This window comes from Bradyrhizobium sp. GCM10028915, from assembly GCF_042666195.1.
In the GTDB taxonomy this organism is placed as follows: Bacteria; Pseudomonadota; Alphaproteobacteria; order Rhizobiales; family Xanthobacteraceae; genus Bradyrhizobium; species Bradyrhizobium canariense_D.
Map to the genome: position 1 here is coordinate 57,227 of NZ_JBHTFN010000005.1, position 56,942 is coordinate 114,168.

Genomic DNA, 56,942 nt, shown 5'->3' on the forward strand with positions numbered 1-56,942 from the left:
AGACTGCTTCGTTGGAAAGATTCTGGATTGCTTCGCTGCGCTCGCAATGACGGTCGTGGTGGGCTCGTCACCGCCGCTGAACTTACGACCTCTCGGATACGAGCCTGATTTTCACTTCTGACATTTCGGACACCAGAAGGTCGACCGGCCGTTCTGCGTAAAACGCTTGACGATGCCGCCACATCGCGGCGTGGTGCATTTCTCGCCCTCGCGATCGTAGACCTTGAACGAGTGCTGGAAATAGCCGAGCTCGCCCGAGGTCTGGCGATGATCGCGCAAGCTGGAGCCGCCGGCTTTGATGGCGTCGTTCAGCACGGTGTGGATCGCGCCGACCAGTCGCTTTGCATGGTCGGTCGGCTCGCCCCCGGCAACGCCCTTGCGTTGTCCGGCCTTGGTCGACAACGTCGCGGCGATCCGGCGCGGCGACAGATGCGAGCGATGCAGGGCTTCGCAGACATAGATATTGCCGAGCCCGGCGACCACGCGCTGATCGAGCAGCGCGGCTTTCAGGCTCGTGGTCTTGCCGGCGCAGGATCGCGCCAGCATCGCGGCGTCAAATTCGTTGCCAAGCGGCTCGGGCCCGAGCCCGCGCAGCAGCGGCTCCTCGTCGAGCGCGCTGCGCGCGATCACTTTCATGTAACCGAAGCGGCGCGGATCGTTGAAGATGATGTCGGCGCCGGAGGACATCCGAAACAGCACGTGATCGTGCGCGGAGTCCTTGGCTCGCGGATAGTGAAACTCGCCCGGCGCCGCCTCGTTGTCCGGCTTGATGACGCGAAACGAACCCGACATGCCCAGATGCATCAACAGCACGTCGCCGGAGGCGAGATCGGCCATGAGATATTTTGCACGGCGGCCGAGCCCCGTGACGACCTGCCCCTTCAGTCGGGCCACGAAATCCGGCTGGAACGGAAAGCGCAAATCGGGCCTGCGGGCCTCTGCCACGAGGATTTTCGCACCCTCCATGACAGGCTGAAGGCCGCGGCGGACGGTCTCGACTTCGGGCAATTCGGGCATGGTCAGGCATTCACCTTATGAGGGCGGTGTGATAGCGCCATTGCGGCGGGCGCGCTATGGTCCGCCTCGTGGAGTAGAGTAATGGATCGGCCGGGCGAAACCACGCATTTTGGCTTCAGGGACGTCCCCCTGGGCGACAAGCAGACGCTGGTGAACGATGTGTTTCACAGCGTGGCGTCGCGCTATGATTTGATGAACGATTTGATGTCCGGTGGCCTGCATCGGGTCTGGAAGGACATCATGATCACCGCGCTCGACCCGCCGCGAGGCGACCGGCGGTTCGCGCTGCTCGACGTTGCCGGCGGCACCGGCGACATCTCGTTCCGCGCCGCCAAGGCCGCAGGCCCCGGCTTCCATGCCACCGTCTGCGACATCAATTCCGGGATGCTGGAGGTAGGCCGCGAGCGCGCCGCAAAGCGGCGTCTCGAGACCCAGGTCGATTTCGTCGAGGGCAATGCGGAAGCGCTCTCCTTCGCCGACCGCAGCTTCGACGCATATACGATCGCTTTCGGCATTCGCAACGTGCCTCGGATCGATCTCGCGCTGGCCGAGGCCTATCGCGTGCTCAAGCCAGGCAGCCGCTTCCTCTGTCTGGAATTCTCCACCGTCGAGATGCCCGGACTCGATCGTCTTTATGACCTGTTCTCGTTCAAGGTCATCCCGCCGCTCGGCCGCATGATCACGGGTGATGCCGAGTCCTACCAATATTTGGTCGAGTCGATCCGCAAGTTCCCAAGACCCAACGCCTTCGCCGATATGATCCGTAATGCCGGCTTCGCCCGCGTGAACTGGCAGATATTGTCCGGCGGCATCGTCGCACTGCATTCGGGCTGGCGTTTGTGATCTCTGCCATAACCCATAGTGCGCGCCTGATGCGCGCCGCGTTCGTATTCGCGCGCGAGGGCGTGTTCGGCGCCGTCGATCCCAGCCTGGTGCCGCCGCCCGGACAGCTCGCGCTGAAGCTTGCGCGCATCGTCGAACGGGGCGGCCCTAAGGACGGGCCCCGGCTGTCGCGCGCGCTGACCCGGATGGGCCCGGCCTATCTCAAGCTCGGGCAATTTCTGGCGACGCGCCCCGATGTGGTCGGCGTTGCCATGGCGCGTGATCTGGAAAGCCTGCAAGATCGCCTGCCGCCGTTTTCGCAAGTCGAAGCGGAAGCCGTGATCGCGACGTCGCTGGAGCGCCCGCTGACGGACGTATTCGCGAGCCTCAGTGCGCCGGTCGCAGCGGCCTCGATCGCACAGGTGCATCGCGGCGAAGTCTTGCGCGATGGCATCCGCAAGGCAGTCGCCGTGAAAGTGCTGCGCCCCAACGTGGCCGCACGCTTCCGCCGCGACCTCTCCGACTTCTTCTTCGTCGCATACAAGGCCGAGTCCTATTCGTCCGAAGCGCGGCGCCTGCGTCTCATCGAGGTCATCAACACCATGTCGCGCTCGGTCGCGATGGAGATGGACCTGCGCCTCGAGGCCGCGGCGCTGTCGGAGATGGCGGAGAACACGCGCGACGATCCTGATTTCCGCGTACCGACCGTGGACTGGGACCGCACCACGCACAACGTGCTGACGATGGAGTGGATCGACGGCATCGCGTTGAACGATCACAAGCGCCTAGCCGAGTCGCAGGTCGACCTGCCCGATCTCGGCCGCAAGGTGATTCAGAGTTTCCTGCGCCACGCGCTGCGCGACGGCTTCTTCCACGCCGACATGCATCCGGGCAATCTGTTCCTGGATGACGCCGGTCGCCTCGTCGCGGTTGATTTCGGCATCATGGGCCGGCTCGGCATGAAGGAGCGGCGCTTCCTTGCCGAAATCCTGCTCGGCTTCATCACCCGCGACTATCGTCGTGTCGCGGAAGTGCATTTCGAGGCAGGCTACGTCCCGGCGCATCACTCGGTCGAGAACTTCGCGCAAGCGATCCGCGCCATCGGCGAGCCCATTCATAACCGCACGGCGGAAGAGATCTCGATGGCGCGGCTGCTGACGCTGCTGCTCGAGGTCACCGGCCTGTTCGACATGACCACGCGGCCCGAGCTGATCCTGCTCCAGAAAACCATGGTGGTGGTCGAGGGCGTGGCACGCGGCTTCGATCCCAAGCTCGACATCTGGAAGGTCGCCGACCCCGTGGTGCGGGAATGGATCGAGCGCAATCTCGGTCCGATCGGCCGGGTCCAGGGCGCGATCTCCGGCACCGGCGATCTCGCGCGCATCCTGATGCGCCTGCCTGATATCGCCGCGCGCTCGGTTGCGGTGCTCGAACAGCTGGAGACCATGACCCGGGAGGGCATCCGGCTGTCGCCGGAGAGCATCGCGGCGATGGGCCGCAGCGAAGGCCGCAAGAACCGTTGGCGCACCGTGGCGCTCTGGATCATCGCCGCGACCTTCATCGGCATCCTGATCGCCGTCCGGAATCTTTGATTGCAGTGCAATCATGCGAATGATAGCATCGCCATCATTTGTGCTGGAGGGCCTCATGGCGAGCCTGACCATTCGCAAGCTCGATGAAGGCATCAAAACTTACCTTAGGCTGCGCTCGGCCAAGAACCGCAGGTCGGTCGAGGAAGAGGTCCGGGTCATCCTCGGCGAGCTGATCGAGGGCCGCGAGGAGCCCCTGACGCCGTTCACGGCGCCGCCCGCGGCTTCCGCCACCCCGATGCCCCAACGCACCGGCGCCATTCCAGAAGCCAGCGTCACCCTGATCATCGGCGGCGGGATCGCAGCCTACAAATCGCTCGACCTGATCCGCAGGCTCAAGGAGCGGCGGATCGAGGTTCGTTGCGTGCTGACCAAGGCGGCGCAACAATTCGTCACGGCATTGGCCGTGAGCGCGCTCTCGCATGAGCGCGTCTACACCGACCTGTTCGATCCCCAGAGCGAGTTCGACGCCGGTCATATCCGGCTGGCGCGCGAGTGCGACCTGATCGTGGTGGCGCCTGCGACCGCGGATTTGATGGCCAAAATGGCCAACGGCCATGCCGACGATCTCGCCAGCGCCATCCTGCTTGCGACCAACCGCAAGGTCCTGCTCGCGCCGGCGATGAACCCGCTGATGTGGAACAACGCGGCGACGCGGCGCAATGTCGCGCAACTTCAACGCGACGGCGTGATGCTGATCGGGCCGAATTCCGGCGAGATGGCGGAAGCCGGTGAAGCCGGCATCGGTCGCATGTCCGAGGCGATCGAAATTGCGGCTGCCACCGAGCGACTGCTGCGGCCGCCGGTGCCGCGCCCCCTCGCCGGCAAGCGCGTGCTGATCACGGCTGGTCCGACCCACGAGCCGATCGATCCGGTGCGCTACATCGCCAACCGATCCTCCGGTAAGCAGGGCTTTGCGATCGCCGCCGCGGCACAGGCCGCGGGCGCCGAGGTAATCCTGGTCAGCGGCCCGGTCGATCTCAGCGATCCCCAGGGCGTGACAGTCAAGCATGTGGAATCGGCACGGCAGATGCTGGAGCAGGTGCGGGCCGCGCTCCCCGCTGACATCGCGATCTTCGCCGCCGCCGTCGCCGACTGGCGGGTCGCCAATGAAGGCGAGCAGAAGCTGAAGAAGACTTCGGCCGGCATGCCGCCGCTCCAGCTGGTCGAAAACCCCGACATCCTCGCGACGATCGCCAAGCTGACCGACCAGCGGCCGCCACTGGTGATCGGCTTTGCCGCCGAGACCGAGCACCTCATCGACAACGCCAAGTCGAAGCTTGCCCGCAAGGGCTGCGACTGGATTGTCGCCAACGACGTCTCCCCCGCAACCGGGGTGATGGGCGGAGACCGCAACACCGTGCACCTCATCAGCAAGAGCGGTGAGAAGAACGATGAGAAGGATGGCGAGATTGCAGTTGATTCCTGGCCGGCGATGACCAAGGAACAGGTCGCCATCGAACTGGTCGCGCATATCGCAAAGAGCGTGACCGGCAAATCCCGGGAGCCCGCATCTTGAGCACCAAAGTCACTGTCGAACTGCAACGCCTGCCCCATGCGGAGGGGCTGCCGCTGCCGGCCTACCAGACCAATGATGCCGCCGGTCTCGACCTGATGGCGGCGGTGGCCGAGAACGAGCCGCTGACGCTCGCGCCCGGTCAATACGCACTGGTGCCGACCGGCCTCGCGATGGCGCTGCCGCCCGGCTACGAGGCGCAGGTGCGGCCGCGCTCGGGGCTTGCGGCCAAGCACGGCATCACCGTGCTGAACTCACCGGGCACGATCGACGCGGACTATCGCGGCGAGATCAAGGTGATCCTGATCAATCACGGCCAGACCGCCTTCGTGGTCAAGCGCGGCGAGCGCATCGCGCAGATGGTGATTGCGCCAATGGTGCAGGCCGCGCTGGTTCCCGTGTCGACATTGTCCGCGACCGATCGCGGTGCCGGCGGATTCGGCTCAACCGGCCGCTAACACACGGCACATCCTGCCGAACCACCCGAGGAACTACGTGAATTGGAACACCGCCTCCGGCATTTTTTTGGGACCGCCGTTGCGTTCACGATCTGGACTCTTACCGGTGGAGTCACGGTGAGGGTATTGTCGTTTGATTCGCGCGCGACGGGGGTCGCCGCGCGCAAATTCGTGCGATCTTGGGGCAACTATGTCAGGCGTGATCGTGTCGATGCGTCGGACGCTGCTGTCGTGCACATCGCTGGTGCGCAACGGCTTGTTGGGAAGCGCTCTCGCGGCGCTGCTGCCGGCTGCGCCGGCTGAGGCCGCCGACCTCGTCGACACACTCTCAACGTTGCTGGATTTCAACCGGCAGGAGCTCGCGGTGCTGGCCACCGCGCTGGCCTTGCTCGGCTTCTCGGTGGTCGCCGCGATCCTCCTGATGCGCACGCGCGTGCGCACGGCGAAGAACGAGGCGCGGCTGCGCGCCCGGATCGGGGAACTCCAGCTCCAGGCCGACCGCTTCGGCGCATTGCTGTTCGCCGAGCCGCAGATCCTGATCTCCTGGCCGGCCGGCGACAATCGCGCGCAGATCTCCGGTGACATCTCCATGGTGCTGCCGCGCGACTCCTCTCCCCAGCGCGTGCTCGCGTTTGGAACCTGGTTGCCGCCGGAACCGGCGCTGCAGATGGATCACGCCGTCGATGCGCTGCGCGACCGCGGCGACGGGTTCCAGCTGACGCTCACCACCGCGCATGGCCACACGCTTGAGGCCATCGGCCGCGCGATCGGTGGCCAGGCGATTGTCAGGATTCGTGAACTCTCGGGGCTCCGCCGCGATCTGGCCGAGACCAATCTGCGTTACAAGGCACTTTCCGACGAGACGGAGATGTTGCGCGGCTTCGCGACCGCCGCCCCCTGGCCGATCTGGGCTAAGGGCGAGAACGGCGCGCTGGCTTATGCCAATCCCGCCTATGTCCGTGCGACCGAGGCGGCGAGCATCACCGACGCCCAGGAGCGCAAGCTCGAGCTGCTCGATAGCGCCGACCGGAGCGCGATGGAGCGGGGGCTGAAGGAAGCGGCCAATTTCACCTCGCGGCTGCCGATCGTGATCGGCGGCGAGCGGCGCATCTATGATGTGCGCGCCGTCAATGTCGGTGGCGGCAATGTCGGCGTTGCCATCGATGCCAGCGAGGCGGATGCCTTGAGCTCGGCGCTGGTGCGGATGGCGGAGGCGCATCGCCGTACGCTGGACCAGCTCTCCTCGGGCGTCGCCGTGTTCGACGGCCAGCGCCGGCTTGCCTTCTACAATGATTCCTACCGCCAGCTGTGGGACCTCGACCGCACCTTTCTCGACGCCAACCCCGATGATTCCAGCGTGCTCGACAAGCTTCGCGCCGCGCGCAAATTGCCGGAGCAGCCGGACTTCCGCGCCTGGAAGGCCAAGCTGCACGAGGCTTATCGGGCGGTCGAGGCCGCCAAGGACACCTGGTACCTGCCCGATGGGCGCGCGCTCTCCGTCGTCACCACGCCGAATCCCGAGGGCGGCGTCACCTATCTGTTCGACGACGTCACCGAGAGCCTGGAGCTCGCCCGCCGCTTCGACGGCATGATCCGGGTCCAGCGTGAGACGCTAGATAGCCTCGCCGAGGGCGTTGCGGTGTTCGGCAGCAATGGCAGGGCGCAGCTGTTCAACCCGGCGTTCGTCCGGATGTGGAAGCTGTCCGCTGACGCCATGCGCGACGAGCCGCACATCCAGACGGTCGAGGGCTGGTGCCATCAGCTGTTCGACGACGCGATCGTTTGGCGGCAGATCCGCGAGGCCGTCACCTCGATCGAGAGCCGCGCCGACATTCCGCTGAAGCTTGAGCGCAAGGACGGCAGCGTGCTCGACGGCATGATCCGGCCGCTGCACGACGGCGCCACGATGCTGACGTTCCAGGACATCACCGACACCGAGAACGTCGAGCGCGCTCTGCGCGAGCGCAACGAGGCGCTGGAGGCGGCCGACCAGATGAAGGTGGATTTCGTCCACCACGTCTCCTACGAGCTGCGCTCGCCGCTCACCACCATCATCGGCTTTGCGCATTTCCTCAGCGATCCCTCGACCGGGCCGCTGACCCCGAAACAGGCCGAATATCTCGACTACGTCACCAAATCGACCAATGCGCTGCTGGCGCTGACCAACAACATCCTGGATCTCGCCACCATCGACGCCGGTGCCATGAAGCTGGAACTCGGTCCGGTCGACGTCAGCAAGACCATCGAGCTCGCCGCCGAGGGTCTCCAGGACCGGCTCGCCACCGACCGCATCCGCCTCAAGGTCGAGATCGCGCCCGATGTCGGCAGCTTCACCGGCGACGAGAAGCGCGTGGTGCAGGTGCTCTATAACCTCCTCGCCAACGCCGTCGGGTTTTCTCCACCGGATTCCACCGTCGGCATCAGCGCCCGCCGCACCGAACGCAGTGTGGTCTTCACTGTGACAGATTCCGGGCCTGGAATACCTGCCGACATGAAGGACAAGGTGTTCAACTGGTTCGAAAGCCGCTCGCAGGGCTCGCGTCATCGCGGCGCCGGGCTCGGCCTGTCGCTGGTGCGCTCCTTCGTCGAGCTGCATGGCGGCAATATCCGGGTGGATTCGATCGTGGGCAGGGGCACGGTGGTGATCTGTGACTTCCCGACCGACCAGGCGGCGCATCGCGACGCCGCCGAATGACTGCGCCAACCACATTCGCCGTCGCGCTCCACAACGAGACAGCCACTGCGCAACTGATGGCCGACCTCGCGCTGCTGGTCGGCCCCGGCGATGTCATCACGCTCACCGGCGATCTCGGGGCCGGCAAGACCGCGGCGGCGCGGGCCATGATCCGCTACCTCGCCGGTGACGATGCACTGGAAGTGCCGAGCCCGACCTTCACGCTGGTGCAGGGCTACGAGCTGCCACCGTTCCCGGTGATGCATGCCGACCTCTACCGCGTCGAGGACGAGAGCGAGCTCGAAGAGATCGGGCTGTCGCCGCTGCCGGAAGCAACCCTCGTCCTGATCGAATGGCCGGAGCGCGCGCCGTCGGCGATGCCTCAAGACCGCATCGACATCGCGCTGACGCACCGGCCGGCGCTGGGCTCGAATGCACGCGCCGCCGACATCACCGGCCATGGCAAGGCTGCCGCCATCGTCGCGCGGCTGCAGGCGCTGCGCGAATTCCTCGATGCATCCGGCTACATGGAGGCAACGCGCAAACGCATGGCGGGCGACGCCTCGACGCGCTCCTATGCGCGGCTGCAGCGCGACGACGAGATCGTCATCCTCATGAATTCGCCGCAGCGCCCCGATGGTGCTGCGATGTACAACGGAAAATCCTACAGCGCCGCGGTGCATCTCGCCGAAAACATCAAACCCTTCGTCGCCATCGACGAGGGCCTGCGCGCGCAGGGAATCTCGGCGCCCGCGATCCATCATTCCGACCTCGACCACGGGTTCCTGATCAGCGAAGACTTCGGCACCGAAGGCGTGATCGAGGGCGATCCGCCGCGCCCGATCGCCGAACGCTACGAAGCCGCGGCCGATCTGCTGGCCGTGCTGCACGGCAAGACGCTGCCGCAAACGCTGCCGCTCGGGCGGCAGACCTACGCCATTCCCGTCTTCGATATCGAGGCGCTGCTGATCGAAATCGGCTTGATGCCGGAATGGTACCTGCCTGATCGCAACGCGCCGCTGGACGACGCGAAGCGCGCCGAATTTTTCGCCATGTGGCGCGAGTTGCTGCAGAAGGCGCAGGCCGCGCCGAAGACCTGGATCATCCGCGATTATCACTCGCCGAATCTGATCTGGCTCAGCAATCGCACCGGCGTCGAACGCGTCGGCGTGATCGATTTCCAGGACACCGTGCTGGGGCCGCAATCCTACGACGTGGTGTCGCTGCTCCAGGACGCCCGCATCGACGTGCCCGAGGCGATCGAGCTGACGCTGCTGTCGCGCTACATCAAGGCGCGCCGCGCCAGCGAGGCGAGCTTCGATGCGGCCGGCTTCGCCGAGCTCTACGCCATCATGTCGGCGCAGCGGAACACGCGTCTGCTCGGCACCTTTGCCCGCCTCAACCGCCGCGACGGCAAGCCGCATTATCTGCGTCACCAGCCGCGGATCTGGACCTATCTCCAGCGCTCCCTGGCGCATCCCGCGCTCGCCCATCTGCGCGACTGGTATCTCGCCAACGTCCCGCCGCCCCAAAGGCAGGCCCAAGGCCCGGCCCAAGGCTGAGGCCCAAGGCGGAAAAGGCTAGTAGGGGCTGAAAAGGCTGATTCAGGGCTCGATTTACCGGCTGTTAGCCAAGACGCCGGTAATCTGGCGGCGGAGCAGCCGGATGATTACGGGGCTGGAGCAGGGCAGATGGCGGTGAAGACGGACCAGCGCGGCAACAGCCGGGTTGTTTTCGAGCGCGGGATCGCGGCCCAGATGATGGGTATCGACGGCACCTGGCGGCGCGATTGCACCATGGAGGACGTCTCCGACAGCGGCGCCAAATTGACCATCGACGGCTCAGTCGAAGGCCTGCATCTGAAGGAGTTTTTTCTGCTGCTGTCGTCCACCGGACTTGCGTACCGACGCTGCGAGCTCGCCTGGGTGAATGGTGACCAGATCGGCGTCAACTTTCTCAAGCTCGGTGACAAGAAGAAAAAGGCGCGGTCAACGTCCATCGGGGCGTAACGGCAACACCTGTCGTACAAGCGTCACGGCAGGTGGTTAAGGCGGTTAAGACGCGGTGCGGTCGGTCGAACCTCATGTTAGGATTGCTGCGAACGCGAGATCAGTAGGTCTGAGAAAGCGAAGGATGCCCGTCAAACCGACCAAAGCCATGGTGCTCGCCGCAGGGTTCGGCCTGCGCATGCGTCCGTTGACGGACAAGATGCCGAAACCGATGGTTCCGGTGGCCGGCCAGCCGCTGCTCGACCATGTGCTCGACAAGCTCGGTCGGGCCGGCGTGAGCGAGGCGGTGGTCAACGTGCATTACCTGCCGGACCAGATCATCGATCACACCGCATCCCGCCAGCATCCGCGCGTGACCATCTCGGACGAGCGCGACCAGGTGCTCGGCACCGGCGGCGGCGTGGTCAAGGCACTGCCGCTGCTCGGGGACGCACCGTTCTTTCACGTCAATTCCGACACGCTGTGGATCGACGGCGTACGCTCCAACCTGACGCGGCTCGCCGAAAACTTTGATCCCGCGCGGATGGACATTTTGCTGCTGATGGCGCCGACGGCGACCAGCATCGGCTATAGCGGCCGCGGCGATTACGGCATGCTGGCCGACGGTGCCCTGCGCAAGCGCAAGGAAAAAGAGGTCGTTCCGTTCGTCTATGCCGGCGCTGCGATTTTGTCGCCGTCGATCTTCGCCGATGCCCCCGCGGGCGAGTTCTCGCTGACCAAGATGTTCGATCGTGCCAACGAGCAGGAGCGGCTGTTCGGCCTTCGCCTCGACGGCGTCTGGATGCATGTCGGCACGCCTGATGCCGTGCACGCGGCGGAAGAGGCGTTTCTGGAGAGCGTGGCGTAGGGCTGCGCCATTGTCCCCTACGGCACCTGTTCTGGTCCGGCAAACAGCGGGGACTATCCCACCTCCGCCCATGACCATTTGACTCCGCCTCCCTATATTGGCGCCTGATTCCCGAATCAGGCAGCTCATGCGCGTTTTCAGCGTTCCCATCTCAGTTCCGTTCCTGCGCACCGTCGTCTCAGGCTTGCTCGACGGCCGGCTGGTCGAGGGCTTTGAGGCACGCAAGGAGCCGGCACGGCTGGCGGATGCCACGCTGTACCTGCCGACACGGCGCGCCATGCGCGTCGTCCGCGAGATCTTCCTCGACGAGATGAAGGCGGAGGCTGTCGTGCTGCCGCGGATCGTCGCGCTCGGCGACATCGACGAGGATGAGCTCGCTTTCGCCGATGAGGGCGAACAGTTTTCCGGCGCAACGCCGCTCGACATTCCGCCGCGGCTCGGCGAGCTCGAACGGCGGCTGACACTGGCGCAACTCGTCGCGGCCTGGGCCAAGGGCCCGGTGCTGTCTCCGCTGGTCGTCGGCGGCCCCGCCTCGACGCTGGCGCTCGCGTCCGATCTCGCGCGCCTGATCGACGACATGATCACGCGCGGCGTCGACTGGAGCGCGCTCGATGGCCTCGTGCCGGATATGCTCGACCGCTACTGGCAGCACTCGCTCGAATTTCTGCGCATCGCCCGCATCGCCTGGCCCGGTCATCTCGCCGAGATCAAACGCATCGAGCCCGCTGCCCGCCGCGACCTCCTGATCGATGCCGAAGCCAAGCGGCTGACCGCGCATCCCCATGGTCCCGTGATCGCGGCCGGCTCGACCGGCTCGATGCCGGCCACGGCAAGATTTCTCCACGCAGTCGCTTCGCTGCCGCATGGCGCCGTGGTGCTGCCCGGCCTCGACACTGATCTCGATGACGATGCCTGGCGCAGCATCGGCGGCGTCCGCGACTCGCTCGGCAAGTTCGCGGAGCATCCGGTCTCGAACCATCCGCAATATGCCATGCACGCGCTGCTGGATCGCTTTGGCATCAAGCGCAGCGACGTCGATATTCTCAAGCCTCCGGCAGAAGGCGGTCGCGATCTGCTCGCCTCCGAATCGATGCGGCCATCGGCCAAGACCGAGATCTGGCACGATCGGTTGAAGCAGCCGGATGTGGCCTTAAAGATCACCGGCGGTATGAAGAACCTCGCGGTTGTCGAAGCTCCCAACCCTGAAATGGAAGCGCTCGCCATCGCCATTGCGATGCGCGAGGCGCGGCACCTCGACAAATCCGCCGCACTTGTCACGCCCGATCGCCCCCTGGCGCGGCGGGTGATGGCCGCGCTGACCCGGTGGGATCTCGCATTCGACGATTCCGGCGGCGACGTCCTGATGGAAACCTCCGCCGGCGTCTTTGCCCGACTGACAGCTGAGGCTGCGACCAAGGGACTGGAGCCGCCGACGCTGCTCGCAATGTTGAAGCATCCGCTATGCCGGCTCGGCCGGGCCCCTGGCGCATGGAAGGCTGCGATCGAAGGCCTGGAGCTCGCCTTGTTGCGCGGCACGCGCCCGCCTGCAGGCACCGCCGGCCTCTTGCGCGAATTCAATCGCTTTCGCGAGGAGCTGGCCAAGCTGTGGCGCAGCGAAGTCTCCGCGCTGCATAAGGCCGAGCCGCGCGCACGTCTCAAGGCGGAAGACCTCGATCGCATCCAGGCGCTGATCGATGCCTTACGACAAGCCTTGGCGCCGATCGAGAGTCTTGCGTCATCAAAACCGTATGACTTCGCCGAACTCGCGCATCGGCATCGCGAGATCATGATCGAGCTGTCGCGCGACGAGCAGGGCATTTCCGTGGCCTTCGAGGACCGCGAGGGCCTCGCGCTCGCGAGCGCCTTCGACGATCTCCTGCGCGGCGGCACGACCAGCGGACTGATGGTCACGCTGCCCGACTACGCAGACGTGTTCCAGACCGCGTTCAGCGATCGCGCGGTGCGGCGGCGGGACAGGCCAGGCGCGCGGCTCCAGATCTACGGACCGCTGGAATCACGCCTGATGCAGGCCGACCGCATCATCGTCGGCGGGCTGATCGAGGGGGTCTGGCCACCGGCGCCGCGCATCGATCCGTGGCTGAGCCGGCCGATGCGGCACCAGCTGGGCCTCGATCTGCCGGAACGCCGTATCGGCCTCTCCGCGCATGATTTTGCGCAACTGCTGGGCGGCGACGAGGTCATCCTCACCCACTCCGCCAAGGCTGGCGGTGCCCCGGCGGTTGCCTCGCGCTTCCTGCACCGGTTGGAGGCGGTCGCGGGCGATGCGCACTGGAAGGCCGCGATTCGCGCGGGCGAGAAATACGTGCAGTTCGCAGCCGCGCTGGACCAGCCCGACGAGGTGAGGCCGATCAAGCAGCCCGAGCCGCGACCGCCACGCGCGACCCGGCCGCTCAGGATGTCTGTGACTGGGATCGAGGACTGGCTGCGCGATCCCTATACGATCTACGCAAAACACATTTTGCGGCTCGACGCGCTCGATCCCGTCGACATGCCGCTGTCGGCCGCCGACCGCGGCTCGGCGATCCACGATGCGCTCGGAGAGTTCACGGAACGCTACGCCACCGATCTGCCCGACGATCCGGCGCGCGTGCTGCGCGCGATCGGCGAAAAATACTTTGAGCCGCTGATGGAGCGACCCGAGGCGCGGGCGCTGTGGTGGCCGCGCTTCCAGCGCATCGCACGCTGGTTCGGCGAATGGGAGACGGCGCGGCGCGACGCGATCGAGGCGATCGCCGCGGAAACTCGCGGCGAGATCTCGATCCCGCTCGACCATGGGCGCAGCTTCCGTCTCTCCGCGCGCGCCGACCGCATCGAACGGCGCCGGGGCGGCGGCTACGCCATCCTCGACTACAAGACCGGCCAGCCACCGACCGGCAAGCAGGTCCGCATGGGCCTGTCGCCGCAGCTCACGCTGGAAGCCGCGATCCTGCGCGAGGGTGGTTTTCCCGACATCGATGCCGGCGCGTCCGTGAGCCAGCTCGTCTATGTTCGCCTGAGCGGCAACAATCCGCCGGGCGAAGAACGCATTCTCGAACTCAAGTTCAAGCAGGGCGACGAGCCGCAGCCGCCGGACACCGCGGCTGCCGAGGCCAGGGCCAAGCTCGAGGCGCTGATCCGCGCCTTCGAGGACGAGAACCAGCCCTATACCTCGTTGAACCTGCCGATGTGGACCAATCGCTACGGCGCCTATGACGATCTCGCCCGGATCAAGGAATGGTCCGCGGCCGGTGGATTGGGGATCGAGGAATGGTGAAGGCACCGCGCCCCATCCCGGATGAGGTGCGCGCCAGGCAAGCGCGCGCATCGGACCCGTCCGCGTCGGCCTTCGTGTCGGCCAATGCCGGCTCGGGCAAGACGCATGTGCTGGTGCAGCGCGTGATCCGCCTGCTGCTCGCGGGCGTGCCGCCGGAAAAGATCCTCTGCATTACCTTCACCAAGGCGGCTGCCGCCAACATGGCCGAGCGCGTGTTCACCACGCTCGGGCATTGGGTGACGCTCGACGACACGGCACTCGATGCGGCGATCCGCGCGGTCGGCATCCCGCATCCCACTGCAAAATTGCGGCGCGACGCACGAAAGCTGTTCGCCTGTGCGCTGGAGACGCCGGGCGGGCTCAAGGTGCAGACCATCCACGCGCTGTGCACGCGTTTGCTCCAGCAGTTTCCGTTCGAGGCCAATGTCCCCGCGCGCTTCGCCGTGATCGACGAGCGCGACCAGACCGACATGATGGAACGCGCCAATCTGAAGGTGCTGCTGGAGGCCGCGCGCGACCCAGACAGCGTGACCGGCCGCGCGCTGCTGACCGCGATGGCGAGCGCCGCCGATGTCACCTTCAAGGAGGTGGTGCGCGAGGCTTGCCTGAGCCGCGATCACTTCATGGCCTGGACCGATGAAGCCGGCAGCGCGGAGCTGGCTGCCGTGCAGATGGCAGCGGCGCTGGGGGTGGACGCGAACGATCGCATCGAGGACGTCGAGACGGAGATTGTCGACGGTCCGTTCCTGCCGCGATCGCGCTGGAACGAGATCGCCTTTGCGCTGGAGGACGGCAGCAAGTCCGACAACGACCAGGCCTGCCGGCTTCGCGAGGCAAAGGTCTTTTCCGGCGCCGCGCAGGTCGATGCCTATCTCAGCGTTTTCCTCACCGACGAAAAGCTGCCGCGCAAGGCGGTGCTGACCAAGAAGTTTTGCGATCACAACCCGTCCGTCGCCCGCCTGTTCGAGAACGAGGCGCAGCGCGTCGCCGGATTGGTCGAGACGCGCCGTGCGGTGACCATGCGCGACCGCACCGCGGCCCTGCTGCATATCGCGACCGCGGCTGCCGCAAACTACCGCCGCGAGAAGCAGGAGCGCGGGCTGCTTGACTATGACGACCTCATCGACAAGACGCTGGCGATGCTCGATCGCGTTTCCTCGGGCTGGGTGCATTACAAGCTCGACCGCGGCGTCGATCACGTGCTGATCGACGAAGCCCAGGACACAAGTCCGCGGCAGTGGGACATCGTCGCGCACATCATCTCGGAGTTCACCGCCGGCGAAGGTGCGCGCGAGGGCCTGAACCGCACCGTCTTCGCTGTCGGCGACGAGAAGCAGTCGATCTTCTCGTTCCAGGGCGCCCAGCCCCGGGAATTCGATGCACGCCGGCGCGAACTGCACCGCAAGTTCACGGCGGCCGGACTGAAATTCGATCCGGTCGCCTTCACCTATTCGTTCCGCTCCGGCGCCGCGATCCTGCATTCGGTCGACCACGTCTTCCGCGAGCCCGCGATCTACAAGAGCATCCATTCGCTCGAGACCGGTCATCCCCTGCACAATGCACTCGGCGATGCCGGCCCCAGCGTGATCGAGCTGTGGGACCTTGCGGAAGCCGACGACAGGCAGGAAATCGAGGGCTGGCGCGCGCCGTTCGACGGCGTCGCCGCCACCAGCCCCGAGGTGAAGCTCGCGCGCCGGATCCAAACCGAGATCAAGCGGCTGGTCGAGAGCGGCACGCTGACCGGGCACGAAGGCGAGCGGCGTCCCTTGCGCTATGGCGACATGCTGATCCTGGTGCGCCGGCGCGGCAATGCGTTCGATGCCGTGATCCAGGCGCTGAAGCATGCCAACGTTCCGGTCGCGGGCGCCGATCGGCTCAAGCTCACCGAGCACATCGGAATCATCGACCTGATGAACCTTGCCGATGCGCTGCTGCTGCCGCAGGACGATCTCGCGCTCGCGGTCGCGCTGAAGAGCCCGCTGTTCGGGCTCGATGACGACGATCTGTTCCAGCTGGCCCATGACCGCAAGGGATCGCTGCGCCGCGCGCTTGGCGAGCATGCCACGACAAGCGAGACATTCGCTGCGGCGTTGCGAGGCCTCGAAGCCTGCGAAACGCGGGCGCGCGAGGAGACGCCGTTCGCCTTTTACGCCTGGTTGCTCGGGGGAGACGGCGGACGCGCGCGCATGCTGCGCCGGCTCGGTCATGAGGCCAATGACGCGCTCGATGAGTTCCTGGAGCTGGCGCTGAACTACGAGCGCAAGGCGCCCGCCTCGCTGCAGGGTTTCATGGCCTGGCTGCGCTCGGCCGATACCGAGGTGAAGCGCGACATGGAGATCTCCCGCGATGAGGTGCGGGTGATGACCGTGCACGGCGCCAAGGGCCTGGAGGCCTCGGTCGTGTTCATGGTCGACACTACATCGTCGCCAGCGGATTCGCAGCGGCTGCGGCTGATCCATGTCCCGCGCGGCAATGGCGGCGAGGTGGTGGTCTGGGCCGGACGCAAGGCGGATGATCCCAAACCCGTCGTCGAGGCGCGCAAGGCGATGCTCGAGGAGACCGAGGACGAATATCGCCGCCTGCTCTACGTCGCGATGACGCGCGCCGCCGACCGGCTCATCGTCGGCGGCTGCATGCCCGGCAACATGAAGACGGTTCGCAAGCTGAGCTGGTACGATCTGGTCGACACCGGGCTCGCCGGCTCGGGCCTGACGAAAGAGACGATCGAGACGCCGCTGGGAAAGGCGACGCGCTTCTCCCGACCGGAGGATGTCGTGGCGCTGGGCACGCCCGCGGCCTCGTTGGACCAGGCGACCGCGCTCCCGGACTGGCTGCGGACGCCGGCACCGCGCGACACCATCGACGACGATCCGGTGCGCCCCTCCGGCCAGCCGTCCGGGGACGGCCGCGCCGTGCAGTCGGGCGAATCAGTGCAGTCCCGCGCGCTCGCGCTGCAACGCGGCACGCTGGTGCACCGGCTATTGCAATCGCTCCCCGACATCGCCACTGAGCGCCGACGCGAGGCCGCGCTCGGCTTCATGGCGCGCAACGCGGCGGATTGGGCGGAGGCCGACCGGACCGCGCTGGCCGACAAGGTGCTCGGCTTGATCGCCGAGCCACGGTTTGCGCCCGTGTTTGCGGCCGGCAGCCGGGCGGAGGTCGCGATCGTCGGCCGGCTGGAACGGCCGGGCCACGCCCGGGCGCTGGTGTCGGGGCAGATCGACCGGTTGGTCGTTCGGCCGGATGAGGTCCTGATCGTCGATTTCAAGACCAATCAGGCGGCTCCCAGGAGCGCCGATGCGGCGCCCGCCGCCTATGTCCGGCAGCTTGCGCTCTATCGGGCGGTGCTATCGCGGCTTTATCCCCAAAAGCCTGTCCGCGCCGTCCTGCTTTGGACCGAGGCCCTTGAATATATGGAGATTTCGGCTCCCGCGCTGGACGCGGCGCTGGCATCTCTTCATCTCGGTGTGAGCGTCCTTGACCCGGCAAGGAGCCATTCATAGGTTGACGCCATGATCTTGGCGCGATTCCCGTCGCGCCGTTCTCTCAGGTACGAGGTACTCCCATGGCCGTTGGTAAGGTTTCTGACACCGATTTCGAAGCCGAAGTGCTCAAGGCAAACGGCCCCGTGGTCGTCGATTTCTGGGCCGAATGGTGCGGCCCCTGCCGCATGATCGCACCCGCGCTCGACGAGATCGCCGGCGCGATGGGCGACAAGGTCAAGATCGTGAAGCTCAACGTCGACGAGAGCCCGAAGACCGCGTCGAAATATGGCGTGATGTCGATCCCGACCCTGATGATCTTCAAGGGCGGCGAGATGGCCTCCCGCCAGGTCGGCGCGGCGCCGAAGGCGAAGCTGCAGCAGTGGATCACTTCCGCGGTCTGATCCGCCGCGCGCAAGATTATTTTTGGAAACGGCCGGCGAAAGTCGGCCGTTTCGCGTTGATGGGACATGTCCAGCGTATGATGAGTCCCGCCTGTTGCCTCCTCCTCCCGCAAAACGCGCGCGAAAGTCGGACCCCCTCGTGGCGATGGAGGCGCGCTCGGTCGACGCGATCCCGCGCGGCAAGGAGTGGCAATACGAGCCGAAATGGGATGGCTTTCGTTGCCTGCTCTCGCGCAACGGCGGCAGCATTGATCTGCGCTCGAAATCCGGTGAAGACCTTGCGCGTTATTTCCCCGAGATCGTCGCCGCGGCGCTGAAGCTGAAGGCGGATCGCTTCACCCTCGACGGCGAGATCGTCGTGCCGCACGGCAAGGGGTTTTCCTTCGACGCGCTGCTGCAACGCATTCACCCTGCGGCGAGCCGCGTGAAGAAACTCTCGGAGGAGACGCCGGCGCTCTATCTCGCCTTCGATCTGCTTGCGACGGCCAGGGAGAAGCAGCTTGCCGGGCAACCGCTGAGGGAGCGGCGACCGGCGCTGGAAGCGTTTGCCAAGGCGAATCTGAAAAGCAGCATCTTCCGCCTCTCACCGGCGACGACGAGCTACGCCCTTGCGAAAAAGTGGCTGGCGCAATCCGGCGGCGGCTCGGACGGCGTCATCGCCAAGCGCGTCGACCTGCCCTACCAGGCGGGAAATCGCGACGGCATGCAGAAGATCAAGAAATTCCGCAGCGCCGATTGCGTGGTCGGCGGTTTCCGCTATGCGACCAACAAGATCGCCGGCCGGAGCGTGGTCGGTTCGCTGCTGCTCGGGCTTTACGATGACGATGGTCTCCTGCACCATGTCGGCTTCACCTCGGCGATCAAAGCGGCGGAAAAGCCTGACCTGACCGATCGGCTTGAGGCATTGATCGGCGAGCCCGGCTTCACCGGCAACGCGCCGGGCGGCCCCAGCCGCTGGTCCACCGAGCGCTCGGCGAAGTGGTGTCCGCTCAAGCCGAAGCTGGTGATCGAGGTCTGCTATGACCATTTCAGCGGCGACCGCTTTCGCCACGGCACCTCGATCCTGCGCTGGCGCCTCGACAAGGCCCCGCGGCAATGCAGCTTCGAGCAGCTGAAGCAGAAGGCGGTGGATCCGATGAAGCTGCTAAAACAGCCGTAGCCGTAGCCGCTAGGCAAGCCATCCCGTCGCCAGCGCGTTCGCCAACTCCGGCTGGCCGTTGCGGCGAGCGAGCGTGGCCATCGCCTCGTGATCATAGACCACATGGCGGAACGTGACCTGCCAGGCACCATCGGTTAGCTCAAGGATCGCATAGCGCGCGTGCGGCGTGCCGGCCTCGACGACATGCGGGAACGGATGCTTGTCACGGAAGCCCGGGCCGCCCACGCTGCCGGGATTGACGATCAGCCTTCCGTCGCGAAGTCGCACGGCACGGGCGAGATGGGTGTGGGCGCACAGGATCAGCGATTGCGTGATGCCTTGCCCAAATTTCTCGATGCGATCGAGCGGCGACAGCGCCACCGCGCCGTCGGGATGCACGGTATCGAGCCAATAGACTTCGTCATTGTCGGGCGTCGCGTGGCAGAGGAACACCTGATCGCGAAAGACGCGCGTCATCGGCTGCGCGCGCAGCCAGTCGAGTTGCGCGGCATTGAGCGCGGCATGGGCCGGGCGATCCCACGAGCCCATCTTCTCGGGCGGACGGTCGAGCAGATAGCGGTCATGATTGCCGAGCACGTGCACGGCATCGAGCTGCATCAGGATTTCGATGGTCCGGCGCGCATCGAGCGGGCCGCTCAGCATGTCGCCGAGATTGACGATCTCGGAGACGCCTTGCGCGCGGATGTCGGCGAGCACAGCTTCCAGCGCGAGGTAGTTTCCGTGGACGTCGGCAATCGCGGCAAAACGCATGGGCATTTCTCACTCTATCGTGCCCCGGACGCGGCGCAGCGCTTCTTCAGCGGTGCGCCGCGTCCGGGGCCCATGAGGCATTCTGGGTCCCGGCTCTGCGGAGCAGCGTCGCACGCTGCACCGCGTCCGGGACAAGAGAAATCATACAGGAGGCGTGCCGTTGATGGCGAGCACGTGGCCGGCGAGATAGAGCGAGCCGGTGATCAGAATGCGCGGCGGCACTTCGTAGGCGAGCTTCGCCAAGGCGCGCAATGCGGCCTCCACGCCGGGCGCGAGCTCGACGCGCATGCCGAGGCTGCGGGCGGCATCCGTAAGGCGGTCGACCGGCATCGCGTTGTCGGTGTCGGGAATCGGCACCGCGATGATGTGACGGGTCAGACCGGCGAAATTGGCGAGAAAGCCTTTCGCGTCCTTGTTGGCCATCATGCCCACGATCACGACCAGCGGCCGCGACACCCGCTCTTCGAGATCGCCGAGCGCGGCCGCCGCGACGCGGCCGCCTTCCGCATTGTGGCCGCCGTCGAGCCAGATCTCCGAGCCCTGCGGGCCGAGAGCGAGCAGCTCGCCCGAAGCGATGCGCTGCATCCGCGCCGGCCATTCCGCACCGACGATCCCCGCCTCGAACGCCGCCTGGTTGATCTTGAAGGCGTTGGTGGCCCGCAACGTCGCGATGGCGAGACCGGCATTGTCGAACTGGTGCCGGCCGAACAGGCGCGGCGCTGTGAGATCCATCAAGCCGCGCTCATCGGAATAAACCAGCCGCCCGTTCTCGACATTGACATGCCAGCTCTCGCCCGCGGCAAACAACGGCGCGCGCATGCGCCTGGCCTGCGCCTCGATCACGGCCATCGCCTCAGCCGGCTGCTCGGCGCAAACCACGGGCACGCCACGCTTGATGATCCCAGCCTTTTCGCCCGCGATCGACGTCAAGGTGTCACCGAGGAAATCCATGTGGTCCATGCTGACAGGCGTGATCACGCAGGCCGCCGGCGCGTCAACCACATTGGTTGAATCAAGCCGACCGCCAAGGCCGACCTCCAGCAGAACCACATCGGCCGGGTTCCGCGCGAACAGATGAAATGCAGCCGCCGTCTTGAGCTCGAACACGGTGGCCGGCTCGCCGGCATTGACACGCTCGACCTCTTCCAGTGCCGCGCGCAACTCGTCGTCGCCGACCAGCACGCCGCCCCCGACGCGGCCGAGCCGGAAGCATTCGTTGATGCGAACGAGATAGGGTGAAGTGTAAGCGTGGACGCGCAGGTTAGCTGCCTCCAGCGTCGCGCGCAGATAAGCGAGCGTCGAGCCCTTGCCGTTGGTACCGGCGATGTGGATCACCGGCGGCAGCTTGCGCTCGGGATGACCGAGCCGCTCGAACAGGCGGTGCATCCGCTCCAGCCCGAGATCGATGCGTTTCTGGTGCAGGGCCGACAGCCGCCCGATCAATTCGTCGAGCGGCGGCTTTGCGCGGTCGGAGGAAGCGTTCACGCGTGCGGCGCGGCCGGCGCCGTTTCGGGAGCCGATACAATCTGCGCCGGACTGACGACCGGCTGCACCGGCTTTGACGCGGTCTCAAGCGCCGGCGCCCTGGTCAACAGTCGGCAGAGCCGCGCCAGGGTCGGGCGCAATTCGTGGCGATGCACGACCATGTCGATCATGCCGTGCTCCTTGAGGTATTCGGCGCGCTGAAACCCCTCGGGGAGTTTTTCGCGGATGGTCTGCTCGATCACGCGCGCGCCGGCAAAACCGATCAGCGCACCGGGCTCGGCAATCTGCACGTCGCCGAGCATCGCATAGGACGCAGTGACGCCGCCGGTGGTCGGGTTGGTCAGCACGACGATGTAGGGCTGTTTTGCTTCACGCAGCATCTGCACCGCGACCGTGGTGCGCGGCATCTGCATCAGCGACAAGATGCCTTCCTGCATGCGCGCGCCACCACTGGCGGCGAACACGATGAAGGGTGACTTCTTCTCGACCGCGAGCTCGAGCCCGCGCACGATGGCTTCGCCCGCGGCCATGCCGAGCGAGCCGCCCATGAAGTCGAAATCCTGCACCGCGACGACGACGGCGGCACCTTCGAGCTTGCCGTAGCCGACCTTGATCGCGTCGTTCAGATTGGTCCGCGCGCGGGCATCCTTGATGCGATCGACGTACTTCTTCTCGTCACGGAACTTGAGCGGATCGGGCGTGACGTCAGGCAGCGCGACGTCGTACCAGGTCTCATTGTCGAAAATCGACTTCAGACGCGCCACCGCATTCATGCGCATATGATAGTTCGAGCCGGGGATGACGAACTGGTTGGCCTCGACGTCCTTGTAGAACACGAGCTGTCCGGAATCCGGGCACTTGATCCACAGATTCTCCGGCGTCTCCCGCCGCAGCATGTTGCGGATCTTCGGCCGGACCACATTGGTAAGCCAGTTCATGGTTTGCTCCGATGTGCGATCCCGCCTGGGGACCACCTGAAGGGATATATGGCGGCCGGGACCCGGCCCGGCAAGCCGCCGTATCGTCCGCCTTGCTCGTCGGACTTGGCAGCGGAATTAAGGCCTATTCCGCCGCCTGTTGCGCGCCCTTGACGCCCTGGGCCAGTGCCGCCGTCAACTCGGCGACGGCGTTGACGGTTTTGGCCGTCGCGCGCCCTTCCGCATCGAGGCTGTTCTTGAGCGCATCGACCAGCGCGGTGCCGACTACCGAGCCATTGGCCTTTTCGGCAATGGCGCGCGCCGCCTCCGGCGTGCGGATGCCGAAACCGACGCATATCGGGAGCTTGGTATGCCGCTTGATGCGCGCGACCGCGTCGCCGACGGCATTGGCGTCCGCCTCCGCTGCACCGGTGATGCCGGCGATAGAGACATAGTAGACAAAGCCTGACGTGTTCGCGAGCACGGCCGGCAGGCGCTTGTCGTCGGTGGTCGGCGTCGCCAGGCGGATGAAATTGAGGCCGGCCTTCATCGCGGGCAGGCAGAGCTCGTCGTCCTCTTCCGGCGGCAGGTCGACGATGATGAGGCCGTCGATGCCGGCACTCTTCGCATCACCTAAGAACTTGTCGACGCCATAGATGTAGATCGGGTTGTAGTAGCCCATCAGCACGATCGGCGTGGCATTGTCGTCCTTGCGGAAGCCGCGCACGAGATCGAGCGTCTTCTTCAGCGTCATGCCGGCCTTAAGCGCGCGCAGGCCTGCCGCCTGGATCGACGGACCGTCGGCCATCGGATCGGTGAAGGGCATACCGAGCTCGATCACATCGGCGCCCGCCTTCGGCAGCGCCTTGATGATCTCGAGCGAGGTGGCCGGATCGGGATCGCCGGCCATCACGAAAGTGACGAAGGCCGCGCGGCCGGCTTTCTTCAGCTCGGCGAAACGGGTGTCGATACGCGTGGTCACTTGCTCTTGCCCCTCAGGATGTCGCCGACCTGCGGGACGTCCTTGTCGCCGCGGCCGGAGAGGTTGACGACCATCAGGTGATCTTTGGTCCGCTTCGGCGCGAGCTCCATCACCTTGGCGATGGCATGTGCCGGTTCGAGCGCGGGGATGATGCCTTCCAGCTTTGACAGCAACTGGAACGCTGCGAGGGCCTCGTCGTCGGTCGCGGAGAGATAGTTCACGCGGCCGATCTCGTGCAGCCAGGAGTGCTCGGGGCCGATGCCGGGATAGTCGAGCCCGGCGGAGATCGAATGCGCGTCCTGGATCTGGCCGTCGGCGTCCATCAGGAGATAGGTGCGGTTGCCGTGCAGCACGCCGGGACGACCGCCCGCGATCGACGCCGCATGCAGTTGCGTCAGCCCGTGGCCGGCAGCTTCGACGCCGAAGATCTCGACGGTGGAATCGTCGAGGAACGGATGAAACAGGCCCATCGCGTTGGAGCCGCCGCCGATGCAGGCGACCAGCGAGTCCGGCAGACGGCCTTCGATCTCCTGCATCTGCGCCTTGGTCTCGTTGCCGATGATCGACTGGAAGTCGCGGACCAGCGTCGGATAGGGATGGGGCCCTGCGACCGTGCCGATGCAGTAGAAGGTGTTGTGCACGTTGGTGACCCAGTCGCGCAGCGCCTCGTTCATGGCGTCCTTCAGCGTGCGCGTGCCCGACTGCACCGGGACCACTTTTGCGCCCAGCATCTCCATGCGGATGACGTTGGGCTGCTGCCGCTCGACGTCGACGGCGCCCATGTAAACGATGCATTCGAGGCCGAAGCGCGCGCACAGCGTCGCGGTGGCGACACCGTGCTGGCCGGCGCCGGTCTCGGCGATGATGCGCTTCTTGCCCATCCGCCGCGCCAGCATGATCTGGCCGAGCACGTTGTTCACCTTGTGCGAGCCGGTGTGGTTGAGCTCTTCGCGCTTGAGGTAGATTTTCGCGCCGCCGAGATGGTCGGTCAGACGCTCGGCAAAATAGAGTGGCGAGGGCCGGCCGACATAATTCTTGAGATAGCCGTTCATCTCGATCTGGAAGGCCGGATCGGCCTTGGCCTCGGTGTAGGCTTTCTCCAGATCGAGGATCAGCGGCATCAGGGTTTCGGCAACGAAGCGTCCGCCGAAAATGCCGAAATGGCCGCGCTCGTCGGGGCCGCTGCGATAGGAATTGGGTTTTGCAACATTCATCGGACGCTCAACTCTTGACTTGCATCTTGGCTTGCGCGCGCGGCGCGAATGAAGGCCTTGATCATCTCGGGGTCCTTCACGCCCGGGGCGCTCTCGACACCGGAGGAGACGTCGACGCCACCGGCCCGGGTGACGCGAACGGCTTCGGCGACGTTGTGGGCGCTGAGGCCGCCCGAGACCATATACGGCAACGCGAGCTCCAGGTTTCCGAGCAGATGCCAATCGAATGGTGCGCCGAGGCCGCCTGGCCGCGTTGCGTCCTTCGGTGCGCGCGCATCGAACAGGATGCGTTCGGCTATCTCGGCGTAACCGGGCAGCACGGCGAGATCGGCTGACGTTGCGACCGGCACGACCTTCATCACCGGACGACCGACCCGTTGCCTGATGTCGCGCAGCCGGGCCACGCTCTCCGTGCCATGAAGCTGGAAAATGTCCGGCGACAGCGCGTCCATGATGTTGTCGAGCGTGGCATCGTCGGCATCGACGGTGAGCGCGACCTTGAGCGCGCGCCGCTTCACCTGCCGGCCGAGCTCCCGGCCGGCTTCCAGCGACAAATGCCGCGGCGACGGCGGGAAGAACACGAAGCCCACCATGTCGGCACCCGCCTCGAGCGCCGTTTCGAGCGTCTCGGGCGTGGACAGGCCGCAGATTTTGACGAGCAGGGACATGTTCTCGACGGATATGGGCTCAAAGCAAATGGAGGGCCGCGGGTCCGCGGCCGGAAAACGGGCTTTTCGGTTGCGGCCGCTTCTACAACGTCGCGCGCTGCTTGTCTCGCCCGACGGGCCCGTAAAGCCCCACACCGGAGGGAACGGGGATGCGCTGGGACTCAGGCCTTGCCGCGGCCGCCTGAGCCCGCAGATCGGCCAGTTCGCCTCGCGCGGCCCGGGCATCCGCGTCATGCCGGCGCGCCGCACGCCGCCAGTGCCGCTGGCCGAACCAGACGGCACACCCGCCCACGAGGACCCCGAGCGCAGCCACCACGATCAGGAGCAGGAACAGCGGCAGCGTTGCCGAGAATGACGGGTCGTTGGAAACGAAGGGATCGAACGAGACCGTGACGAAATGCCGGTTGGCGACGGCAAAGACCATCAGGACCAGGCCCAGCGGAATCACGACCAGCGCGCTCAGGAATTTTCGCATCTCGGCTCGCTCGCCTTGAATCAAGGTTGCGGCCGCATCACTGGCGACCGCGGGAAACCCTGAGGTGGACCTCAGTCTGGCGCGCCTGGATCCGGATGGTCGCGATTCAGCCGTTCGCGCATTTCCTTGCCGGTCTTGAAGAACGGAACGCTCTTCTGATCGACAGGCACATGGGCGCCGGTGCGCGGATTGCGCCCTGCGCGCGCAGGGCGATGCTTGACCGAGAAGGCACCGAAGCCGCGCAACTCGACGCGATCACCGCGCGCGAGAGCCGCTACGATCTCTTCGAGAATCGCATTCACAATGTTCTCGACATCCCGCTGGTACAGATGCGGGTTGTGCTCGGCGATACGCTGAACAAGTTCGGATTTGATCATCGAGAGATAGGACCCGGGAGCGTGCGGACGACCATTTCCGTGAAAATACCGTGATCTGTCAAGACGCTAAATGAGGGTTGAGCGTCGTGAAAACACGTGACAAATGCCGAAAAAGCGGGCTGGACCTACACGCGCCGAACGGGAAAAACCTCTGTGGCTCGCCCGGTTCCGGTCAGTTCGACGCCGCCGGCTGCCACAAGGCGAGCATTCCATCCATTCCGAGCCGATCGACCGCCTGTGCGACGCCGGTTTGTCCGATTTGATGCGCAATCGAGCCTAAACCCAGTGCTTCCAGCGTTACTGCGGCCGCCGTCTTGAGGAACGGCAGATCGCTGAAGCGCGGCTGCAGCTTGTAATCGCGCACGGAGAGCCCCTTCTTGACGCCCTTCTGCTCGACCAGCCAGGTCACGGCGGTCTTCTCGTCGCCGATCTGATCGATCAGCTTGAGATCGATGGCCTGGCGTCCGGTGAAGACACGGCCATCAACCACTTTCTCGAGCTGCGTGTCATCCATGCCACGCCGTTCCTTCACCAATCCCTTGAACCAGGCATAGGAATCCTTCACCAACGCATCGAGCGCCGCCCGTGCCTCAGGGCTGGTTGGCTCGAAACCGTTGGGCGCGGCCTTCAGCGGCGTGGACTTTACCTCCTCGACCTTGACGCCGACGGTCTTCAACAGCTCCGAGACGTTCGGAAACTGGAACAGCACGCCGATCGAGCCGACCAGCGAGCTCTGCTGGGCGATGATGTGATCGCTGGCGATCGCGGTGATGTAGCCGCCGGAGGCGGCGAGGCCTTCGACGACGACAACGAGCGGCTTCTTTGCCTTCAACCGTACAAGCGAATCATAGAGCTGCTCGGAGCCGGCGGTGGTGCCGCCCGGCGAATTGATGTGAACGATGACGGCGGCGGCCTGCGAATTCTCCAGCCGCTCGAGCGCCTGGGTGCGATCGGAATCGCTGCGGATCAGGCCCTCGATCTGGACCCGCGCGATCGAGCCGGCGGACGCGAACGTGCCGCGCGCACCAGGCGTCGCGACCAGCGCGAAGCCTGCGATCGCCGCGATCGCGATCAGCGCGGCCAATACGCGCCAGAACGTCAGCTTGCGGCGGATCCTGCGGCGATCGACGATGATGTCCGAATCGAGTGACATCTCAATATCTCCAAATGAAAGGCCAGGCGCGTTGTGCCGTCGCAGCGTCGCCATTGGCTTATCTGGATACATCAATTGCGGCGCAATTAGAAGAAAACAAGGCCGGCTGCCGCGTAGCCCGGATGGAGCGCAAGCGTAATCCGGGGTTCTCGCCTCACGGAGAGGCTTTCCCGGATTTCACTTCGCCCCATCCGGGCGACGACCTCACTACAAAAAAGCCCCGGCTCGCGCCGGGGCTTTGATGCAGTGAAACCTGCGTTTCGCTTACTTGGTGTCGCGGTTCTTGAGCGCGGTGCCGAGGATGTCGCCGAGCGTTGCTCCCGAATCGGAAGAGCCGTACTGCGCGATGGCTTCCTTCTCTTCGGCGACTTCGAGCGCCTTGATCGACACCTGGACCTTGCGGGCCTTCTTATCGAACTGGATCACGCGGGCATCGACCTTCTCGCCGACGGCGAAGCGTTCGGCGCGCTGATCGTTGCGGTCACGAGCGAGCTCCGAGCGCTTCACGAACGTGGTGAAGTCGGTACCGGTGATCTTCACCTCGATGCCGCTCTCCTTCACTTCGATCACTTCGCAGGTCACGACCGCGCCCTTCTTGACATCGCCCGGCTCGGCGAAGGGGTCGCCTTCAAGCTGTTTGATTCCAAGAGAAATGCGCTCCTTCTCGACGTCCACATCGAGCACCACGGCCTTCACCATGTCGCCCTTCTTGTAGTTGTCGATCACCTGCTCGCCCGGCTGCTTCCAGTCGAGGTCGGAGAGATGGACCATGCCGTCGACGTCGCCCTCGAGGCCCAGGAACAAACCGAATTCGGTCTTGTTCTTGACCTCGCCCTCGACCGTCGAACCGGTCGGGTGACCTTCGACGAAGACCTCCCACGGGTTGCGCATGGTCTGCTTGAGGCCGAGCGAGATGCGGCGCTTGACGGAATCGACTTCCAGCACCTGCACTTCGACTTCCTGCGAGGTCGAAACGATCTTGCCGGGGTGCATGTTCTTCTTGGTCCACGACATCTCGGAGACGTGGATCAGGCCTTCGATGCCCGGCTCGAGCTCGACGAACGCGCCGTAGTCGGTGATGTTGGTGACGCGACCGGTGAAGCGGGCACCCAGCGGGTACTTGGCTTCGATGCCCTGCCACGGATCGTCCAACAGCTGCTTCATGCCCAGCGAGATGCGGTGCGTCTCGTGGTTGATCTTGATGATCTTGACCTTCACGGTCTGGCCGATCGAGAGCACCTCGGTCGGGTGGTTGACGCGGCGCCACGCGATGTCGGTGACGTGCAGCAGACCGTCGATGCCGCCGAGATCAACGAACGCACCGTAATCGGTGATGTTCTTGACCACGCCGTCGATGACCTGACCCTCTTCGAGGTTCTGCACCAGCTCCTGACGCTGCTCGGCGCGGGTCTCTTCGAGAACCGTGCGGCGGGACACGACGATGTTGCCGCGGCGGCGGTCCATCTTGAGGATCTGGAACGGCTGCGAGTTGTTCATCAGCGGCGCAACGTCGCGGATCGGACGGATGTCGACCTGCGAACGCGGCAGGAAGGCCACGGCACCGTCGAGGTCGACGGTGAAGCCGCCCTTGACCTGGTTGAAGATGACGCCGTTGACCTTCTCGTTGTTCTGGAAGGCCTTCTCGAGCTTGCCCCAGCTCTCTTCGCGGCGCGCCTTGTCACGCGACAGCACGGCTTCGCCGAGGGCGTTCTCGATCCGATCGAGGAACACTTCCACCTCGTCGCCGACCTTGAGCTCGCTGTCACGGCCGGGGCCGGAAAATTCGCGCAGGGCAACGCGGCCCTCCGTCTTCAGGCCGACGTCGATGACGGCCATGTCCTTTTCGATTGCAACAACCTTGCCCTTGATGACTGAGCTTTCCTGCAGGTTGCCGCCTGCGAAGGACTCGTCGAGCATCGCGGCGAAATCGTCGCGCGACGGGCTATAGGTATCAGCAGAAGTCGAAGCCATTTGTTCTCCAGTTGCGGATGTCATGCCGGCCGTTGGGTTCTTGGGCGCACCGTACGCGCAGTGTCGGAAGGTCCGCAGAACCTTCGAGCGACCGCTCGCTGCTCCGACCTGGAGGGCGGAACAGCGGAAGCGGGCCGGCTGAGGCCCGCGCGTTCGATACGTGGAAATCTTTTGTCCGGAACCTGGATCGCGTCGGCCCCGAGCAGGGACCGAGAGTATCGACCTCAAAGAGCGGGAGCGGGCGCTTCCTCCAATGACGGCAGCGGCTTAACCCCGCGACCGGCCCGCTCGGACGGCCTCGATAATGTCGATGGCGGCCCGGACGCCGCCTTCTATATCCAGTTGGGAGTTATCTAGCAAGTAAGCATCCGGAGCCGGCTTCAGGGGGGCGATCGCCCGGTTCTTGTCGCGCTCGTCGCGCTGGATGATATCGGCGAGCACGGCCGCCTCGTCCGCCTCCTCGCCCCGCGCCTTGGCCTCCATGGTCCGGCGGCGGGCACGGACCTTGGGGTCGGCGACGACGAAGATCTTCACGTCGGCATGGGGGCAGATCACGGTTCCAATATCGCGCCCATCGAGCACGGCGCCGGGCGGATCGGCGGCGAATTGCCGCTGAAAGTTGATGAGGGCCTCGCGCACCTTGGGGATCGCCGAGACGATCGAGGCGCCCTCGCCGGCCTTCTGGGTCTTCAGGGCGGGATTGCCGAACTTTTCGGGATCGAGTTCCAGCGCCGCAGCGACCGCCGCCGCCTCGTCCCGGAGATCATGACCGGACTGCATCAGGGAATAGGCCACCGCGCGATAGATCACGCCGGTATCAAGGTGACGGTAGCCGTAATGGTGGGCAAGGCGCTTGCCGAGGGTGCCCTTGCCCGACGCCGCGGGCCCGTCGATGGCAATGATCATGAAAAATCGGCCCCAAGCGAACGCATCATCGGGATGAAATCCGGAAAACTGGTGGCGATGAAGGCGGTGTCATCGACGGTTACCGGCTGATCGGAGGCGCAGCCCATCACCAGCGCGGACATCGCGATGCGATGATCCATGTGGGTGGCCACCACGCCGCCGCCGGGAACGTGGCCGCGGCCTTCGACGATCAAATCGTCGCCGCAGACCTCGACCTTGACACCGTTGACGCGGAGCATGGCGGCGGTGGCCTCCAAACGGTCGGATTCCTTCACGCGCAGCTCCTGGAGGCCGCGCATGATGGTCGTGCCCTCGGCAAAGGCGGCCGCCACCGCCAGCACCAGATATTCGTCGATCATCGACGGTGCACGCTCCGGCGGCACCTCGACACCGCGCAATTTCGAGGCGCGTACCCGCAGCTTTGCCATCGGCTCGCCAGCGTCGCCACGAACTTCGCTTTCCTCGATCGAGGCACCCATTTCGCGCAGCGTGGTGAAAAGACCGGTGCGCAGCGGATTGGTCATGACGTCGGACAGGACGATTTCGGAGCCTTCGACGATCAGCGCAGCAACGATAGGGAACGCCGCCGACGAGGGATCGGCGGGCACGACGACATTGGCGCCATGCAGCTCCGGCTGCCCCACGAGCGTGATACGGCGGCCGTGCTGACCTTCTTGCACTGAGGTGATCTCGGCGCCGAAATGCTTGAGCATCAGTTCGGTGTGGTCGCGACTGGCCTCGGTCTCGATGACGGTCGTGGCGCCCGGCGCGGCCAGGCCCGCGAGCAGCACGGCGGATTTGATCTGGGCCGAGGCCACAGGCGTCTTGTAGGTGATCGGCAGCGGATCGCGCGCACCCTGGACGGTCAGCGGCAGACGGCCGCCCGCGCCGCCGGAGACGACCTTCGCGCCCATCTTTTCCAGGGGATCCAGGATCCGGCGCATGGGCCGGCTGCGCAGTGAGGCATCGCCGTCGAAAACCGCGGAGATCGGACAGCCGGCGACGGCGCCCATGACGAGCCGGCAGCCGGTGCCGGAGTTGCCGAAATCCAGCGGCGCTTTGGGCTCCGCGAAGCCTGCGACACCCACGCCGTTCACCTTCCAGGCGAAATCTCCGGTACGCTCGACCCCGGCGCCGAGCGCCTGCATGGATTTGGCGGTGTTAAGGACGTCCTCGCCCTCCAGGAGGCCCGAAATCCGCGTCTCTCCGACCGCGAGCGCGCCGAGGATGAGGGCACGGTGGGAGATCGACTTGTCTCCGGGCACCCTTACTTTCCCGGTCAGGGGACCGCTGGCGCGCGACTGGAGCGGCGTCGGCTTGTCGGAATCGGTCAAGTTTGTGTCCTTGGGTAGGCCCGAAACGTCCCTGTGGGACTCGCGGGGCAGGTACCACATGGTCTCCCCGCCGTCACGGGCATGTCGTTCTCCCGCAATGCGCTATTGACAGCGGGCCGCCAACTAGCCAAGTGAAGCACCGCTTTTCAGACATTTCCAGGATTCCTCTGCCGTGGCCAAGTCCGAACTCGGAACTAAACGTATTTGCCCGACCACGGGCAAAAAGTTCTATGACCTCAACAAGAATCCGGTGATCTCGCCCTATACCGGTGAAGTCGTGCCGATCGCGCCCATCGCGCCGGCTCGCGCACCCCGCGGTGCCGAAGCCCGTCACGCAGCCGCTGCCGCCGACGCCACGCCAGAGCCGGCGGAGGTCGAGGAGGTCTCGCTCGAGGAGGCCGATGCCGAGGAGAACACCGGCAAGGTCAAGGCCGTCGTGCCCGAATCCGAGGACGACATCGAAGTCGATGAAACTATCGAGGACGATGACGACGATGATTCGACCTTTATCGCCGACGACGAAGAAGGCGATGAGGACGTCACCGACATCATTGGTGATGTCGGCGGTGACGAAGAGACTTGAGATAATTCCAGAACTGTGGTTCTGGGTCTTTCCCGACGCGTCGCCCAAGGCGCGTCGGACGGTTAAGGGGCCATAGCTCAGCTGGGAGAGCGCTTGCATGGCATGCAAGAGGTCGGCGGTTCGATCCCGCCTGGCTCCACCACGCTTCGCCCTTCGGGCTACGCGTGGCGCAGCCGCGCGGAGCTCGAAGGGCGAAGCGTGGTGTCCGGCGAAGGGCGAAGACGGACTGGTGAGACTCCCACGCAGCGGCTGCCCGGGCGATAATCGTCAATGTGGTACGTCTACATCCTCCGCAGCATCGAATTTCCCGAGCAGGAATACGTTGGGGCTACGGAAGATCTGAAGCGCCGGTTTCCAGAGCACAATGCTGGCAAATCCACCCACACTGCCAAGTTCAAGCCTTGGAAGCTGATCTGGTACTGCGCCTTCCCTGACAAGCACAAAGCGCTCGCTTTTGAAGCCTACCTGAAGTCTCACTCCGGCCGAGCCTTCACAAAGAAGCGGCTGTCCTAAGAGCGCACCTCCAACCCTACTCCCCGATCACCGCATTCAACCGATCGCGCAACGCCACAATCTCGTCCTTCATCGCGACAAGTTCCGAGACCGAGCAGTCCGATGCCGCCAGGATCGATTGCGGCACGGCCCGCGCCTTGTCCTTCAGGGCCTGGCCCTGCGCGGTCAACGCGATCAGCACCTGACGTTCGTCCTCGCTGGAGCGCGTGCGCTTGACGAGGTGGGCCGCCTCGAGGCGCTTGAGCAGCGGCGTCAGCGTACCCGAATCCAGGTGCAGCTTTTCGCCGATGCTCTTGACCGGCACGTCGTCGCGCTCCCACAGTACCAGCATCACCAGATATTGCGGATAAGTCAGGCCGAGCCGGTCCAGCAGCGGCTTGTAGACGCGGTTGAAGGCATGCGCGGCGGAATAGACCGCGAAGCAGATCTGGTTGTCGAGGCGCAGCGGCGCGTCCGCTGCCGAATGTTTCCGGGGCATCGAGAATCTCACAGGACTTGCTCCATTCTGGGGCCGGCCGTCGCTACATTCAATTGCGAACAATTAAATGTGAGACGCTATAATTTCAATTGCGCGCAATCTAATTGCCTGCGATAAAGATGGCGCCCCCACCCCGAAAACACAGGGAGACAAAAATGTCAGTGAACGTCCTCTACAAGACCAGCGCAAAGGCCACCGGCGGCCGCGACGGCCATGCCGCGACCCTCGACGGCGCGCTCGACGTCAAGCTCACCACGCCGAAGGAGCTCGGCGGCGGAGGCGGCGCCGGCAACAATCCCGAGCAGCTGTTTGCTGCGGGCTATGCCGCCTGCTTCATCGGCGCGATGAAGTTCGTGTCCTCGCAGGGCGGCCCCAAGGTTCCGGCCGACGCCTCCGTGACTTCGACCGTCGGGATCGGCCCGCGCGCGGCCGGCGGCTTCGGTCTCGACATCGACCTTGCCGTCTCGCTGCCAGGCCTCGCCCGCGCGGAAGCCGAGGCGCTGGTCGAGAAGGCGCACCAGGTGTGCCCGTATTCCAACGCGACGCGCGGCAATGTCGACGTCCGCCTGACGGTGGTCTGACCGGTTTCGGTGAAGCGGCTGGCCCGGGATACCCCCGGGCCGGCCGCTTCCCTTTATTTGCCATCTCGCGGGATTGCGGCGAGCGGCCTGCATGACGCCCTACACGCGAAGCCATTGCCGGCTCGGACGAACCTCGTTAGGCCTGTGATCACATCGACACAGGGGACGCGAAGGCATGACTGAAGCCGCCAGTTCTGGAGCTGCCATGGGTGCAATGAGCGGCCTGCGCGTCATCGATCTGACGCGCGTGCTCGGCGGCCCCTATTGCACCCAGATCCTCGCCGACCATGGCGCCGACGTGATCAAGGTCGAGCCGCCCGCAGGCGACGAGGTACGCGACTGGGGCCCTCCCTTCCACGAGGAAGACGCGGCCTATTTCATCGGCATCAACCGCAACAAGCGCTCGATCGGCCTCGACCTCGCCTCCGAGGGCGGCCGGACCGTGCTGCTCAAGATGCTGGAGAGCGCCGACGTCCTGATCGAGAACTTCAAGCCGGGCACGCTGGAGAAATGGGGCATCGGCAACGAGGTGTTACGCGAGAAATTTCCGCGCCTCGTGCATTGCCGGATCTGCGGCTTCGGCGCCGACGGCCCGCGCGGCGGCAATCCCGGCTATGACGCCATCATCCAGGCCATGACCGGCATGATCGCGGCGACCGGCTCGCCCGAGAGCGGACCGATGCGGATCGGCGTGCCGCTGGTCGACATCGGCACCGGCCTCTATGCGGCGATCGGCATCTTGATGGCGCTGTCGGAGCGGCAGCGCTCGGGCCAGGGCCAGTTCCTGGAGACCACGCTGTACGAGACCGGTCTCGCCATCATGCATCCGCACACCGCGAATTATTTCATGCATGGCAAGCCGCCGTCGCTCACCGGCAACGAGCATCCCAACCTCGTGCCCTATGCGATCTTCCCGACCAAGACCGACGACATCTTCATCGGCGTCGGCAATGACGGCACCTTCCGCAAGCTCGCCAAGGAGATCGGCAAGCCCGAGCTCGGCACCGATCCGCGCTTTGCGCGCAACAAGGATCGCATCGGCAATCGCGAGGCGCTGCGGGCCGAGCTTGCCGCCGTGTTCAGCCAGCACGAGGCCGAGCCGCTGTGCAATCGCCTGCTCGCCGCGGGCCTGCCCGCCGGCCCCGTGCAGAAGATCGACCAGGCATTGACCAACCCGCACACGATCGCGCGCGGCGATATTATCGAGAAGGATTGGTACAAGGGCGTGGCGTCGCCGATCCGGCTCGACCGCAGCAAGCCGAGCCTGCGGCGCCTGCCGCCGAAATTCAGCGAGCACGCCGCCGAGGTCCTGGGCGAATTCGGCTACTCCAGGTCCGAGATCGACGCGATGGTCGAGCAGGGCACTGTCTGCGGCCCCGAGCGCAAGCGCTAGCGCCCTCGCCTTCCACATCCCACGGCAATGCCGCAGTGCGGTGCGGGCGCTCTGTGCACCGCGAACGAAGGACGCTGCGCGCGCGGCATTCGCCTATTTGACGGCTTCCCTTTTCCAGCGCTTGCCGCTTTCGTTTCGGCCGCTTACACAGTCATGTGAACGTCATATGGCGCTGCTAGCGCAAGCGATCATTTTTGACGGCCCAAGAGAACGGCCAAGGGAGGTTTACTTGATGGCTCTTCGACAATTTGGAGCGGCTGCCGCTATTGCACTCACGGTTGGACTATCGGCCTCGCCGGCCTTGGCCGTGACCGAAATCCAGTGGTGGCACGCGATGACCGGCGCCAACAACGACGTCATCGTCAAGCTCGCCACCGACTTCAACGCGTCGCAGAGCGACTACAAGGTGATCCCGACCTACAAGGGCAACTATCCCGATACGATGAACGCCGGCATCGCGGCGTTCCGCGCCGGCAACGCCCCGCACATCATGCAGGTGTTCGAAGTCGGCACCGCGACCATGATGGCCGCGACCGGCGCCGTGAAGCCCGTCTACAAGCTGATGGCCGACGCCGGCGAGAAGTTCGACCCCAAGATCTACCTGCCCGCCATCACCGGCTATTATTCGACGTCGAAGGGCGAGATGCTGTCCTTCCCTTTCAACTCGTCCTCGACCGTGATGTGGGTGAACCTCGACGAGCTGAAGAAGGCGAACGTAGAGATCCCGAAGACCTGGCCCGAAACGTTCGAGGCCGCCAAGAAGCTGAAGGCTGCCGGTCATGACACCTGCGGCTTCTCGGGCTCCTGGATCACCTGGGTCAATCTCGAGCAGCTCTCGGCGTGGCACAACGTGCCGCTCGCCAGCAAGGCCAACGGCCTCGACGGCTTCGACACCGTGCTCGAGTTCAACGGACCGCTTCAGGTCAAGCATCTAGAAACCCTGGTCGAGCTGCAGAAGACCAAGACCTATGACTACGCCGGCCGCACCAACACCGGCGAAGGCCGCTTCACTTCGGGCGAGTGCCCGATCTACCTGACCTCGTCGGCCTTCTTCGGCAACGTCAAGGCGCAGGCCAAGTTCAACTTCACCGCCGTGCCGATGCCGTATTATCCGGACGTCAAGGGCGCGCCGCAGAACTCGATCATCGGCGGCGCTTCGCTGTGGGTGATGGGCGGCAAGTCGGCCGAGGAATACAAGGGCGTCGCGAAGTTCCTGACCTTCCTCTCCGACACCGATCGCCAGGTCTACATCCACAAGGCCTCCGGCTACCTGCCGATCACCAAGGCGGCCTACGCCAAGGCGAAGGAAGAAGGCTTCTACAAGGATCAGCCCTATCTCGAGACCCCGCTGCTCGAGCTGACCAACAAGGAGCCGACCGAGAATTCGCGCGGCCTGCGCCTCGGCAACATGGTGCAGCTGCGTGACGTCTGGTCGGAAGAGATTGAGCAGGCGCTGGCCGGCAAGAAGACCGCCAAGCAGGCGCTCGATGCCGCCGTCGAGCGCGGCAACACGATGCTGCGGCAGTTCGAAAAGACCGCCGTCAAGTGAGGCAATGAGCGGCAGGCCGCGACCCGGCCTGCCGCTCTGCTGGCATCATGCAAAAGCAAGCCATCTTCCAGTCAAGACTGTTACCGTACGCGCTGGTTGCGCCGCAGCTCGCGATCGTCCTGATTTTCTTCTATTGGCCGGCCCTGCAGGCGGTGATCCAGTCCTTCCTGCTCCAGGATGCGTTCGGTCTGTCGACCACCTTTGTCTGGTTCGAGAATTACGTCGAGCTGTTCAAGGACGCAGCCTATTTCGAGGCGATCGTCCGGACCTTCTTGTTCTCGTTCGCCATCGCCGTCTCGTCGCTGTCCTTTGCGCTGCTGCTCGCCGTGATGGCGGACAAGCCGCTGCGTGGCTCGATGCTCTACCGCACGCTCCTGATCTGGCCCTATGCGGTGGCACCGCCCGTGGTCGGCGTGCTCTGGATCTTCATGCTGCATCCCTCGCTCGGCGTGCTCTCGCGCTATCTGCGCAATATGGGCGTCGACTGGAATCCGCTGCTCGACGGCGACCAGGCCGCGGCGCTGATCATCCTCGCCGCCGCGTGGAAGCAGATCTCCTATAATTTCCTGTTCTTCCTCGCCGGCCTGCAAGCGATCCCAAAGAGCGTGTTCGAGGCCGCCGCGATCGACGGCGCCCGTCCGATGCGGCGGTTCTGGACCGTGACCTTCCCGTTGCTGTCGCCGACCATCTTCTTCCTGCTGGTGGTCAACATCGTCTACGCCTTCTTCGACACGTTCGGCATCATCGACACGATGACCCGCGGCGGCCCCGGAACGTCGACGGTCACGCTGGTCTACAAGGTCTATTCCGACGGCCTGCTCGGCGGCAATCTCGGCAGCTCGGCGGCGCAGTCGGTGATCCTGATGGTCATGGTCATCGTGCTCACCGGAATCCAGTTCCGGTTCGTCGAACGCAAGGTGACCTACTGATGGTCGAGGAAGAGGGCTTCCGGCGCTACATCGCCCACATCATCCTCTGGATCGGGATCGCGGTCGTCGCCTTCCCGGTCTACATCGCGTTTGTCGCCTCGACCCAGGACAACGCGCTGATCGCCAACGGGCAGATGTCGCTGCTGCCGGGCGGTCATTTCTTCGAGGTCTACTACCAGACCATTTTCGTCGGCACGAGCGGATCGACCCGCGAGCCCGTCGGCAACATGATGCTGAACTCGCTGGTGATGGCACTGCTGATCGCGGTCGGCAAGATCGCGATCTCGATCATCTCCGCCTATGCGATCGTCTATTTCCGCTTTCCGTTCCGGATGCCGATCTTCTGGATCATCTTCATCACCCTGATGCTGCCGGTCGAGGTCCGCATCTATCCGACCTACAAGATCGTCGCGGATCTGCACATGCTCGACAGCTATGCGGGCCTGTCGCTGCCGCTGATCGCCTCGGCCACCGCGACGCTGCTGTTCCGCCAGTTCTTCATGACGGTCCCGGACGAGCTGCTGGAAGCCTCGCGCATCGACGGCGCCGGTCCCTTGCGCTTCTTCTGGGATACGCTGCTGCCGCTGTCGCGCACCAACATGGCGGCGCTGTTCGTGATCCTCTTCATCCTTGGCTGGAATCAATATCTCTGGCCGCTGCTGATCACCACCCGCGACGACATGCAGACCATCCAGGTCGGCATCCGCAAGATGATCACCACCACCGACGCGCTGACCGAATGGCCGATCGTGATGGCGACGGCCGTGCTCGCGATGCTGCCGCCGGTGTTCGTCGTCGTCGTGATGCAGAAACTGTTCGTGCGCGGACTCGTGGAGACGGAAAAGTAAATCCCATGGCTAACGTCACCCTGCGCAACGTCCGCAAAACCTATCCCGGCGGCTTCGAGGCCATCAAGGGCGTCAACGTCGATGTCGGCGACGGTCAGTTCTGCGTGCTGGTCGGGCCCTCCGGCTGCGGCAAGTCGACATTGCTGCGCATGGTCGCGGGCCTCGAAACCGTCACCGGCGGCGAGATCGACATCGGCGGCCGCATCGTCAACCAGATCGAGCCCGCCGACCGCGACATCGCGATGGTGTTCCAGAACTACGCGCTCTATCCGCATATGAGCGTGTTCAACAACATGGCCTACGGCCTGCGCAACCGCGGCATGAAAGAGGCCGAGGTCAAGACCCGCGTCGACGAAGCCGCGCGCGTGCTCGAGCTCACCTCGATGCTGGAGCGCAAGCCGCGCCAGCTCTCCGGCGGCCAGCGCCAGCGCGTCGCCATGGGCCGCGCCATCGTGCGCCAGCCGAAGGTGTTCCTGTTCGACGAGCCGCTCTCCAATCTTGACGCCAAACTCCGCATCGCGATGCGGGTCGAGATCCGCAAATTGCAGCGCCGGCTCAACACCACCTCGATCTACGTCACCCACGACCAGCTGGAGGCGATGACGCTCGCCGACATTCTCGTGGTGATGAATGGCGGCCAGGTCGAGCAGGTCGGCAATCCCTTGGCGATCTACGAGAAGCCGGCGACGACCTTCGTCGCCTCCTTCATCGGCGCGCCACCGATGAATCTGATGTCGATTCGCGCCGACGAGATCAAGTCGCAGCTCGGCAGCACCGACGCCGGCATCCTCGGCATTCGCCCGGAGGATTTCGTCATCACCGACCAGACCCCGGCCGGCGGCGTCGCCCTTCCGCTCACCGTGGAAGCGATCGAGCGCGTCGGCGCCGAAACCTTCGTTTACGGCACGCGGGCCCAGGACGAGCAGCGCATCGCCGCCAACCCCGGCGAACTGCCGCCCGGCGAGGTCATCGTCCGCATTCCCGGCTCAGAGGCGCCGCCGATCGGCGAGAAGATCCGCGTCGCAGCAATGCGCCAAAAGCTGCATCTGTTCAGCGGCGATGGGCGGACGCGGATCGAGGCCTGACCGGGTTCCGCTGGGCCGTCGATTAAAAAACGCGAAAACAACCCCATGCACAGTAGAAGGGGGTTTGTTTTTGTTGAGAAAAATCACACCGCAATTTCGTCGGGCCGGCTTGTGGCAGGCGTTTCGCGCCATGGCGACAAGTCAGCTTTTGTGCATGGCAGAGCGGGTGAGCTGCCAGTCCACAGCCCCGGCTACGTCCTTGAACCCACACGCGGATATGCCCATATTGCTGATCAAGGGGTGCCTGTACGGGCCCTGATGCACCAAAGTCGCTTCGAGAGGACTTTGTAAACTATGTCTCGTGTTCCCACGCTTTCCAGTCCCTTCCTTCTGGGCTTCGACGAGATCGAGCGCGTGCTCGATCGGGTCGTCAAAGGCGCCGACGGTTACCCTCCCTACAATATCGAGAGGTGCGACCGGTCGGAGGGCCAGCCCGAGCGTCTGCGGATCACGCTGGCGGTCGCCGGATTCACCCGCGACCAACTCGATGTAACCATTGAGGAAAACCAGCTCGTCATTCGCGGGCGGCAGCAGGACGACAAGACCCGGCAATACATCCATCGCGGCATCGCCGCGCGCCACTTCCAGCGCACTTTCGTGCTGGCGGAGGGGATGCTGGTGCTGGGTGCGGATCTGAAGAACGGATTGCTGGCGATCGATCTTGCCCGGCCGGAACCGGAGAGGATCGTTAAGACAATCGCTATCAATGAGCACGAATAATGGAACGAGTAGCGGACTCGACCGCTTAGTTTCGAGAGAGGAGTCGAGACCATGAGTGAAGGTCACGTTGCGTTCGAATACGAAGCCAAGAACGTCTCGCCGGAGACGCTGGCAACCCTCGGCGAAGGCCATATCGCCTATGTGAAGCAGATCCGCTCTGAGGATGTGCCGGGCCTGTTTCCCGAAGCGCCGAAGATCGCGCCGGGCCTCAAGCTCTTCGCGCTCCACGCCGCCGACGGCACGCCGATCATGCTGACCGACAGCCGCGAAGCCGCGATCGCCAACGCCTGGAGCAACGAGCTGCAAGCGGTGAGCGTGCACTGAGCACGCGCGCGTCGCACGAATAGGGTTTCAAGCGGGCATGCCTTCGCAGGAAGGCGTGCCCGTTTGCTTTGGGGGATCCAGAATCTTTCCGTGGCAAGATTTTGGATTGCTTCGCTCGCTCGCAATGACGCAGTGTGCGGCGATGGCTCGCGTCCCGGATGCACCTCAACGCCCGGCCGGAAGCAGTGCCCGCAGGATGTCCGGCTTCCAGGCTTGACGCGCGCTGTCGAAGGCCGCGAAATCATGATCGAACTGCCAATAGGCCCAAGCCCAGCCAAGCCGCTCTGCGCTCCGCGCCACGAATGACAGATATCTGGTCCGTGCTTCGGCTGGAGCGGCCTCGTACACGCCGAACTCGCCGAGATAGATCGGGCGCTTTTCTCTTTGGGACCAGGACCGAATCTTCTCGAAATCGGCGCGGGCCTTCTGTTTATCCTCCGGGGTACCCCAGTCGAGCGGGCCGATTCGCGAGAATGTGGGCGACCACGGTGCGCCCTGATGGGTGAAACGGATCGGCGCGTAATAGTGAAACGTGACGATCAGATTCCGGTCATCCGACGGCAGGACCAGGTCCTCGACCGGCATCTCGTCGACGTTGAGAACCGAAGCGATGACCGTCCGCCGGGGATTGGTGGCGCGGATGATGCTGAGGCACTCGTTCAGAAGGCCGTTCCAGCCGGTGGACGACATCTGCCCGCCCGGCTCGTTGAGGACCTCGAAGACAAGTGCTGGATATTTCCCGGCATAGCGCGCGGCGATTTGGGTCCAGAACGATTTCAGCTTGTCTGTGCACTCGGAGATGTCGCGCTGACAAACATGGGTATCGTGCTCGTCCAGGATGGGGATGAGATTTCGGGCGAGCACTTCCTCGATGACGCCATCGAGCCGCCTCAAGACGACTTCATCCATTACCTTCTCCGGATTCATGAATTTAAAGCCGAAGAAATTGATCCGAACGTGCGAGAACCCGGCGCGTCTGATCGCAGTGAGGTTGTCCAGACGAAATGGCGCGTTTCGGCCTCCCTCCCAGACGCCGTCGTAGCCGAGGATGTTGATGCCGCGCCCCAATTTTGGAGCAGGGGGCGTGTTGGCCTGTCCGGCTGCCTCGGTCCGGAAGCAGATCGGAAGCACGGATAGTGCCAAGACAAGACGAAAGGCTATCGTCCAGCGGACGCGGATGGCATTCATCCTGTTTGCCCCGTCATCGCTGCAGGCCCCTGCTGGGGCACCGGCCTGCACACTGCGAAGGAGAATGCGACGAGCAGCACCGACGTGAACATTGTCGAGCGAAGAAACATCGTCTCCGTGAAGTTCGATTGAAAGCTCAGGACGACGAAGCCGATGATCAGCGCGCAGTGATACCGATCGATCGACCGGGTGGCGATCAAATAGAGGACCTTTTCCGAGAACAGATAAACGCTCGTGACGAACAGCAAATATCCCAGAAATCCAGTTTCAATCGCGACCGCGATGTAACCGCTATGATAATTGTCGAGCACCCAGCCATGATTCTGGTTGAAATAGTCGTAGATCGCGGGGCGCGTCCAGAATCCGTTGATGCCGAAGCCCAGCAGCGGCGCATCGTTGAAATGGCCGATGGCGTACTGCCAAATGAAGGTCCGCTCGGTCAAATCGACGGTCGCCTCGCCGAGATGGATGGAATCGTACCCCGTCACGTAAAAATACAGCATCAGCAGAGCGGCCAGGATGCACATGATGAATGGCAACACCGCATAGATTTTCATGCAGCGGATCGACCACATGGAAGTCACGAGCAGCCCGCCCGCCGCGAATGCGACAGCGCCGGCACCACGCGACTCCGAGGCGATGACGCAGGTCGATGCCAGAACAAGCGACACGAGGAATGCAATCCATCCCTGCCCCGTGATCTTCTGATAACAGGCAAAGAACATCAGATATGCGCTGATAAAGCCGAGCGTCTGCTTCGATTCGTAGATTCCTTGCCACTGGCCGTTGTGCATCCAGCTCTGGTCGACGCCGATCTCGGGCACGAAGACGGCGCACAACGCCGAGGCGGCGACCAGAACGAACAGCCCGAGCGCCGTGGATCCGACGATCTCGTCGATGTCGATACGCGTGATGAGGCAATACGCACCGAAAGTCGTCACCACAAGTGCAACGCTCTTCATGATCGCTGCGATGGAAAGCGTGGTCCAGAGAACGGAAATGGCCGCGAGGGCATAAAATGTGACCAACGCGATGAGATCTGGATTGGGCTGGATCCGGACCCGCGGCCGTACGAAGACACTGGCATAGATCGAGACGATCCACATCAGCAGCGCGACCGCCTGCTGCACATAGCTCCACTCTGAAGGTAGTAATGCGGGGTGAAGAACACCCATTGATGCGATCACGTTGAGGGTGATCGAGCTGCGGATCACGTTTCTGGCCAGCCGTTCCACGCCGGCGCTTGGCGCTTTCCAGATCGCGCTTTCATATGCATCGGAGTCCGCTGCGGTATGCAGTCCGGCGCCAAGCTGACCGCCCTGAAGCACGGCCGCGGGCCGCTCTTCCGCCCCGGCACCGATGTGCAGCGGCGCCCTTCCATTCCCAGTCACGTGCACTCAGTCCATAACGGCGAACGGCCCTTAACGATGTGAGGGCCGCCCCATATGCCCTACGTCTCATACGGGAAGATATTCGCGTCTTCTACCTTCGAGATCAAGATGAGCATGACGAGATTGCTGCGCGCCGCGTAATCCAGGTGCCAGAATCGATCGGGCCTTATCCTGCAAGAAGGAGGGGAGTTACGCCGCGGTCGCCGGCGGCAGCGCGAGCACCGAATAGATCGCCTGGGCATCGCGCGAGGCGCGGAGCTTCTTGGCGATGTCCTGGTCGCGGAGCAGGCGGGCGATGCGGGCCAGCGCCTTGAGGTGATCGGCACCGGCGCCTTCGGGGGCGAGCAGCAGGAAGACGAGATCGACCGGCTGGCCGTCCATCGATTCGAAATCGATCGGGCGATCGAGGCGGGCGAACATGCCGAAGATCTTTTCCAGCTTGGGCAGCTTGCCGTGGGGAATGGCGACGCCGTAGCCGACCGCAGTGGTGCCGAGCTTCTCGCGTTGCAGGAGTACCTCGAACACGGAACGCTCGTTCTGCCCGGTCAACTCGGCGGCCTTGGCCGCGAGTTCCTGAAGCGCCTGCTTCTTGCTGTTGACCTTCAATGCCGGGAGAATCGCCTCGGGCGCGACCAGATCGGTAATCGGCATGGAAGTTTTCCGAGGTGAATGAAAACGTCAGGTTCCGAATTGGCCAACCTGGACAAAGAACCAGGCGGGCCGACGTCAAGAAGATGAAGCAGGAGGCGGACTTAGCTCGCCCCCGATGTGGGGGGCTTCTACTCCAACGCAATCCCGGTGCCAACTCCCGCGTGCAGCTTTGCCCCGGTCATTGTTAAGGCGGAAAGGGGCCCCGGCGCGGGGCCCCCAGAGCGTCGCCCGACGGCCTCACGCCTTGCCACCCACCTTGCCGTCCGTCTTGACCCCCGGGGGGTCTATCCAGCCGACATTGCCGTCGGCCCGGCGGTAAATGATGTTCACCCGGCCGGAGGAGCCGTGCTGAAACACCAGGCAGGGCGCCCCGCTGAGGTCGAGTTCCATGACCGCTTCGCTCACGGACAGCGGCTTCAGCGAGGTGGTGGCCTCGGCGATGATGACGGGGCTGTAGCCGGTGATCTCGTCCTCATCCTCACCCTCGCCCGGTGCCTCCAGCACGTAGCTGGTGGCATCCATCGCGGCCAGCGCCGCGGAGGCGACATGGGCCTTGCGGGCGGAGCGATCCTTGAGCCGGCTCTTGTAGCGCTTGAGCCGCTTCTCGATCATCACCAGCGCCTGGTCGGCACTGGCATAGGCGTCCGGTGCGTTGGAATCGGCCTCGAGCGTGATTCCCGAATCAAGATGCAGCGCACAGTCGGTGCGGAAGCCGAAGCCGTCCTTGCTCAGCGTGATGTGACCAGAGTAATTGCCGTCGAAATATTTGCGCAGGACCTCTTCAGTCCGGTCGTTGACGCGGCCGCGCAGGGCCTCGCCGACGTTGACGCTCTTTCCCGAGATGCGGAGAGTCATGTGAACCTCACTTGGTTCGTGCCTGGCCTGGATTTGGGCCCGATAGCAGATCGAGAGTAGCGCGATTTCGCGCCGGCGCAATCAGGCCGGTTCGGGATTGCGGGAGCGATCGGCCATGGCGGTGGAGACGACGTTACCAAGAGCGCTCTGCTTGTCGCGACGGCGTTGCACCGAGGAAGGAATGCGCATGGCTTCGCGGTACTTCGCGACCGTGCGGCGGGCGATATCAATGCCCGAGCCGCGCAAGCGTTCCACGATGGTGTCGTCGGACAGGATCGCGGAGGGCGCCTCCGCATCGATCAGCTGCTTGATGTGGTGGCGCACGGCTTCGGCCGAATGAGCCTCGCCGCCATCGGCCGAGGCAATCGAGGCCGTGAAGAAATATTTCAGCTCAAACGTGCCGCGATTGGTCGCCATGTATTTGTTGGCGGTGACGCGCGACACCGTGGATTCATGCATCTGAATGGCGTCGGCGACGGCCTTCAGATTCAGCGGTCGCAGATGCGCCACACCATGGGTGAAGAAGCCGTCCTGCTGGCGCACGATTTCGGTTGCGACTTTCAGGATGGTGCGGGCGCGCTGGTCGAGCGCACGCACCAGCCAGGTCGCGTTCTGAAGCGCATCGGTGAAATACGATTTGTCGCCGTCCTTGCCGATCTTCTTCGAGAGCTGCGAATAGTAGGTCTGGTTGACCAGCACGCGCGGCAAGGTGTCGCTGTTGAGCTCGACATGCCAGCCGCCATCGGGTCCCGGGCGGACATAGACATCGGGCACCATGGTCTGGAGCCGGGCCGTGCCGAACTTCATGCCGGGCTTGGGATTGAGCCGGCGGATCTCGCCGATCATGTCGGCGATGTCCTCATCGTCGACGCCGCAGACCTTGCGCAAGGCTCCGATGTCGCGCTTGGCGAGGAGGTCGAGATGCTCGACCAGGGCCTGCATCGCGGGATCGTAGCGGTCGAGCTCGCGGAGCTGGATCGCCAGGCATTCGCTCAAATTGCGCGCGCAGACGCCGGGCGGATCGAATTTCTGCAGTACGGCAAGAACATTCTCGACGTCCTGTTGCGATGCGCCCAGCCGTTCGGCGGCCTGGCCGAGATCCGGCGGCAGATAGCCGGCTTCGTCGACGAGGTCGATCAGATACTGGCCGATCATGCGCTGCGCGGCCCCGGTGAAGGCAACCGAGAGCTGCTCGGCGAGATGGTCGCCGAGCGTGGTCTCCGCGGCGACAAAGGCTTCGAGATTGTAGTCCTCGTCACCGGAGGCGCCGCCGCCCCATTCGGTGTAGGTGGTCGGCGCCGCATCCTGGGCGTTGCGCGCGGCCGCCTCGGCCGGTTCCTCGGAGAAGACGTTGTCCAGCCCGGTGTCCATGGTCTGCTCGATCTCGGCGCGGGTGCCGAGATCCTTGCTCATCCACTCTTCCTGGCCGGGCTCGAAGGCTTCGCCCGGGCCGCCGCCCGGCTCGTCGTTGTGGCCGCCGTCGCTGTCATTGAACTGGCCGGTCTCGGCCGGGCCCTCGCCCGCGGGCGGCTCGTCATTGGCCCGTTCCAGCAGGGGATTACGCTCGAGTTCCTCTTCGACGAAGGTCGTGAGATCGAGATTGGACAATTGCAGCAGCTTGATCGCCTGCATCAACTGCGGCGTCATGACCAGCGACTGCGATTGCCGGAACTCTAATCTCTGCGAAAGCGCCATGAAGCAAGAACCGATCCCAAAAGTTGGTCCGATTTTTGCTTATCCTAGTCCAAGCCCGATGTACACGTCTTGACGAATTGGAAAAACGGGCTAGAGGCGGAATTCCTCGCCAAGGTAAAGGCGGCGCACGTCCGGATCGGCGACGATCTCATCCGGGCTCCCCTCGGTCAGGATCTCACCGGCATAGACGATGTAGGCGCGATCGGTGAGGCCGAGCGTCTCGCGCACATTGTGGTCGGTGATCAGCACGCCGATGCCGCGGTTGGTGAGATGGCGAACGAGGTCCTGGATGTCGCCGACCGCGATCGGATCGATGCCGGCAAAGGGCTCGTCGAGCAGCATGTAGTTCGGACGCGTCGCCAGCGCACGCGCGATCTCGACGCGGCGCCGCTCACCGCCGGACAACGCAATCGACGGCGATTTCCTTAGGCGCGTGATGTTGAATTCGTCGAGCAGCGAGTCGAGCTGCTGCTCGCGCTTCTTGCGCGACGGCTCGACCACTTCGAGCACGGCGCGGATGTTCTGCTCGACGGTGAGACCGCGGAAGATCGAGGCCTCCTGCGGCAGATAGCCGATCCCGAGCCGCGCGCGCTGATACATCGGCAGCTTGGTGACGTCGTGGCCGTCGAGCTCGATCGCGCCGCGATCGGCCTTGATCAGGCCGGTGATCATGTAGAACACGGTGGTCTTGCCGGCGCCGTTGGGGCCGAGCAGGCCGACCGCTTCGCCACGGCGCACATAGATGCTGACGCCGCGCACGACCTGGCGGCTGCCAAAACTCTTTTCCACGCTATGCACAGCCAGGAAGCCCGGCCGCTTCAAGAGCTGAGGCCCGCCGGAACCGTTGGGCCTGCCGGCAGCCCTCACGGGATGAACCGCCTGGGCCCGGGGCTGCTCGGCTTGATAGTCCCCTTGGAACTGATCGGGTGCGTGCATCGGCTGGTTACGGGCGATCGGCGGCGCGTCCCTGACAGGGCTGGCCACGAGGCCGCCGACGCTGTCAGCGAGCGCGGTGATGTCCTGGCGCGCAAATCCTGGCCGGCCGCGTTTGGCGGGGCGCCGACGGAACATGCTGAAGAGATCGACCATCCCCGCCTTCTAGCCTTTCGCGACGATCCTGCGCGGTCTTCGCGCGATCTGCCACGCCGGCTTCAGGATTCGCCGACGCAGCATGAATGAAGGGATGTCTCATGCCCAGTGAAACACGCCCGAAAAGCGGCGAACCCCGCTTCGAAAGCCCTTCGCGCTAGATACAGTCTCGGCACGCAAGCTTCAACCTCGGATCGGCGATGATCGACCCAAGCGTCTGAAATCATTCTTCAAATTTACTTTGACGGGCTTGGGTCTACGCTGACTTATTTGGGTTTAGTTGCGCCAGGCAATTGCAGAGGTCCCGCGCCGGGCTTGCCCGCGCCTCCGGATCCGCAATCATTGCCGCCGCCCTGCGGCAGCAGCGCCTGCACCCGGCCGCTATCGGATTCCACACGCGACACGCCCGTGGTCATGTCGACCGCCAGCCGGTCGCCGCGCAGCACGTTCTTGCACTGCGTCAAGACGACGCCCCCGAGCATGGTGATGAGGTTGGTGCGGGTGTCGAACACGGCGGTCTCGCCCGTGACCACCTGGTCCTTCTGGGTGACGACGACATTGCCGCGCGCCTCCAGTCGCTTGATCGAGGAGTTGCCGCCCGGTCCCGGCGTCGCCGACTGCATCGGCGCCCCCTTTGCCGCCTTTGCCGCAGGCTGCGGCGCGGCCGGCTTGTCGCCGCCCGAATCGTAAAACACCACCAGCGTCTTCGAGGTCATGGTGGTGTCGCCCTGAATGACCTTCACATTGCCGGAAAACGTCGCTTCCTTCTTCTTGTCGCGCATCTCGAGCGAGGCGGCCTCGATCTGGATCGGCTGATCGCGGTTCTGCGAGAAGCCCTGCATCGCGTTGGGCACGCCTTGCATCGTGCTCTGCGCGATCGCCGCACCCGTTGCGACCAGTGCGATGCCGACGGCGAGCGCGGCCGCACCCGGGATGACGCGCCGCTTGCCGTCGTTGCGCGGAAAAAACCTGATCATGAAAATCACTTTGAATTGGCGGACTTGTTCTGGGGCGTACGTGTCTTCGCAGCCGGCGCGGGTTCAGTCGGCGCGGGCTGAGCGGCGGCAGGATCGTCCAGCTTGTCGAGGTGCATCACCACATTCCCTTCGAAGCGGATGACGTCGCCGCCTTCCGTGATCCGCAGCCGATCGGCCGTCAGCGTTCCGTTGGTCAGCTTGACGTCGACATGCTCGTCCGAGGAGACCGTGCCCTTGCCCATGTCGACGAAGGCCGAGTTCAGCCGCGCCTCGTAGCCGGTCGAGGTGCGCAGGAAGATGTCCTTGTGCAGGTCGAGCTGCTGCTGCTTGTTGTCGAACCGTCCAGTGCGGGCATCGAGGAACAGGGTCGATTGGTCTTCCATCAGCACCTTCGCGCGCAAATCATGGAGATCGACATGATCGGGATCGGTGATGTCCTGGGTCGCGGTCTTGGCCCAGAGCTCGTAGGGCCGCTGGTCCGGCGTGAAGCCGGACATGTGCGGCGATTCCATCGTGATCTTCGTGCCAGTGACCACGAGATTTCCGGAGTCGAGCTTCACGGGGATCTGGAACGGGTTGAAAATGGTCGAGATGAGGACGAGCAGACCCATGGTCGCGGCCACTGTCGTCGGCACCGCGATGCGCAGAATCCGCACCAGGCGGCTGTGGCGCGCCGCGCTGGCGAACTTCGCCGCGAGCGCGGCGTCGTAGGTGACATTGTGGGCCGAATTCACCTGGGCTCCTGAGGTGTCGCTCGCCTGGTCCGGCTGGCGGGCGCCCCATTGTAGCCGGCAACGCCAAAATATGCAGCCCGCGACAGGCCGTTACGAAAGTGTCTGAAACGGGGCGACCGCCCAGCTTGGCCGCCGCGCTAAACTCTAGGAATGCGCGAAAATGTCCTCTTCGGCCCAGCCCTGGAGATCGAGCAAAGCGCGGGTCGGCAGGAAGTCGAAACAGGCTTTGGCCAGCGCCGTGCGGCCTTCCCGCGCCAGCATGGCATCGAGCCGCTCGCGCAAGCCGTGCAGATGCAGCACGTCGGAGGCGGCGTAGGCGAGCTGCGGCTCGGTCAGGCTGTCGGAACCCCAATCGCTCGATTGCTGCTGCTTGGAGAGGTCGACATTGAGCACCTCGCGCACGAGGTCCTTGAGGCCATGGCGGTCGGTATAGGTGCGGATCAGGCGGGAGGCGATCTTGGTGCAGTAGATCGGCCCGGTCATGACACCAAACGTCTGGTACAGCACCGCGACGTCGAACCGCGCAAAGTGGAAGATTTTCGTGTTCGCGGGATTGGCCAAAAGCGCCTTCAAGTTCGGCGCGTCGGTATGACCTTTGGGGATCTGCACCACGTCCGCGCTGCCGTCGCCGGGTGAGAGCTGCACCACGCAGAGCCGGTCGCGATGCGGGTTCAGGCCCATGGTCTCGGTGTCGATCGCCACCGCTCCGGTATAGCGGGACAGATCGGGCAGGTCGCCGCGGTGCAGGCGTACGGTCATGGCGTTTCAAACCTCAATCGAATCGGTGCGCTTTGCAGGCTAATCCCCGGCACAGACGCTGGCGAGGGCCGGCCGCGATGTATCCGCTGGCAGCCGCCGGCGCAAGCATCAGGCGCGGCTGGTCATACAGAGCCGCGGCGCTGGTCGTCATTGTCTTTTGGCTTCGCCGGCGAAACCGGATTGCGGCCTGACGTAAACGGTCTCGTAAGCGCCGGTGTATTGCTCGCGCCAGCCTCGCCGCTCCACCAGAAATCGCCGCAGCTGTTCGTGCGCCTTGACCCACAGCACGGCGTCGATCCGGTATTTGTCGAGCACCATGTCCCACGCGGCTTCGTCGATCTCCCAGCTCACCAGCTTGAAATAGTCGCGCAGCAAATCGTCCGGATAGGCGGTCGCGGCGCGACCGTCGACGAATGGGGGGACGGTGCCGTGCGTCGCGAAGATCAGGTAGCCGCCGACGTTCCAATTGTTCAGGACCCGCCGACCTGCGAGATGCTTTCGCAGATAGCCGGCATCTTCACTCGACAGCATCGGCGGAAGTGCGAGCGCCGGTGCAACGTTCAAATAGGCCATCGGCAGGGTGCCGAGACCGACGATGCCGGCGGCCAGCAACGCTCCCCTCACGTCCCGACCGGTGAGACGCTCAGGCAGCAAGCGGCTGAGGTGAAGCGCCATCGGCGCGGTCGAGAAAATGAAGAAGAAAGCGATGTACCTGAACTGATACAGTCCCAGAATCAGAAACAGCCAGGACATCAATCTCGGCTCGAGCGGGATCGGTCTGGAGTTTCTGTAGCGAAGCTCGAGCGCGACGAAGGCCAGCATGTACAGGATGCCGGGAATGCTGCCCGGCATTTCCATGTTGTGATAGTAGGACAGCCATTCGCCGATATTGCCCTGGACGAAGTGCCCCATCGTCGCGGCGGCACCGGCATAGATATTCCAGCCGAGCGGATTGATGGAGGTCGCGGCAAGGCACCCGATCCCCGCGAGAGCAAGGATCCGGAGCTCGGCCCAGGCCCCTCTGAGCACGGCGCCGCCGCAGAAGACGCCGATCACGAAAAAGCCGAGCAGAAAACCGCCATGCAGATTGGCCCAGAGCACCATCAACACGGGAAGCACGAACCATCGCGTTCGTCGCAGGCATTCGCGATAGAAGACGACGCAGAACAACATCGTGCATGTATTCGGCGAGACCGCGAGATACATGTTCGGCGAAGCTTCGTAAGCGGGATAGAGCAGGCAGGCCAAGAAGACCGAGACGCAGACCGCGATCGCCGACGCGCCGTAGCCGAGAGAGATCGCGGTCAGGATGCCGACGATCGCTGCGCCGCAGGCCACCGTCAGCAGGACGAGGCTGCCAAAGCCTGCGTATTGAAACGTCGCACTGGCAAGCGCGTCCCAGAGCCAGGACAGATTGAGCCATGGCTTGTCGCCGTGGGTGAACGACCAGGGGTCGTGGAGCGGGATGGCGTTGCGCTCCCGGATGATATCTCCGGCCGCCAGATGCCAGCCCAGATCGTAATGGCCGAGCAGAAGCGGCGCGTTCAAGACGTAGAACAGGCAGATGAACGAGATCAGGAACAGATAAATTCCCGATCTCAGGAGAAACGGGCTGATCGCGTTCGCAGCCTTGTCGAATGCCGGCTCGTGCCAGACCTGATGCTGATCCACCGCTTCCCCCACGATAAAGCGAGCCCGATGGCTCCGCGCTCGCCGACGGCCGGATGCGAGCCTGCCCGCTGACTAAGAGCTAGTTTGTCTAAAGCGGGGTAAATTCGGACGATGCAACCGAGGGGGGATTGGCGGAATGAAATTCCGCTCAACGGCGGGCTTCCGAGGTCTCCCAAGCAGCTGTTTACACTTGGAAATCTTCGAAGCGGACCTGCATCGTCTCATCCCCGAGCTGTTATTAATGGCATTGCTGGAAAATGCCCGAAATCGCTTCAGCTACCGGTTTCGGCAGCGGCGGCGGCGCAGTCACCGGCTTCGGGGGCGGAGGTGGTGTCACCGGCGGGAGCGATTCAACGACTTGGGTTGGGTGTGGTGCCCAGGAAAAGACTCGATCGTCACCTTCAGTTGTCCAAATGGAGGCCCGCGAGACCGCGACCGCGCAGCGTGGAGATCGCCAGTGCGTGCCTTAAGCGGTCCCGCCGTCATTATTCGTCAGCGTAGCTCCTGTTCCACATTCAGGTGAACCAACGCTGGGCCTTCCATGACCAAAGTTGCATGTATCACCTATTGGTCGAAAATCCCGTAAGTCAGGTCAAGGCACATCAAAGGCATTGATTGGAGAGGGCGTAGCCGAAGCCGCATACCCCCTCGTTTTCCCTTCGCACTCGCCGTCCGGCCCTTCCGCCACAGCCGCCGGTCTACCGTCTCGCTGAGCTTCATGCGCTCGCAGTGGTGTTCTGTTCCATATTTTCGATGCGTCGAACGGAGATCTCCAATGAAGCTCAAACTTGCCGTCGCGATGCTCGCCGCAAGCCTCCCGATCGCATCGATGGCTTTCGCCCAAGGCATCGCGCCAGCCGAACTTGCGGTGATCGATGGCTGCCTGAAGACCGCGGAGAAAACCGGCGGTTTCGGCGGCGCGTGCGTTGGGCTCGTCGCCGACCCCTGCATCAAAGCGGCAGAGGGCGCGAATGACGATGTCGCCAAATGGAAAGCCTGCGCGGCGCGCGAACTCGCCATTTGGACGCAGAAAACCAATGAGGCGCTAAAGAAGGTTCAGGCCGGCGGGTTCGCCGACGCGATCAAGGCGGTCAATGACTCGCAGAAAACTTTCGCCGCGTCGCGTGATGGCTTCTGCGCGGTCTTCGACAAGGTCGATCCCGGCATGTACCGGGGCAGCGCGAGCTACTGCCGCCTGCGCGAGACCGCGAACCGCTCGCTGAGCCTGATCAAGCTCGGCGCCGCGGTCAACGAGCATTGAGACCTCTTAGGCGCTTGGGGTCATCAGCTTTGCCGACCTTTTCCCACATAGCGATGACGGCTTCGGCCGCGAGCGCGGTGGACGTCGTTCATAGCTCACCTGGTATCCGGGCAACGGCTGTCGGCGCGTAGCGCTTCCCTGAGCGACTGAAGCCAGCCGCCTCCAGATCGCCTGCGATCCGAGCCGACCCGACGAGCGATGTAGGCCATTCGGTACGCCATGAGCGCCGTGCCTCGGTTTTGTGTACCGGTCAGCAGCTCAAATTCCCTGCAAAAGCGATTTCAATCGCTTGAGTAGGAGATGGTGCCCAGGAAAGGACTCGAACCTTCACGGCCGTTAAGCCACTGGCACCTGAAGCCAGCGCGTCTACCAATTCCACCACCTGGGCATGCCGGTTAGGCACGGAGGCGGTTACTACGGTTCGGTGACGCGGTTGTCAATTCATGCTTGAACCCCGCTTCGGGATGCGGATTGCGCATCGCAAACCGGCCCGATACAAGCCTGACGAGACGCACTCTTCCCGCAGGATATGGACCCCAGGAATGGATCCCATGGCATCGAATCTGGACACGCTCGTCACGGTTTTCGGCGGATCGGGGTTTTTGGGCCGGAATGTCGTCCGCGCGCTGTGCCGGCGCGACTACCGGGTCCGGGTCGCGGTGCGGCGGCCGGAGCTGGCCGGGTACCTCCAGCCCTCCGGCAAGGTCGGGCAGGTCCACACCGTGCAGGCGAATGTCCGTTATCCGGCCTCGATTGAGGCGGCACTGCGTGATTCGCAGATCGTGATCAATCTGGTCGGCATCCTCGCCGAGGGTGGCGCGCAGAGTTTTGATGCCGTCCAGGCCAAGGGCGCCGAGACCATCGCCAAGGCGGCCGCGGCCGCGGGGGCACAGCTGATCCATGTCTCGGCGATCGGCGCCGACGCGGAATCGCCCTCGCGCTATGCCAGGGCCAAGGCGGCCGGAGAAGCCGCGGTCCTGGCCGCGGTGCCGTCGGCGACGATCTTCCGCCCCTCCGTGATGTTCGGCCCCGAGGACCGATTCACCAACCGCTTCGCGGCGCTGGCGCGGATGTCGCCGGTGCTGCCGCTGATCGGCGGCGACACGAAGATGCAGCCGGTCTATGTCGGCGACGTCGCCACCGCGGTCGCGGATGCCGTCGACGGCAAGGCCAAGGCGGGCGCGACCTACGAGCTCGGCGGCCCGGAAGTCCTGACCATGCGCGAGATCATCGAGGCCATTCTCGCGATTGCCGATCGCAAGCCGATGCTGATGCCGCTGCCGTTTGGCCTCGCCCGCTTCAAGGCCAACTTCCTGCAATTCGCGCCGGGCGCGCTGAAGCTGACGCCGGACCAGGTCACGCTGCTCGCGCGCGACAATGTCGTGTCGGACGCGGCGAAGGCCGCTGGGCTAACGCTGGAAGGCCTCGGCATCGCGCCCGACTCGCTTGAAGCGATCGCCCCGCAATATCTCTGGCGTTTCCGCGCCGCCGGGCAATTCCAGCGCAAGAGCGCGTAACCATCCCCGCAGTCAATTGTTTGAAGTTCGGGGTTACCGCCCCAGTGCCAGCGCGATCAGGCCGAGGGTGCCGACGATCACGCGCCACCAGGCGAACACCACGAAGCCGTGGCGGGTGACGTATTCCAGGAACGTCTTCACCACGATGATGGCGGTGACGAACGACACCACGAAGCCGATCGCGACGATGCCCATGTGGTCCATCGTCATCTCGGAGCGGTTCTTGTAGAAATCGTAGGCGAACGCGCCGATCATGGTGGGAATGGCGAGGAAGAACGAGAACTCCGCCGCCGCGCGCTTATCGGCCCCGAGCAGCATGGCGGAGACAATGGTTGCGCCGGAGCGCGACACGCCCGGGATCATCGCCAGACACTGCGCGATACCGATGTAAAGATACATCAGCAGCGGAAACCGGGTGGCGTCATGCTCGCGCGCCTTGAGATCGAGCTTGTCGACCCAGAGCAGGATGGCGCCGCCGACGATCAGCGAGAAGCACACCACCCAGGGATTGAACAGCAGACTCTTGATGTATTTGCCGCCGACGAGACCGACGATGACGGCGGGAAGGAACGCCACCAGCACGCCGATCACGAAGCGGCGTGCATAGACGTCACCCGTGAACATCCCGATCGCGACGTCCCACAATTTCTTGAAGTACAACACGACGATCGCGAGGATCGCGCCGAGCTGGATCAGGACCGTAAACGAATCCCAGAACGCGCCTTCGCCGAGATGGAAAAAGCGCTCAGCAAGCAGCAAATGGCCGGTCGAGGACACGGGAAGGAACTCGGTCACACCCTCGATGATGCCGAGGATCACTGCCCGTATTGCATCTGACATATTTACGGTCCATTTCGGCTGGAAAAGCGGGGCTCTTCTCGCCCATCCGCTCCCTTGCTGCAATCGCAAAATGCGGCGTCGCGCCCTTGCTTCGCGGTTTTGAATGACTAGTGTGGCGCCGCACAAAACATTGATGGATTCTTAAGCACCATCACATAGTCAAAGGCTTCATGTTTACGCTGTTTCATCATCCGTTCTGTCCGCATTCGCGGTTCATCCGCCTGATCGCGGGAGAATACGGGTTTGAGCTGAAGCTGATCGAAGAGCGCAGCTGGGAGCGGCGCGAAGCATTTCTGCTGCTCAATGCGGCGGGCACGACGCCCGTCCTGGTGGACGACGAGCAGCCGCCGATCCCGGGCGCGGCGATCGTCGCCGAATATGTCGACGAGGCCTATGGCTCTGAGATGGGACTTAAGCGCCTGATGCCGGACACGATCGGCGAGCGCGTCGAGGTCCGCCGGCTGATGGCCTGGTTCAACGAAAAGTTTTTCGAGGAAGTCTCCCACCCGCTCGTCACCGAGCGCATCTACAAGCGCTTCATGAGCGAGGACAACGGCGGGGGCCCGCCCTCGGCCGACGTGATGCGCGCCGCCAAGGCAAACGTGCGCTATCATCTGGCCTATATCGGCTGGCTGGCGCAGACGCGTAATTTCCTCGCCGGCGACCGGCTCACCTACGCGGATCTCGCCGCCGCGGCGCACCTCTCGGCGATCGACTATCTGGGCGACGTGCCATGGAGCGAGGACGACGCGGCAAAGGCCTGGTACGCACGGGTGAAATCCCGCCCGTCGTTCCGTCCGCTGTTGAGCGAATGGCTGGCGGGCGTGCCGGCGTCGCGGACCTACGTGGACCTGGACTTCTGAACTCCGATCCGACCGAACTGAAGACGGCGCTGGCAAACGAAGCACGTGCGCTCGGCTTCGACTGCATCGGCATTACGGAGCCCGGCACGATCGAAAGCGCCGGAAAACACTTTCTCGAATTCATCGCATCCGGCGGCCATGGCGACATGGACTGGCTCGCCGCGCAGCCGGAGCGCCGGGTCGATCCCCGCGGGCTGTGGCAGGACGTGCGCAGCGTCATCATGCTCGGCGTCAATTACGGCCCCGACCAGGATCCGCTCGCGATCCTGCAACAGCGCACGCGCGCGGCGATCTCGGTCTATGCGCAGGGCGACGACTATCACGACCTCATCAAGAAGCGCCTGAAGGCACTGGCGCGATGGCTGGTCGCGACCGCAACTTGTGAGGTGAAGCCTTGCGAAGTGAAAGTATTCGTCGACACTGCGGCCGTGATGGAGAAACCGCTGGCGCAAGCCGCGCATCTGGGCTGGCAGGGCAAGCATACCAATCTGGTCTCGCGCGAATTCGGCTCATGGCTGTTTCTCGGCGCGATCTACACCACGCTGGAACTGCCGCGCGACGACGCCGAGATCGATCATTGCGGCTCGTGCCGGGCGTGCCTCGACATCTGCCCGACCGCGGCCTTTCCCGCGCCCTACAGGCTCGATGCGCGGCGCTGCATCTCGTATCTCACCATCGAGAACAAGGGCCCGATCCCGCGCGAATTTCGTAAAAGCATCGGCAACCGCATCTATGGTTGCGACGATTGCCTCGCCGCCTGTCCCTGGAACAAGTTCGCGCAGGAGGGCCGTGAGGCCAAGCTCGCCGCACGTGACGCTTTGCGCGCGCCAGGTCTTGCCGAGCTCGCACGGCTCGACGACGCTGCGTTTCGCGCGCTGTTCACCAAATCGCCGGTGAAACGCATCGGCCGCGACCGCTTTTTGCGCAACGTGCTGATCGCGATCGGCAACTCCGGTGATGCGGCA

General features: G+C 64.4%; 51 protein-coding genes and 2 tRNA genes (1 of these 53 cut by a window edge). 27 read left to right on the forward strand and 26 right to left on the reverse strand.

Annotated features, from left to right (window positions below; translation table 11 throughout):
* Nucleotides 1–111 precede the first annotated feature (111 nt).
* Nucleotides 112–1,017, reverse strand: coding sequence for a bifunctional DNA-formamidopyrimidine glycosylase/DNA-(apurinic or apyrimidinic site) lyase (mutM, locus tag ACFQX9_RS03840; RefSeq protein WP_247475015.1), 906 nt, complete (start codon nucleotides 1,015–1,017; stop codon nucleotides 112–114).
* 81 nt (nucleotides 1,018–1,098) lie between these two features.
* Between mutM and ubiE the strand changes: the two genes are divergently transcribed.
* The 12 genes from ubiE (at nucleotide 1,099) to ACFQX9_RS03900 (ending at nucleotide 19,251) form a co-directional block, all read left to right on the forward strand.
* Nucleotides 1,099–1,860 carry a bifunctional demethylmenaquinone methyltransferase/2-methoxy-6-polyprenyl-1,4-benzoquinol methylase UbiE gene (gene ubiE / locus ACFQX9_RS03845; RefSeq protein ID WP_247475014.1) on the forward strand — a complete coding sequence of 254 codons (762 nt, stop codon included), beginning with the start codon at nucleotides 1,099–1,101 and terminating at the stop codon, nucleotides 1,858–1,860.
* On the forward strand, nucleotides 1,857–3,431 hold the full coding sequence (ubiB, locus tag ACFQX9_RS03850; RefSeq protein WP_085362018.1) for a 2-polyprenylphenol 6-hydroxylase: 1,575 nt from the start codon (nucleotides 1,857–1,859) through the stop codon (nucleotides 3,429–3,431). Before ubiE ends, ubiB begins: the two co-directional genes overlap by 4 nt.
* A 55-nt stretch (nucleotides 3,432–3,486) precedes the next feature.
* Entirely contained in the window at nucleotides 3,487–4,947 is a 1,461-nt protein-coding gene (gene coaBC, locus ACFQX9_RS03855; RefSeq protein WP_377786680.1) for a bifunctional phosphopantothenoylcysteine decarboxylase/phosphopantothenate--cysteine ligase CoaBC, read from the forward strand.
* Nucleotides 4,944–5,402, forward strand: coding sequence for a dUTP diphosphatase (gene dut, locus ACFQX9_RS03860; RefSeq protein WP_377786682.1), 459 nt, complete (start codon nucleotides 4,944–4,946; stop codon nucleotides 5,400–5,402). Before coaBC ends, dut begins: the two co-directional genes overlap by 4 nt.
* Nucleotides 5,403–5,592: 190 nt before the next feature.
* Nucleotides 5,593–8,097 (forward strand): ATP-binding protein, encoded by a 2,505-nt coding sequence (locus ACFQX9_RS03865; protein ID WP_377786684.1) that lies wholly within the window; start codon nucleotides 5,593–5,595, stop codon nucleotides 8,095–8,097.
* Entirely contained in the window at nucleotides 8,094–9,638 is a 1,545-nt protein-coding gene (gene tsaE, locus ACFQX9_RS03870; protein WP_377786687.1) for a tRNA (adenosine(37)-N6)-threonylcarbamoyltransferase complex ATPase subunit type 1 TsaE, read from the forward strand. Before ACFQX9_RS03865 ends, tsaE begins: the two co-directional genes overlap by 4 nt.
* A gap of 129 nt (nucleotides 9,639–9,767) precedes the next feature.
* Nucleotides 9,768–10,085 carry a PilZ domain-containing protein gene (locus tag ACFQX9_RS03875; RefSeq protein ID WP_018455771.1) on the forward strand — a complete coding sequence of 106 codons (318 nt, stop codon included), beginning with the start codon at nucleotides 9,768–9,770 and terminating at the stop codon, nucleotides 10,083–10,085.
* Nucleotides 10,086–10,209: 124 nt separating this feature from the next.
* On the forward strand, nucleotides 10,210–10,932 hold the full coding sequence (locus tag ACFQX9_RS03880) for a nucleotidyltransferase family protein (protein ID WP_018455770.1): 723 nt from the start codon (nucleotides 10,210–10,212) through the stop codon (nucleotides 10,930–10,932).
* A 127-nt stretch (nucleotides 10,933–11,059) separates the two neighbouring features.
* Nucleotides 11,060–14,206: a double-strand break repair protein AddB gene (gene addB, locus ACFQX9_RS03885; protein WP_377786690.1), complete on the forward strand. Its 3,147-nt coding sequence runs from the start codon at nucleotides 11,060–11,062 to the stop codon at nucleotides 14,204–14,206.
* Complete coding sequence (gene addA / locus ACFQX9_RS03890; RefSeq protein WP_018455768.1) at nucleotides 14,200–17,709, forward strand: double-strand break repair helicase AddA; 3,510 nt, start codon at nucleotides 14,200–14,202, stop codon at nucleotides 17,707–17,709. The genes addB and addA overlap by 7 nt, the downstream gene beginning before the upstream one ends.
* A 62-nt stretch (nucleotides 17,710–17,771) precedes the next feature.
* On the forward strand, nucleotides 17,772–18,092 hold the full coding sequence (trxA, locus tag ACFQX9_RS03895) for a thioredoxin (RefSeq protein WP_007598398.1): 321 nt from the start codon (nucleotides 17,772–17,774) through the stop codon (nucleotides 18,090–18,092).
* Nucleotides 18,093–18,237: 145 nt separating this feature from the next.
* Nucleotides 18,238–19,251, forward strand: coding sequence for an ATP-dependent DNA ligase (locus ACFQX9_RS03900; protein WP_018455767.1), 1,014 nt, complete (start codon nucleotides 18,238–18,240; stop codon nucleotides 19,249–19,251).
* Between the two features lie 9 nt (nucleotides 19,252–19,260).
* Here the strand turns inward: ACFQX9_RS03900 and ACFQX9_RS03905 are convergent, their stop codons facing one another.
* The 12 genes from ACFQX9_RS03905 to aroA form a co-directional block, all read right to left on the reverse strand.
* Entirely contained in the window at nucleotides 19,261–20,001 is a 741-nt protein-coding gene (locus ACFQX9_RS03905; RefSeq protein WP_377786883.1) for a metallophosphoesterase family protein, read from the reverse strand.
* A gap of 141 nt (nucleotides 20,002–20,142) precedes the next feature.
* Nucleotides 20,143–21,486, reverse strand: coding sequence for a folylpolyglutamate synthase/dihydrofolate synthase family protein (locus ACFQX9_RS03910; RefSeq protein WP_085349900.1), 1,344 nt, complete (start codon nucleotides 21,484–21,486; stop codon nucleotides 20,143–20,145).
* Nucleotides 21,483–22,424 carry an acetyl-CoA carboxylase, carboxyltransferase subunit beta gene (accD, locus tag ACFQX9_RS03915; protein ID WP_018455765.1) on the reverse strand — a complete coding sequence of 314 codons (942 nt, stop codon included), beginning with the start codon at nucleotides 22,422–22,424 and terminating at the stop codon, nucleotides 21,483–21,485. The genes ACFQX9_RS03910 and accD overlap by 4 nt, the downstream gene beginning before the upstream one ends.
* A 124-nt stretch (nucleotides 22,425–22,548) precedes the next feature.
* Nucleotides 22,549–23,385, reverse strand: coding sequence for a tryptophan synthase subunit alpha (gene trpA, locus ACFQX9_RS03920; RefSeq protein ID WP_085349901.1), 837 nt, complete (start codon nucleotides 23,383–23,385; stop codon nucleotides 22,549–22,551).
* Nucleotides 23,382–24,599 carry a tryptophan synthase subunit beta gene (trpB, locus tag ACFQX9_RS03925; protein WP_377786695.1) on the reverse strand — a complete coding sequence of 406 codons (1,218 nt, stop codon included), beginning with the start codon at nucleotides 24,597–24,599 and terminating at the stop codon, nucleotides 23,382–23,384. Before trpB ends, trpA begins: the two co-directional genes overlap by 4 nt.
* Nucleotides 24,596–25,267 (reverse strand): phosphoribosylanthranilate isomerase, encoded by a 672-nt coding sequence (locus ACFQX9_RS03930; protein WP_377786697.1) that lies wholly within the window; start codon nucleotides 25,265–25,267, stop codon nucleotides 24,596–24,598. The genes trpB and ACFQX9_RS03930 overlap by 4 nt, the downstream gene beginning before the upstream one ends.
* A gap of 82 nt (nucleotides 25,268–25,349) precedes the next feature.
* Nucleotides 25,350–25,742 carry a lipopolysaccharide assembly protein LapA domain-containing protein gene (locus ACFQX9_RS03935; protein ID WP_377786699.1) on the reverse strand — a complete coding sequence of 131 codons (393 nt, stop codon included), beginning with the start codon at nucleotides 25,740–25,742 and terminating at the stop codon, nucleotides 25,350–25,352.
* A 71-nt stretch (nucleotides 25,743–25,813) separates the two neighbouring features.
* Nucleotides 25,814–26,119 carry an integration host factor subunit beta gene (locus ACFQX9_RS03940; RefSeq protein WP_007598410.1) on the reverse strand — a complete coding sequence of 102 codons (306 nt, stop codon included), beginning with the start codon at nucleotides 26,117–26,119 and terminating at the stop codon, nucleotides 25,814–25,816.
* A 172-nt stretch (nucleotides 26,120–26,291) separates the two neighbouring features.
* Nucleotides 26,292–27,272 (reverse strand): signal peptide peptidase SppA, encoded by a 981-nt coding sequence (sppA, locus tag ACFQX9_RS03945; RefSeq protein ID WP_018455760.1) that lies wholly within the window; start codon nucleotides 27,270–27,272, stop codon nucleotides 26,292–26,294.
* A gap of 264 nt (nucleotides 27,273–27,536) precedes the next feature.
* Nucleotides 27,537–29,243 carry a 30S ribosomal protein S1 gene (gene rpsA, locus ACFQX9_RS03950; protein ID WP_027566167.1) on the reverse strand — a complete coding sequence of 569 codons (1,707 nt, stop codon included), beginning with the start codon at nucleotides 29,241–29,243 and terminating at the stop codon, nucleotides 27,537–27,539.
* A gap of 267 nt (nucleotides 29,244–29,510) precedes the next feature.
* Nucleotides 29,511–30,149 carry a (d)CMP kinase gene (cmk, locus tag ACFQX9_RS03955; protein WP_018455758.1) on the reverse strand — a complete coding sequence of 213 codons (639 nt, stop codon included), beginning with the start codon at nucleotides 30,147–30,149 and terminating at the stop codon, nucleotides 29,511–29,513.
* Entirely contained in the window at nucleotides 30,146–31,543 is a 1,398-nt protein-coding gene (aroA, locus tag ACFQX9_RS03960) for a 3-phosphoshikimate 1-carboxyvinyltransferase (protein ID WP_143273208.1), read from the reverse strand. The genes cmk and aroA overlap by 4 nt, the downstream gene beginning before the upstream one ends.
* A 112-nt stretch (nucleotides 31,544–31,655) precedes the next feature.
* On the opposite strand from aroA, the gene ACFQX9_RS03965 reads away from it, so the two are divergent.
* From ACFQX9_RS03965 to ACFQX9_RS03975, 3 genes are all read left to right on the forward strand, one after another.
* On the forward strand, nucleotides 31,656–32,066 hold the full coding sequence (locus ACFQX9_RS03965; RefSeq protein ID WP_007598417.1) for a TIGR02300 family protein: 411 nt from the start codon (nucleotides 31,656–31,658) through the stop codon (nucleotides 32,064–32,066).
* A gap of 66 nt (nucleotides 32,067–32,132) precedes the next feature.
* Nucleotides 32,133–32,208, forward strand: a tRNA-Ala gene (locus ACFQX9_RS03970).
* 128 nt (nucleotides 32,209–32,336) lie between these two features.
* A complete protein-coding gene (locus ACFQX9_RS03975; protein ID WP_018455755.1) occupies nucleotides 32,337–32,579 on the forward strand; it encodes a GIY-YIG nuclease family protein in 243 nt (80 codons plus the stop codon).
* Nucleotides 32,580–32,595: 16 nt separating this feature from the next.
* On the opposite strand, the gene ACFQX9_RS03980 is transcribed toward ACFQX9_RS03975, so the two are convergent.
* A complete protein-coding gene (locus ACFQX9_RS03980) occupies nucleotides 32,596–33,057 on the reverse strand; it encodes a MarR family winged helix-turn-helix transcriptional regulator (protein ID WP_377786704.1) in 462 nt (153 codons plus the stop codon).
* 155 nt (nucleotides 33,058–33,212) lie between these two features.
* Here ACFQX9_RS03980 and ACFQX9_RS03985 point away from each other — a divergent pair, with 155 nt between their 5' ends.
* From ACFQX9_RS03985 to ACFQX9_RS04020, 8 genes are all read left to right on the forward strand, one after another.
* Entirely contained in the window at nucleotides 33,213–33,638 is a 426-nt protein-coding gene (locus tag ACFQX9_RS03985; protein ID WP_007598424.1) for an organic hydroperoxide resistance protein, read from the forward strand.
* A gap of 175 nt (nucleotides 33,639–33,813) precedes the next feature.
* Nucleotides 33,814–35,031, forward strand: coding sequence for a CaiB/BaiF CoA-transferase family protein (locus ACFQX9_RS03990; protein WP_026233020.1), 1,218 nt, complete (start codon nucleotides 33,814–33,816; stop codon nucleotides 35,029–35,031).
* 232 nt (nucleotides 35,032–35,263) lie between these two features.
* Complete coding sequence (gene ugpB, locus ACFQX9_RS03995) at nucleotides 35,264–36,580, forward strand: sn-glycerol-3-phosphate ABC transporter substrate-binding protein UgpB (protein WP_377786706.1); 1,317 nt, start codon at nucleotides 35,264–35,266, stop codon at nucleotides 36,578–36,580.
* 47 nt (nucleotides 36,581–36,627) lie between these two features.
* The gene (gene ugpA / locus ACFQX9_RS04000) at nucleotides 36,628–37,509 is read left to right on the forward strand and encodes a sn-glycerol-3-phosphate ABC transporter permease UgpA (RefSeq protein ID WP_018455751.1); all 882 of its coding nucleotides are present in this window, start codon (nucleotides 36,628–36,630) and stop codon (nucleotides 37,507–37,509) included.
* Complete coding sequence (gene ugpE, locus ACFQX9_RS04005; protein ID WP_027514732.1) at nucleotides 37,509–38,357, forward strand: sn-glycerol-3-phosphate ABC transporter permease UgpE; 849 nt, start codon at nucleotides 37,509–37,511, stop codon at nucleotides 38,355–38,357. The genes ugpA and ugpE overlap by 1 nt, the downstream gene beginning before the upstream one ends.
* 5 nt (nucleotides 38,358–38,362) lie before the next feature.
* Nucleotides 38,363–39,442 carry a sn-glycerol-3-phosphate import ATP-binding protein UgpC gene (locus tag ACFQX9_RS04010; RefSeq protein WP_204513026.1) on the forward strand — a complete coding sequence of 360 codons (1,080 nt, stop codon included), beginning with the start codon at nucleotides 38,363–38,365 and terminating at the stop codon, nucleotides 39,440–39,442.
* A 294-nt stretch (nucleotides 39,443–39,736) separates the two neighbouring features.
* Nucleotides 39,737–40,162: an Hsp20 family protein gene (locus ACFQX9_RS04015; RefSeq protein ID WP_007598583.1), complete on the forward strand. Its 426-nt coding sequence runs from the start codon at nucleotides 39,737–39,739 to the stop codon at nucleotides 40,160–40,162.
* A 51-nt stretch (nucleotides 40,163–40,213) separates the two neighbouring features.
* Nucleotides 40,214–40,486, forward strand: a complete 273-nt coding sequence (locus ACFQX9_RS04020; protein WP_007598581.1) for a DUF1150 domain-containing protein — start codon at nucleotides 40,214–40,216, stop codon at nucleotides 40,484–40,486.
* 165 nt (nucleotides 40,487–40,651) lie between these two features.
* Here the strand turns inward: ACFQX9_RS04020 and ACFQX9_RS04025 are convergent, their stop codons facing one another.
* The 10 genes from ACFQX9_RS04025 to ACFQX9_RS04070 all read right to left on the reverse strand — a co-directional run bounded on the left by ACFQX9_RS04025 (nucleotide 40,652) and on the right by ACFQX9_RS04070 (nucleotide 51,496).
* Nucleotides 40,652–41,674 (reverse strand): glycoside hydrolase family 5 protein, encoded by a 1,023-nt coding sequence (locus ACFQX9_RS04025; protein ID WP_085349906.1) that lies wholly within the window; start codon nucleotides 41,672–41,674, stop codon nucleotides 40,652–40,654.
* A complete protein-coding gene (locus ACFQX9_RS04030; RefSeq protein ID WP_377786710.1) occupies nucleotides 41,671–43,002 on the reverse strand; it encodes an O-antigen ligase family protein in 1,332 nt (443 codons plus the stop codon). The genes ACFQX9_RS04025 and ACFQX9_RS04030 overlap by 4 nt, the downstream gene beginning before the upstream one ends.
* 252 nt (nucleotides 43,003–43,254) lie before the next feature.
* Nucleotides 43,255–43,716: a PTS IIA-like nitrogen regulatory protein PtsN gene (gene ptsN, locus ACFQX9_RS04035; protein ID WP_018455745.1), complete on the reverse strand. Its 462-nt coding sequence runs from the start codon at nucleotides 43,714–43,716 to the stop codon at nucleotides 43,255–43,257.
* A gap of 237 nt (nucleotides 43,717–43,953) precedes the next feature.
* On the reverse strand, nucleotides 43,954–44,571 hold the full coding sequence (gene hpf, locus ACFQX9_RS04040) for a ribosome hibernation-promoting factor, HPF/YfiA family (protein WP_026233016.1): 618 nt from the start codon (nucleotides 44,569–44,571) through the stop codon (nucleotides 43,954–43,956).
* 81 nt (nucleotides 44,572–44,652) lie between these two features.
* A complete protein-coding gene (rpoN, locus tag ACFQX9_RS04045; RefSeq protein WP_085349908.1) occupies nucleotides 44,653–46,266 on the reverse strand; it encodes an RNA polymerase factor sigma-54 in 1,614 nt (537 codons plus the stop codon).
* A 90-nt stretch (nucleotides 46,267–46,356) separates the two neighbouring features.
* Nucleotides 46,357–47,355, reverse strand: coding sequence for an LPS export ABC transporter ATP-binding protein (gene lptB, locus ACFQX9_RS04050; protein ID WP_018455742.1), 999 nt, complete (start codon nucleotides 47,353–47,355; stop codon nucleotides 46,357–46,359).
* Between the two features lie 266 nt (nucleotides 47,356–47,621).
* Complete coding sequence (locus ACFQX9_RS04055) at nucleotides 47,622–48,332, reverse strand: LptA/OstA family protein (protein WP_085385578.1); 711 nt, start codon at nucleotides 48,330–48,332, stop codon at nucleotides 47,622–47,624.
* A 5-nt stretch (nucleotides 48,333–48,337) separates the two neighbouring features.
* A complete protein-coding gene (gene lptC, locus ACFQX9_RS04060; RefSeq protein WP_368508947.1) occupies nucleotides 48,338–49,066 on the reverse strand; it encodes an LPS export ABC transporter periplasmic protein LptC in 729 nt (242 codons plus the stop codon).
* A gap of 144 nt (nucleotides 49,067–49,210) precedes the next feature.
* A complete protein-coding gene (locus ACFQX9_RS04065; protein ID WP_007598566.1) occupies nucleotides 49,211–49,825 on the reverse strand; it encodes a ribonuclease D in 615 nt (204 codons plus the stop codon).
* Nucleotides 49,826–49,972: 147 nt separating this feature from the next.
* Nucleotides 49,973–51,496: a hypothetical protein gene (locus ACFQX9_RS04070; RefSeq protein WP_018455739.1), complete on the reverse strand. Its 1,524-nt coding sequence runs from the start codon at nucleotides 51,494–51,496 to the stop codon at nucleotides 49,973–49,975.
* A gap of 799 nt (nucleotides 51,497–52,295) precedes the next feature.
* Here ACFQX9_RS04070 and ACFQX9_RS04075 point away from each other — a divergent pair.
* Nucleotides 52,296–52,757, forward strand: coding sequence for a lysozyme inhibitor LprI family protein (locus tag ACFQX9_RS04075; protein WP_245288424.1), 462 nt, complete (start codon nucleotides 52,296–52,298; stop codon nucleotides 52,755–52,757).
* Nucleotides 52,758–53,058: 301 nt separating this feature from the next.
* Here ACFQX9_RS04075 and ACFQX9_RS04080 read toward each other — a convergent pair.
* Nucleotides 53,059–53,145 (reverse strand) — tRNA-Leu (locus ACFQX9_RS04080).
* 163 nt (nucleotides 53,146–53,308) lie between these two features.
* On the opposite strand from ACFQX9_RS04080, the gene ACFQX9_RS04085 reads away from it, so the two are divergent.
* Nucleotides 53,309–54,274, forward strand: a complete 966-nt coding sequence (locus tag ACFQX9_RS04085; RefSeq protein WP_377786715.1) for a complex I NDUFA9 subunit family protein — start codon at nucleotides 53,309–53,311, stop codon at nucleotides 54,272–54,274.
* Between the two features lie 33 nt (nucleotides 54,275–54,307).
* Here the strand turns inward: ACFQX9_RS04085 and ACFQX9_RS04090 are convergent, their stop codons facing one another.
* A complete protein-coding gene (locus ACFQX9_RS04090; protein WP_026233013.1) occupies nucleotides 54,308–55,114 on the reverse strand; it encodes an undecaprenyl-diphosphate phosphatase in 807 nt (268 codons plus the stop codon).
* A 170-nt stretch (nucleotides 55,115–55,284) separates the two neighbouring features.
* Here ACFQX9_RS04090 and ACFQX9_RS04095 point away from each other — a divergent pair, with 170 nt between their 5' ends.
* Both ACFQX9_RS04095 and queG read left to right on the forward strand, forming a co-directional pair.
* Complete coding sequence (locus ACFQX9_RS04095) at nucleotides 55,285–55,977, forward strand: glutathione S-transferase family protein (protein ID WP_377786717.1); 693 nt, start codon at nucleotides 55,285–55,287, stop codon at nucleotides 55,975–55,977.
* Nucleotides 55,926–56,942, forward strand: partial view of a tRNA epoxyqueuosine(34) reductase QueG gene (queG, locus tag ACFQX9_RS04100; RefSeq protein ID WP_018455734.1) — the 5' portion only. 174 nt of this gene lie beyond the right edge of the window; the window shows 1,017 of its 1,191 coding nt (coding positions 1–1,017); the start codon lies at nucleotides 55,926–55,928; the stop codon falls past the right edge of the window. The genes ACFQX9_RS04095 and queG overlap by 52 nt, the downstream gene beginning before the upstream one ends.

Coding starts and splice junctions, on each gene's coding strand:
- addB (WP_377786690.1), top strand. CDS start 11,060: ATGCGCGTTTTCAGCGTTCCCATCTCAGTTCCGTTCCTGCGCACCGTC.
- ACFQX9_RS03900 (WP_018455767.1), top strand. CDS start 18,238: ATGGAGGCGCGCTCGGTCGACGCGATCCCGCGCGGCAAGGAGTGGCAA.
- ptsN (WP_018455745.1), bottom strand. CDS start 43,716: ATGCCGATTACCGATCTGGTCGCGCCCGAGGCGATTCTCCCGGCATTG.
- ugpE (WP_027514732.1), top strand. CDS start 37,509: ATGGTCGAGGAAGAGGGCTTCCGGCGCTACATCGCCCACATCATCCTC.
- trpB (WP_377786695.1), bottom strand. CDS start 24,599: ATGAATGTTGCAAAACCCAATTCCTATCGCAGCGGCCCCGACGAGCGC.
- ACFQX9_RS04025 (WP_085349906.1), bottom strand. CDS start 41,674: ATGAATGCCATCCGCGTCCGCTGGACGATAGCCTTTCGTCTTGTCTTG.
- ubiE (WP_247475014.1), top strand. CDS start 1,099: ATGGATCGGCCGGGCGAAACCACGCATTTTGGCTTCAGGGACGTCCCC.
- ACFQX9_RS04020 (WP_007598581.1), top strand. CDS start 40,214: ATGAGTGAAGGTCACGTTGCGTTCGAATACGAAGCCAAGAACGTCTCG.
- ACFQX9_RS03990 (WP_026233020.1), top strand. CDS start 33,814: ATGACTGAAGCCGCCAGTTCTGGAGCTGCCATGGGTGCAATGAGCGGC.
- ugpA (WP_018455751.1), top strand. CDS start 36,628: ATGCAAAAGCAAGCCATCTTCCAGTCAAGACTGTTACCGTACGCGCTG.
- ACFQX9_RS04095 (WP_377786717.1), top strand. CDS start 55,285: ATGTTTACGCTGTTTCATCATCCGTTCTGTCCGCATTCGCGGTTCATC.
- ACFQX9_RS03905 (WP_377786883.1), bottom strand. CDS start 20,001: ATGCGTTTTGCCGCGATTGCCGACGTCCACGGAAACTACCTCGCGCTG.
- ACFQX9_RS04065 (WP_007598566.1), bottom strand. CDS start 49,825: ATGACCGTACGCCTGCACCGCGGCGACCTGCCCGATCTGTCCCGCTAT.
- trxA (WP_007598398.1), top strand. CDS start 17,772: ATGGCCGTTGGTAAGGTTTCTGACACCGATTTCGAAGCCGAAGTGCTC.
- accD (WP_018455765.1), bottom strand. CDS start 22,424: ATGAACTGGCTTACCAATGTGGTCCGGCCGAAGATCCGCAACATGCTG.
- mutM (WP_247475015.1), bottom strand. CDS start 1,017: ATGCCCGAATTGCCCGAAGTCGAGACCGTCCGCCGCGGCCTTCAGCCT.
- aroA (WP_143273208.1), bottom strand. CDS start 31,543: ATGTGGTACCTGCCCCGCGAGTCCCACAGGGACGTTTCGGGCCTACCC.
- ACFQX9_RS04090 (WP_026233013.1), bottom strand. CDS start 55,114: ATGTCAGATGCAATACGGGCAGTGATCCTCGGCATCATCGAGGGTGTG.
- coaBC (WP_377786680.1), top strand. CDS start 3,487: ATGGCGAGCCTGACCATTCGCAAGCTCGATGAAGGCATCAAAACTTAC.
- ugpB (WP_377786706.1), top strand. CDS start 35,264: ATGGCTCTTCGACAATTTGGAGCGGCTGCCGCTATTGCACTCACGGTT.
- ACFQX9_RS03935 (WP_377786699.1), bottom strand. CDS start 25,742: ATGCGAAAATTCCTGAGCGCGCTGGTCGTGATTCCGCTGGGCCTGGTC.
- rpoN (WP_085349908.1), bottom strand. CDS start 46,266: ATGGCGCTTTCGCAGAGATTAGAGTTCCGGCAATCGCAGTCGCTGGTC.
- ACFQX9_RS03880 (WP_018455770.1), top strand. CDS start 10,210: ATGCCCGTCAAACCGACCAAAGCCATGGTGCTCGCCGCAGGGTTCGGC.
- ACFQX9_RS03980 (WP_377786704.1), bottom strand. CDS start 33,057: ATGCCCCGGAAACATTCGGCAGCGGACGCGCCGCTGCGCCTCGACAAC.
- sppA (WP_018455760.1), bottom strand. CDS start 27,272: ATGTCACTCGATTCGGACATCATCGTCGATCGCCGCAGGATCCGCCGC.
- tsaE (WP_377786687.1), top strand. CDS start 8,094: ATGACTGCGCCAACCACATTCGCCGTCGCGCTCCACAACGAGACAGCC.
- lptB (WP_018455742.1), bottom strand. CDS start 47,355: ATGGTCGATCTCTTCAGCATGTTCCGTCGGCGCCCCGCCAAACGCGGC.
- ACFQX9_RS04055 (WP_085385578.1), bottom strand. CDS start 48,332: ATGATCAGGTTTTTTCCGCGCAACGACGGCAAGCGGCGCGTCATCCCG.
- ACFQX9_RS03875 (WP_018455771.1), top strand. CDS start 9,768: ATGGCGGTGAAGACGGACCAGCGCGGCAACAGCCGGGTTGTTTTCGAG.
- hpf (WP_026233016.1), bottom strand. CDS start 44,571: ATGACTCTCCGCATCTCGGGAAAGAGCGTCAACGTCGGCGAGGCCCTG.
- cmk (WP_018455758.1), bottom strand. CDS start 30,149: ATGATCATTGCCATCGACGGGCCCGCGGCGTCGGGCAAGGGCACCCTC.
- addA (WP_018455768.1), top strand. CDS start 14,200: ATGGTGAAGGCACCGCGCCCCATCCCGGATGAGGTGCGCGCCAGGCAA.
- ACFQX9_RS03940 (WP_007598410.1), bottom strand. CDS start 26,119: ATGATCAAATCCGAACTTGTTCAGCGTATCGCCGAGCACAACCCGCAT.
- ACFQX9_RS03985 (WP_007598424.1), top strand. CDS start 33,213: ATGTCAGTGAACGTCCTCTACAAGACCAGCGCAAAGGCCACCGGCGGC.
- rpsA (WP_027566167.1), bottom strand. CDS start 29,243: ATGGCTTCGACTTCTGCTGATACCTATAGCCCGTCGCGCGACGATTTC.
- ACFQX9_RS04015 (WP_007598583.1), top strand. CDS start 39,737: ATGTCTCGTGTTCCCACGCTTTCCAGTCCCTTCCTTCTGGGCTTCGAC.
- ACFQX9_RS04085 (WP_377786715.1), top strand. CDS start 53,309: ATGGCATCGAATCTGGACACGCTCGTCACGGTTTTCGGCGGATCGGGG.
- ACFQX9_RS04010 (WP_204513026.1), top strand. CDS start 38,363: ATGGCTAACGTCACCCTGCGCAACGTCCGCAAAACCTATCCCGGCGGC.
- ACFQX9_RS04075 (WP_245288424.1), top strand. CDS start 52,296: ATGCTCGCCGCAAGCCTCCCGATCGCATCGATGGCTTTCGCCCAAGGC.
- ACFQX9_RS03865 (WP_377786684.1), top strand. CDS start 5,593: ATGTCAGGCGTGATCGTGTCGATGCGTCGGACGCTGCTGTCGTGCACA.
- ACFQX9_RS03930 (WP_377786697.1), bottom strand. CDS start 25,267: ATGTCCCTGCTCGTCAAAATCTGCGGCCTGTCCACGCCCGAGACGCTC.
- ACFQX9_RS03975 (WP_018455755.1), top strand. CDS start 32,337: ATGTGGTACGTCTACATCCTCCGCAGCATCGAATTTCCCGAGCAGGAA.